Source organism: Sinomonas soli, from assembly GCF_054782415.1.
In genome coordinates, this window is the sequence record NZ_BAAGSN010000015.1 from 428,499 (window position 1) to 482,873 (window position 54,375).

At 70.7% G+C, this 54,375-nt stretch carries 55 protein-coding genes and 3 tRNA genes (1 of these 58 cut by a window edge); 46 read left to right on the plus strand and 12 right to left on the minus strand.

The genetic code is table 11. The features are described 5' to 3' along the window. Positions 1–247: the start of a formimidoylglutamase gene (gene hutG / locus ACYVKZ_RS15510; RefSeq protein ID WP_460993115.1), read on the minus strand. Its footprint begins 734 nt before the window's first position; 247 of the gene's 981 nt are visible here — the first part of the coding sequence; its start codon is at positions 245–247; its stop codon lies off the left edge, out of view. Positions 248–408: 161 nt separating this feature from the next. Between hutG and ACYVKZ_RS15515 the strand changes: the two genes are divergently transcribed. The 3 genes from ACYVKZ_RS15515 to ACYVKZ_RS15525 are packed head-to-tail and all read left to right on the plus strand — an operon-like array spanning position 409 to position 3,681. Then, entirely contained in the window at positions 409–2,523 is a 2,115-nt protein-coding gene (locus ACYVKZ_RS15515; protein ID WP_460993116.1) for an elongation factor G-like protein EF-G2, read from the plus strand. A gap of 52 nt (positions 2,524–2,575) precedes the next feature. Further along, positions 2,576–2,896 (plus strand): PadR family transcriptional regulator, encoded by a 321-nt coding sequence (locus ACYVKZ_RS15520; protein WP_460993117.1) that lies wholly within the window; start codon positions 2,576–2,578, stop codon positions 2,894–2,896. Beyond that, the gene (locus ACYVKZ_RS15525) at positions 2,893–3,681 is read left to right on the plus strand and encodes a permease prefix domain 1-containing protein (RefSeq protein WP_460993118.1); all 789 of its coding nucleotides are present in this window, start codon (positions 2,893–2,895) and stop codon (positions 3,679–3,681) included. The genes ACYVKZ_RS15520 and ACYVKZ_RS15525 overlap by 4 nt, the downstream gene beginning before the upstream one ends. Here the strand turns inward: ACYVKZ_RS15525 and ACYVKZ_RS15530 are convergent. Beyond that, positions 3,659–4,225, minus strand: a complete 567-nt coding sequence (locus ACYVKZ_RS15530) for an NADPH-dependent FMN reductase (RefSeq protein WP_460993119.1) — start codon at positions 4,223–4,225, stop codon at positions 3,659–3,661. The two genes, ACYVKZ_RS15525 and ACYVKZ_RS15530, sit on opposite strands and share 23 nt — an antisense overlap. 246 nt (positions 4,226–4,471) lie before the next feature. Continuing rightward, complete coding sequence (locus ACYVKZ_RS15535) at positions 4,472–5,905, minus strand: NCS2 family permease (protein ID WP_460993120.1); 1,434 nt, start codon at positions 5,903–5,905, stop codon at positions 4,472–4,474. 113 nt (positions 5,906–6,018) lie between these two features. Between ACYVKZ_RS15535 and ACYVKZ_RS15540 the strand changes: the two genes are divergently transcribed. Further along, the gene (locus tag ACYVKZ_RS15540) at positions 6,019–6,666 is read left to right on the plus strand and encodes a copper resistance CopC family protein (protein ID WP_460993121.1); all 648 of its coding nucleotides are present in this window, start codon (positions 6,019–6,021) and stop codon (positions 6,664–6,666) included. Positions 6,667–6,711: 45 nt separating this feature from the next. On the opposite strand, the gene ACYVKZ_RS15545 is transcribed toward ACYVKZ_RS15540, so the two are convergent. Next, positions 6,712–7,347 carry an FAD-dependent monooxygenase gene (locus ACYVKZ_RS15545; protein ID WP_460993122.1) on the minus strand — a complete coding sequence of 212 codons (636 nt, stop codon included), beginning with the start codon at positions 7,345–7,347 and terminating at the stop codon, positions 6,712–6,714. A gap of 266 nt (positions 7,348–7,613) precedes the next feature. Here ACYVKZ_RS15545 and ACYVKZ_RS15550 point away from each other — a divergent pair, with 266 nt between their 5' ends. Beyond that, entirely contained in the window at positions 7,614–8,654 is a 1,041-nt protein-coding gene (locus tag ACYVKZ_RS15550) for a universal stress protein (protein WP_460993123.1), read from the plus strand. A gap of 311 nt (positions 8,655–8,965) precedes the next feature. Here ACYVKZ_RS15550 and ACYVKZ_RS15555 read toward each other — a convergent pair whose 3' ends face one another. Continuing rightward, entirely contained in the window at positions 8,966–9,340 is a 375-nt protein-coding gene (locus ACYVKZ_RS15555) for a metallopeptidase family protein (protein WP_460993125.1), read from the minus strand. A 63-nt stretch (positions 9,341–9,403) separates the two neighbouring features. On the opposite strand from ACYVKZ_RS15555, the gene ACYVKZ_RS15560 reads away from it, so the two are divergent. The 4 genes from ACYVKZ_RS15560 to ACYVKZ_RS15575 all read left to right on the plus strand — a co-directional run bounded on the left by ACYVKZ_RS15560 (position 9,404) and on the right by ACYVKZ_RS15575 (position 10,333). Continuing rightward, a tRNA-Glu gene (locus ACYVKZ_RS15560) sits at positions 9,404–9,476 on the plus strand. Positions 9,477–9,557: 81 nt separating this feature from the next. Continuing rightward, positions 9,558–9,631, plus strand: a tRNA-Asp gene (locus ACYVKZ_RS15565). Positions 9,632–9,681: 50 nt separating this feature from the next. Then, positions 9,682–9,754, plus strand: a tRNA-Phe gene (locus ACYVKZ_RS15570). A 129-nt stretch (positions 9,755–9,883) separates the two neighbouring features. Beyond that, positions 9,884–10,333, plus strand: a complete 450-nt coding sequence (locus ACYVKZ_RS15575; protein ID WP_460993126.1) for an SRPBCC family protein — start codon at positions 9,884–9,886, stop codon at positions 10,331–10,333. A gap of 20 nt (positions 10,334–10,353) precedes the next feature. Here ACYVKZ_RS15575 and ACYVKZ_RS15580 read toward each other — a convergent pair whose 3' ends face one another. Continuing rightward, positions 10,354–11,772 (minus strand): MFS transporter, encoded by a 1,419-nt coding sequence (locus tag ACYVKZ_RS15580; RefSeq protein WP_460993127.1) that lies wholly within the window; start codon positions 11,770–11,772, stop codon positions 10,354–10,356. A gap of 121 nt (positions 11,773–11,893) precedes the next feature. On the opposite strand from ACYVKZ_RS15580, the gene ACYVKZ_RS15585 reads away from it, so the two are divergent. The 15 genes from ACYVKZ_RS15585 (at position 11,894) to ACYVKZ_RS15655 (ending at position 22,056) form a co-directional block, all read left to right on the plus strand. Beyond that, on the plus strand, positions 11,894–12,442 hold the full coding sequence (locus ACYVKZ_RS15585) for a TetR/AcrR family transcriptional regulator (protein WP_460993128.1): 549 nt from the start codon (positions 11,894–11,896) through the stop codon (positions 12,440–12,442). A gap of 80 nt (positions 12,443–12,522) precedes the next feature. Further along, positions 12,523–12,957, plus strand: coding sequence for an Asp23/Gls24 family envelope stress response protein (locus tag ACYVKZ_RS15590; protein ID WP_307006995.1), 435 nt, complete (start codon positions 12,523–12,525; stop codon positions 12,955–12,957). Then, positions 12,954–13,145 (plus strand): hypothetical protein, encoded by a 192-nt coding sequence (locus tag ACYVKZ_RS15595; RefSeq protein ID WP_066494703.1) that lies wholly within the window; start codon positions 12,954–12,956, stop codon positions 13,143–13,145. Before ACYVKZ_RS15590 ends, ACYVKZ_RS15595 begins: the two co-directional genes overlap by 4 nt. Positions 13,146–13,150: 5 nt before the next feature. After that, on the plus strand, positions 13,151–13,579 hold the full coding sequence (locus ACYVKZ_RS15600; protein ID WP_460993197.1) for a hypothetical protein: 429 nt from the start codon (positions 13,151–13,153) through the stop codon (positions 13,577–13,579). Further along, positions 13,572–14,201, plus strand: coding sequence for a hypothetical protein (locus ACYVKZ_RS15605; protein WP_460993129.1), 630 nt, complete (start codon positions 13,572–13,574; stop codon positions 14,199–14,201). Before ACYVKZ_RS15600 ends, ACYVKZ_RS15605 begins: the two co-directional genes overlap by 8 nt. Beyond that, positions 14,198–14,842, plus strand: a complete 645-nt coding sequence (locus tag ACYVKZ_RS15610; protein WP_460993130.1) for a hypothetical protein — start codon at positions 14,198–14,200, stop codon at positions 14,840–14,842. Before ACYVKZ_RS15605 ends, ACYVKZ_RS15610 begins: the two co-directional genes overlap by 4 nt. Before the next feature lie 118 nt (positions 14,843–14,960). Further along, complete coding sequence (locus tag ACYVKZ_RS15615; RefSeq protein WP_460993131.1) at positions 14,961–15,200, plus strand: hypothetical protein; 240 nt, start codon at positions 14,961–14,963, stop codon at positions 15,198–15,200. A gap of 219 nt (positions 15,201–15,419) precedes the next feature. Next, a complete protein-coding gene (locus tag ACYVKZ_RS15620; protein WP_373458012.1) occupies positions 15,420–16,712 on the plus strand; it encodes an ABC transporter substrate-binding protein in 1,293 nt (430 codons plus the stop codon). A 92-nt stretch (positions 16,713–16,804) separates the two neighbouring features. Continuing rightward, positions 16,805–17,809: a carbohydrate ABC transporter permease gene (locus ACYVKZ_RS15625; protein WP_307007001.1), complete on the plus strand. Its 1,005-nt coding sequence runs from the start codon at positions 16,805–16,807 to the stop codon at positions 17,807–17,809. A 1-nt stretch (position 17,810) separates the two neighbouring features. After that, the gene (locus ACYVKZ_RS15630) at positions 17,811–18,692 is read left to right on the plus strand and encodes a carbohydrate ABC transporter permease (protein ID WP_460993133.1); all 882 of its coding nucleotides are present in this window, start codon (positions 17,811–17,813) and stop codon (positions 18,690–18,692) included. 17 nt (positions 18,693–18,709) lie between these two features. After that, positions 18,710–18,964, plus strand: coding sequence for a hypothetical protein (locus ACYVKZ_RS15635; protein WP_460993134.1), 255 nt, complete (start codon positions 18,710–18,712; stop codon positions 18,962–18,964). A gap of 38 nt (positions 18,965–19,002) precedes the next feature. After that, a complete protein-coding gene (locus ACYVKZ_RS15640) occupies positions 19,003–20,022 on the plus strand; it encodes a LacI family DNA-binding transcriptional regulator (protein WP_307007004.1) in 1,020 nt (339 codons plus the stop codon). A 71-nt stretch (positions 20,023–20,093) separates the two neighbouring features. After that, positions 20,094–20,999 (plus strand): hypothetical protein, encoded by a 906-nt coding sequence (locus ACYVKZ_RS15645; RefSeq protein ID WP_460993135.1) that lies wholly within the window; start codon positions 20,094–20,096, stop codon positions 20,997–20,999. 104 nt (positions 21,000–21,103) lie between these two features. Beyond that, positions 21,104–21,475: a phage holin family protein gene (locus ACYVKZ_RS15650; RefSeq protein ID WP_460993198.1), complete on the plus strand. Its 372-nt coding sequence runs from the start codon at positions 21,104–21,106 to the stop codon at positions 21,473–21,475. Beyond that, complete coding sequence (locus ACYVKZ_RS15655; RefSeq protein ID WP_460993136.1) at positions 21,472–22,056, plus strand: DUF3618 domain-containing protein; 585 nt, start codon at positions 21,472–21,474, stop codon at positions 22,054–22,056. Before ACYVKZ_RS15650 ends, ACYVKZ_RS15655 begins: the two co-directional genes overlap by 4 nt. A 30-nt stretch (positions 22,057–22,086) precedes the next feature. On the opposite strand, the gene ACYVKZ_RS15660 is transcribed toward ACYVKZ_RS15655, so the two are convergent. The 3 genes from ACYVKZ_RS15660 to nadE all read right to left on the minus strand — a co-directional run bounded on the left by ACYVKZ_RS15660 (position 22,087) and on the right by nadE (position 24,694). Next, on the minus strand, positions 22,087–22,920 hold the full coding sequence (locus tag ACYVKZ_RS15660) for a hypothetical protein (protein ID WP_460993137.1): 834 nt from the start codon (positions 22,918–22,920) through the stop codon (positions 22,087–22,089). Between the two features lie 40 nt (positions 22,921–22,960). Continuing rightward, positions 22,961–23,773 carry an exodeoxyribonuclease III gene (locus ACYVKZ_RS15665; protein ID WP_460993138.1) on the minus strand — a complete coding sequence of 271 codons (813 nt, stop codon included), beginning with the start codon at positions 23,771–23,773 and terminating at the stop codon, positions 22,961–22,963. 75 nt (positions 23,774–23,848) lie between these two features. Further along, positions 23,849–24,694 carry an ammonia-dependent NAD(+) synthetase gene (gene nadE / locus ACYVKZ_RS15670; protein ID WP_460993139.1) on the minus strand — a complete coding sequence of 282 codons (846 nt, stop codon included), beginning with the start codon at positions 24,692–24,694 and terminating at the stop codon, positions 23,849–23,851. 18 nt (positions 24,695–24,712) lie between these two features. On the opposite strand from nadE, the gene dgoD reads away from it, so the two are divergent. The 11 genes from dgoD to ACYVKZ_RS15725 all read left to right on the plus strand — a co-directional run bounded on the left by dgoD (position 24,713) and on the right by ACYVKZ_RS15725 (position 37,575). Beyond that, entirely contained in the window at positions 24,713–25,858 is a 1,146-nt protein-coding gene (gene dgoD, locus ACYVKZ_RS15675) for a galactonate dehydratase (protein ID WP_460993140.1), read from the plus strand. Positions 25,859–25,928: 70 nt separating this feature from the next. Further along, positions 25,929–26,582, plus strand: a complete 654-nt coding sequence (locus ACYVKZ_RS15680; protein WP_460993141.1) for a bifunctional 4-hydroxy-2-oxoglutarate aldolase/2-dehydro-3-deoxy-phosphogluconate aldolase — start codon at positions 25,929–25,931, stop codon at positions 26,580–26,582. Continuing rightward, positions 26,579–27,532 (plus strand): sugar kinase, encoded by a 954-nt coding sequence (locus tag ACYVKZ_RS15685; RefSeq protein WP_460993142.1) that lies wholly within the window; start codon positions 26,579–26,581, stop codon positions 27,530–27,532. Before ACYVKZ_RS15680 ends, ACYVKZ_RS15685 begins: the two co-directional genes overlap by 4 nt. 85 nt (positions 27,533–27,617) lie before the next feature. Beyond that, on the plus strand, positions 27,618–28,661 hold the full coding sequence (locus tag ACYVKZ_RS15690) for a Gfo/Idh/MocA family protein (protein ID WP_460993143.1): 1,044 nt from the start codon (positions 27,618–27,620) through the stop codon (positions 28,659–28,661). 168 nt (positions 28,662–28,829) lie between these two features. Next, entirely contained in the window at positions 28,830–30,359 is a 1,530-nt protein-coding gene (locus tag ACYVKZ_RS15695) for an ABC transporter substrate-binding protein (protein WP_460993144.1), read from the plus strand. 72 nt (positions 30,360–30,431) lie between these two features. Continuing rightward, positions 30,432–31,373: an ABC transporter permease gene (locus ACYVKZ_RS15700; protein ID WP_460993145.1), complete on the plus strand. Its 942-nt coding sequence runs from the start codon at positions 30,432–30,434 to the stop codon at positions 31,371–31,373. Continuing rightward, complete coding sequence (locus tag ACYVKZ_RS15705; RefSeq protein WP_460993146.1) at positions 31,370–33,250, plus strand: dipeptide/oligopeptide/nickel ABC transporter permease/ATP-binding protein; 1,881 nt, start codon at positions 31,370–31,372, stop codon at positions 33,248–33,250. Before ACYVKZ_RS15700 ends, ACYVKZ_RS15705 begins: the two co-directional genes overlap by 4 nt. Then, complete coding sequence (locus ACYVKZ_RS15710; RefSeq protein ID WP_460993147.1) at positions 33,250–34,116, plus strand: ATP-binding cassette domain-containing protein; 867 nt, start codon at positions 33,250–33,252, stop codon at positions 34,114–34,116. The genes ACYVKZ_RS15705 and ACYVKZ_RS15710 overlap by 1 nt, the downstream gene beginning before the upstream one ends. Positions 34,117–34,332: 216 nt before the next feature. Continuing rightward, complete coding sequence (locus tag ACYVKZ_RS15715; RefSeq protein ID WP_460993148.1) at positions 34,333–35,193, plus strand: sugar phosphate isomerase/epimerase family protein; 861 nt, start codon at positions 34,333–34,335, stop codon at positions 35,191–35,193. Positions 35,194–35,211: 18 nt separating this feature from the next. Beyond that, a complete protein-coding gene (locus ACYVKZ_RS15720; protein WP_460993149.1) occupies positions 35,212–36,378 on the plus strand; it encodes a Gfo/Idh/MocA family protein in 1,167 nt (388 codons plus the stop codon). A 117-nt stretch (positions 36,379–36,495) separates the two neighbouring features. Then, positions 36,496–37,575 (plus strand): LacI family DNA-binding transcriptional regulator, encoded by a 1,080-nt coding sequence (locus tag ACYVKZ_RS15725; RefSeq protein WP_460993150.1) that lies wholly within the window; start codon positions 36,496–36,498, stop codon positions 37,573–37,575. On the opposite strand, the gene ACYVKZ_RS15730 is transcribed toward ACYVKZ_RS15725, so the two are convergent. Continuing rightward, positions 37,526–38,569: a LacI family DNA-binding transcriptional regulator gene (locus tag ACYVKZ_RS15730; protein WP_460993151.1), complete on the minus strand. Its 1,044-nt coding sequence runs from the start codon at positions 38,567–38,569 to the stop codon at positions 37,526–37,528. The genes ACYVKZ_RS15725 and ACYVKZ_RS15730 overlap by 50 nt on opposite strands. A 142-nt stretch (positions 38,570–38,711) precedes the next feature. Here ACYVKZ_RS15730 and ACYVKZ_RS15735 point away from each other — a divergent pair, with 142 nt between their 5' ends. From ACYVKZ_RS15735 to ACYVKZ_RS15770, 8 genes are all read left to right on the plus strand, one after another. Next, positions 38,712–39,548 carry a sugar phosphate isomerase/epimerase family protein gene (locus ACYVKZ_RS15735; protein ID WP_460993152.1) on the plus strand — a complete coding sequence of 279 codons (837 nt, stop codon included), beginning with the start codon at positions 38,712–38,714 and terminating at the stop codon, positions 39,546–39,548. A 70-nt stretch (positions 39,549–39,618) separates the two neighbouring features. Next, positions 39,619–41,040 carry a glucuronate isomerase gene (gene uxaC, locus ACYVKZ_RS15740; protein ID WP_460993153.1) on the plus strand — a complete coding sequence of 474 codons (1,422 nt, stop codon included), beginning with the start codon at positions 39,619–39,621 and terminating at the stop codon, positions 41,038–41,040. A 12-nt stretch (positions 41,041–41,052) separates the two neighbouring features. Then, the gene (locus ACYVKZ_RS15745; protein WP_460993154.1) at positions 41,053–42,378 is read left to right on the plus strand and encodes a mannitol dehydrogenase family protein; all 1,326 of its coding nucleotides are present in this window, start codon (positions 41,053–41,055) and stop codon (positions 42,376–42,378) included. 151 nt (positions 42,379–42,529) lie between these two features. Further along, a complete protein-coding gene (manD, locus tag ACYVKZ_RS15750; protein WP_460993155.1) occupies positions 42,530–43,759 on the plus strand; it encodes a D-mannonate dehydratase ManD in 1,230 nt (409 codons plus the stop codon). Further along, positions 43,756–44,268 (plus strand): gluconokinase, encoded by a 513-nt coding sequence (locus ACYVKZ_RS15755; RefSeq protein WP_460993156.1) that lies wholly within the window; start codon positions 43,756–43,758, stop codon positions 44,266–44,268. The genes manD and ACYVKZ_RS15755 overlap by 4 nt, the downstream gene beginning before the upstream one ends. A gap of 127 nt (positions 44,269–44,395) precedes the next feature. Further along, a complete protein-coding gene (gene uidA, locus ACYVKZ_RS15760) occupies positions 44,396–46,240 on the plus strand; it encodes a beta-glucuronidase (RefSeq protein WP_460993157.1) in 1,845 nt (614 codons plus the stop codon). Positions 46,241–46,287: 47 nt separating this feature from the next. After that, complete coding sequence (uidB, locus tag ACYVKZ_RS15765) at positions 46,288–47,715, plus strand: glucuronide transporter (RefSeq protein ID WP_460993158.1); 1,428 nt, start codon at positions 46,288–46,290, stop codon at positions 47,713–47,715. A 177-nt stretch (positions 47,716–47,892) separates the two neighbouring features. Further along, on the plus strand, positions 47,893–48,867 hold the full coding sequence (locus tag ACYVKZ_RS15770; protein WP_460993159.1) for a phosphodiesterase: 975 nt from the start codon (positions 47,893–47,895) through the stop codon (positions 48,865–48,867). A gap of 12 nt (positions 48,868–48,879) precedes the next feature. Here the strand turns inward: ACYVKZ_RS15770 and ACYVKZ_RS15775 are convergent, their stop codons facing one another. Beyond that, positions 48,880–50,496, minus strand: a complete 1,617-nt coding sequence (locus tag ACYVKZ_RS15775; RefSeq protein ID WP_460993160.1) for a stealth conserved region 3 domain-containing protein — start codon at positions 50,494–50,496, stop codon at positions 48,880–48,882. A 130-nt stretch (positions 50,497–50,626) separates the two neighbouring features. Here ACYVKZ_RS15775 and lhgO point away from each other — a divergent pair, with 130 nt between their 5' ends. From lhgO to ACYVKZ_RS15790, 3 genes are all read left to right on the plus strand, one after another. Next, complete coding sequence (lhgO, locus tag ACYVKZ_RS15780) at positions 50,627–51,829, plus strand: L-2-hydroxyglutarate oxidase (protein WP_460993161.1); 1,203 nt, start codon at positions 50,627–50,629, stop codon at positions 51,827–51,829. 79 nt (positions 51,830–51,908) lie between these two features. Then, positions 51,909–52,487 carry an orotate phosphoribosyltransferase gene (gene pyrE / locus ACYVKZ_RS15785; RefSeq protein WP_460993162.1) on the plus strand — a complete coding sequence of 193 codons (579 nt, stop codon included), beginning with the start codon at positions 51,909–51,911 and terminating at the stop codon, positions 52,485–52,487. 37 nt (positions 52,488–52,524) lie between these two features. Beyond that, entirely contained in the window at positions 52,525–53,526 is a 1,002-nt protein-coding gene (locus ACYVKZ_RS15790; RefSeq protein WP_460993163.1) for a thioesterase domain-containing protein, read from the plus strand. A 63-nt stretch (positions 53,527–53,589) separates the two neighbouring features. Here ACYVKZ_RS15790 and ACYVKZ_RS15795 read toward each other — a convergent pair whose 3' ends face one another. Continuing rightward, positions 53,590–54,348: an SDR family NAD(P)-dependent oxidoreductase gene (locus ACYVKZ_RS15795; RefSeq protein WP_460993164.1), complete on the minus strand. Its 759-nt coding sequence runs from the start codon at positions 54,346–54,348 to the stop codon at positions 53,590–53,592. Positions 54,349–54,375: the final 27 nt, after the last annotated feature.

Genomic DNA, 54,375 nt, shown 5'->3' on the forward strand with positions numbered 1-54,375 from the left:
CCGCGCGGATCGCCCCCGGGCCCTCGGCCGCGCCCAGCCGGCCCTTGTTGCGCCGCACGCCCTCCTCCGAGCGGAATCCGAGCAGCACAGCGGGACGCGACCGGGCGCCGTCGTGCGCCGCGGCCGCCGCGGCGAGCGCCTCGGGCGTGTAGGGCCGCACGGCCTGCCACCAGCGGCGGTGCTCCGCGGAGTCTCCGTCGTTGCGGCCGAGCCACGGCTCGCACGGGATGTCTATGGGCTCGCTCATCCTCCCAGCACACAGCATCGGACCGGGCCCACGCCAGTGCCCGCGGCCTTCGATGTCCGGGGCCCCGGATTCGATGCCGGCCGCCCCTCGCCTCAGCGCCGCGGCGGGGGCAGGATAGGGACACCACACGGCCGGCTGGGGAGCAGGAGCAGGAGGAATCCATGGCGGGCAAAGGGACCAACGGGTCCACGAAGGCCCCCGGGGCCGCGGACCGTTCGGAGTTGATCCGCAATGTGGTGCTCGTGGGCCACTCGGGTGCGGGGAAGACCACGCTCCTCGAGGCGATCCTCGCCTCGACCGGGGCGATCGCGCGACGGGGCACGATCGCGGACGGCACCACCGTGGGGGACTCGGATCCCGCGGCCGTCCGCCAGCAGCGCTCGGTAGCGCTGTCCCTGGCGCCGGTGACGGTGGGGGAGACCAAGGTCAACCTCCTGGACACCCCCGGGTACGCCGACTTCGTGGGCGAGCTCCGCGCGGGGCTGAGGGCCGCCGACGCCGCCCTCTTCGTCGTCTCGGCCGCCGAGGAGGTCGACGCTGCGACCGCCGCCCTATGGGACGAGTGCGCGCGCGTGGGGATGCCGCGCGCCGTCGTGGTCAGCAAGCTCGACCATCCCCGCGCCGACTACGATGCCGCGCTCGCCCGCTGCCAGGCCGCGTTCGGCGACTCCGTGCTCCCGCTCTACGTCCCCGTGGCATCCGGCGGTGCGCCGACGGGCCTGCTCGGCCTGCTCACCCGGACCGTCTCGGACTACCCTGACGAGGCGGCGCAGCCGGGCACGCCGCCCCAGACGCGGCCCGCCACCGCCGAGGAGCTCGACGGCAGGGACGAGGCGCGCGGGGCCCTCATCGAGGGCATCATCGCCGAGAGCGAGGACGAGACGCTCATGGACCGCTACCTGGGCGGCGAGGACATCGGCCTGGACACGGTCATCGGCGACCTCGAGAAGGCCGTGGCCAGCGGCTCCTTCTTCCCGGTCGTGCCGACCGCAGCGCTCGCCGGCATCGGGACGGCGGAGGTCCTCGAGGTCATCCGTCGGGGCTTCCCGTCCCCCGCCGAGCATGCCGTGCCCCCGGTCACGGACCTCGGAGGCAGGCCGGTCAGGGGGCTGCGCTGCGACCCGGACGGGCCGCTCGTGGGCGAGGTCGTGCGGACCACCGTGGACCCGTTCCTGGGCCGGGTGTGCCTCGTGCGGCTCTTCTCCGGCACGCTGCGCGAGGACACGCCCGTCCACGTGGCGGGGCACGGCCTCGCCGAGCGCGGCCACCCGGACCACGACGCCGACGAGCGGCTGGGCCACCTCTACACCCCGTTCGGCGCGACGCTGCAGGCCGCCCCACACGCCGTGGCGGGGGACCTCTGCGCGGTCGCGCGGCTGGGCGCGGAGACCGGGGACACGGTCTCCGCGCGCGAGACTCCCCTCCTGGTCGCGCCGTGGGAGATGCCGGAGCCGCTCATGCCCGTGGCCGTGGAGGCCGCTTCCCACGGCGACGAGGACGCGCTCGCCAAGAGCCTCGCCAAGGTCGCGGCCGGCGATCCGACCCTGCGGGTGGAGCGGAATCCGGAGACCCATCAGCTCGTCCTGTGGTGCATGGGCGAGGCGCACGCGGAGGTGGTGCTGGACCGGCTGCGCGACCAGGGGGTCAAGCTGCAGACGGTCGACGTCGTCACGCCCCTGCGCGAGACCTTCGCCGCCCCGGCGGCCGGGCACGGGCGGCACGTCAAGCAGTCCGGCGGCCACGGCCAGTTCGCGATCTGCGACATCGAGGTCGAGCCCCTCGAGCGCGGCGCCGGGTTCGAGTTCGCGGACCGCATTGTGGGCGGGGCCATCCCGAGGCCGTTCGTCGAGTCCGTCGAGAAGGGGGTCCGGGCGCAGATGTCCAAGGGCGTGGCGGAGGGCTTCCCCGTGGTCGACATCCGGGTGACCCTCGTGGGCGGCAAGACGCACAGCGTGGACTCCTCCGACGCCGCCTTCCAGGCCGCGGGGGCCCTCGCGCTGCGCGAGGCCGCGGCCTCCGCGAGGATCCAGCTGCTCGAGCCGGTCTCGGCCGTGACCATCAGCGTGCCGGCCGACTACGTCGGCGCGGTCATGAGCGACCTCTCGTCCCGGCGGGGGCGCCTCACCGGGACCACCTCCGCCGGCGAGACGACCGAGATCAGTGCCGAGGTTCCCGATGCCGAGCTCCTGCGGTACGCGGTGGAGCTGCGCGGGCTCACCGCCGGCACGGGGACGTTCCGGCGCGAATACCTCCGCCACGATCCCGCGCCGCGCTGACCTCGGGCCGGACCCTTGCGGGCCAGCCGTGCGCTACCTAGATTGTCTAGGTATGGGACGCAGTGGCGTGAACGGGCAGCTCGACCTCCTCCTCCTCGCCTCGCTCGGTGCGGGCGAGGCCCACGGATATGCGCTCATCGCGCGCATCCACGAGCGCAGCGGAGCACGGTTCGAGCTCCAGGAGGGCTCGGTCTACCCTGCGCTCCACAAGCTCGAGGCGGCGGGCTGGGCCGCGAGCCGGTGGGCGGACGCCGCCGCGCGACGCCGCGTCTACTCCCTGACCACGGCGGGGCGCGCGGAACTCGAACGTAGGACGCGGGAATGGAACGGATTCGCCTCTGGGGTCCGCGGCGTCCTCGGAGCGGCGCAGTGAACGCGCGGCCGGGAGCCGGAGGCGCCATCGAGGCCTACCTCGACGAGCTCTTCGCGGCGGCCAGGGACGCCGAGCCCGCGGCCGCCCGCCGGCTGCTCGCCGAGGCCGAGGCCCACCTGCGCGAATCGGCAGCCCGTCTGGGAGCCCAGGGCCTCGGGCCCGAGGAAGCCGAGACGGAGGCGGTGCGCCGGTTCGGGTCCGTAGCCGCCGTGACCCCGGCGCTGCGGACGCCGCTGCGCTCGGTCGGCCGCCTGCCGCTGCACGCGCTCGTGCGGCCAGCCGTGGGGCTCGCGGCCCTCGGGGCGATCGCCGTGGGACTCAGCGGTGTGCTCTCCGAGGTGTTCGGACGACTGTGGGGCGCAGGGTTCGTGTCCGGCGACCTCCCTGGGGTCGCCTACACCGCCGCGCGCTGCGCCGTCCTGCAGGCGCCGTATCCGGGCCTCGACTGTGCCCAGGCGGCTGCCCAGCACCACTGGGGCGAGGTGGTCGAGGGCCGCGTGTTCCTCGGCGCAGTGGGCATCGTGCTGCTGGTCCTGTGGGGGATCCTGCCCCCAGACCTCCCGCTCCCCGCGGGGCTCGTCCCGGGGCTCGGCGCTGCGGCCTTCCTGCTGGCCTCGGCGGCCACCGGGCTCGCCGCCGGCAGCGCCGCCGTCCAGGGCGGGCAGGGGGTCGGCGCATGGCTCAGCGCCACGAGCGTCGCCCTTCCGCTCGGCCTGGCGCTGGGCGTGCTCGCCGCCGTCCGGGCGCGCCGGCAGCCGGCCCTCAGGGACGCGGCAGCACGGTGAGGACCCGCTCCACGAACAGGGCGAACTCCTCCATGAAGTGCCGCAGGAACTCCTCGGTGCTCGGGTCGGTGACCTCGCCGTCCTCCGTGATGAGCCCCGGGAGGAACTGCAGGTACGCCTCGGGCGCGCTCATCTGGGGCGAATTGCAGAAGGCGAGCACCCCGCGCAGGTTCTGCTGCGCCACGGCGGTCCCGATCTTGCCCGGGGAGGTGCCGATGATGGCGGACGGCTTGCGGTTGAACGAGTTGGTGCCCCACGGGCGCGAGGCCCAGTCGATGGCGTTCTTGAGGGCGCCGGGGATGTCCCGGTTGTACTCGGGCGTGACGAAGAGGACGGCGTCGACGCGCTCGATCGCCTCCTTCAAGGCCCGCCCCTCCGGCGGGTAGTCGGCGTCGAAGTCGTGGTTGTACAGCGGGAGGTCCTTGATCGGGATCTCCTCGAACGCGAGCGAGTCGGGGGCGAGGCGGATGAGCGCCCTGGAGAGCGTGCGGTTGATCGACTTCTGGGACAGGCTGCCGATGAAGTAGCCGACGGTGTAGGCCATTCGCGTGGTCCTTCCAGTGCTGGCGCCGCAGGTGGGGGTGCAAGCGGTACGGCCGCGGCGCCGTCGTCAGCGTACGACGCCGCCCTGCCTGCCGGAAGGCATTAGGCCCGGGCCGGCGCCCGCTGCCGGGACCCGGGTCTAGGGCGGTCCCGACCCCAAGGCTGCACGAAAGAAGCCCTCCCCTTCGGACAGTGCCCCGGGATGCAGACCGAGGCTCTGACCGAAGGGGAGGGCGAAAGTCCACGCCTAGAAGCCGAGGACCTTCTCGACCGGGCCGATCCCGAAGAAGATGAGGAACGCGGCGGCCACAGCCCACATGAGCGGGTGGATCTCCTTGGCGCGGCCCTGGAAGAGGCGCACGAGCACGTAGGAGATGAAGCCGGCGCCGAGGCCGTTCGCGATCGAGTAGGTGAACGGCATGAGGCCGATCGTGAGGAACGCCGGGATCGCGATCCCGAGGTCGTGCCAGTCGATCCTCGCGACCTGCTGGAACATGAGGAAGCCCACGATCACGAGCGCGGGGGCCACGGCCTCGAACGGCACGAGGTTGATCAGCGGGGTCAGGAACATCGCCACGAGGAGCAGCGCGCCCGTGACCACGGAGGCGAGGCCCGTCCGGGCGCCCTCGCCGATGCCCGCGCCGGACTCGACGAAGATCTGGTTGGAGGAGATCGATGTGCCGCCGCCGGCGATCGCGCCGAACGCGTCGACCAGGAGCACCCGGTCCACATTCGGGATCTGGCCGTTCTCGTCCATGGTGCCGGCCTCGCGGGCCAGACCCACCATGGTGCCCATGGCGTCGAAGAAGATGCTCAGCAGGATCACGAACGCCATGAGGAGGGCGCCGAGGGTGCCCAGGTGTGCGAAGGCGCCCAGCGGATTGGCCTGGCCGAACAGGCTCAGGTCCACGGGCGCGATGTTGCCGAGGCCCGGGACCACGAGCGACCAGCCCGCGGGGTTGGGGGCCTGGCCCGGGGCCACGGACGGGCCCACGTGGAAGACGAGCTCGACGATGTTCGCGAGGATGGTCGCGGCGATGATGCCGATCAGGAGCGCGCCGCGCACCTTGCGGACCATGAGGGCGATCGTGAGGACCAGGCCCACCACGAACACGAGCGTGGGCCAGCCCACGAGCCGCCCGGCGTCGCCGAGACCCAGCGGCACGGTGGTCCCGGCCGCGTCGGGGATGCGTCGCACGAAGCCAGCGTTGACGAGCCCGATGAGGGCGATGAAGACGCCGATGCCCACCACGATCGCCGTCTTGAGCCCCTCGGGCACCGCCTTGAACACCGCGGTGCGGAAGCCGGTGAGCACGAGCACGAACATGACCACGCCGGCCACGAGCACGAGGCCCATCATGTCCGGCCACGTCACGTTCGGGTGGGTCGCCACGGTCACGGCCACGAACGCGTTCACGCCCAGTCCCGTCGCGAGCGCGAACGGGTGCTTGGCCCACACGCCCATCAGGATCGTCAGGATGCCGGCCACGAGGGCGGTCATCGCCGCGACCCGCGGGATGCCGAGGTGGTTTCCGGCCGCGTCGGCCCCCGAGAGGATCAGCGGGTTGAGGACCACGATGTAGCTGAGCGCGAAGAACGTCGCGAGGCCGCCGCGGATCTCGCGGGCTACCGTCGAGCCGCGCTCGCTGATCTTGAAGTACCGGTCCACTGCCGATGCCATGGGCGCTCCTGGTGAAGGGGATTGAGGGGTGCGGGGCGTCCCGGGCAGCCGGAAGGCCGGGTCAATACTACTCGCCAGTTGTGGGCCCTCTGGCCGGAAAATACGCTGGTGTGATGCAGATCCTCCGCCGCCTCCGCGTGTCCTCGGCCCGTGGGACCGTTGCGGCGTCCGCTGCCCTGACGGTCCTCGCGCTCCTCCTGGTCGCCCCGGCCCCGGCCTTCGCCCACGACGCGCTGGAAGGCTCCGCCCCGACGTCGGGCGCGACGGTGGCCGCGGCGCCGGGGGAGGTGCGGCTGGACTTCAGCGAGACGCCCCTCGGCGTGGGCGCGCAGATCACGGTGACCGACCCCGCCGGGAGGGTCGTCTCGGACGGCGCCCCCGAGGTGGTCGACCGCAGCGTCCACCAGAAGCTCAGCGCCGGCGGCCCGGCGGGCGCCTACACGGTGGTGTGGCGCGTGGTGAGCTCGGACTCGCACCCGATCGAGGGGACCTTCACCTTCACGGTCGCCGCGGGAGGCACGACGCCGGCCTCCGGCACCGGGGCGTCCGCGGGGCCGGGCACGCCGCCCGGGATCCAGGCCTCGCAGCCGGGCACTGCGCAGACGGCCCCTCCCGCGCCGGCGGCCCCGTCGGAGCCGTTCCCGTGGATGGTCGTGGTGTTCGCCGTAGTTGCCGTCGGACTCCTCGCGGCGCTCGGGGCGGGCGCCCGGCGCCGGCTCTCCCGCGGGGAGGAAATGCCCGGGGACCCGGAAGGGGACTGACCCGGAAGGGAACGGGCCCGTCTTGCCTGGCGGGAGTCCCGCGCGTCAGGCCGGCTGGAGGCCGGCGCCGACCTGCGCGGACACCTCGGCGCCCACGTGCTTGGCCTGCAGGAGCACCTCGCGGGTGCTGGGTGCGGCCAGCCCCGTTACGCCCACGAGGTAGAGGCCGATCTGCCCGAGGGCCTCGAGCAGGTGCTCGCCGAGGGAGTAGCCGAGGTCGGCGAGGAAGCGCCGCAGCTGGTTGTGCGCGCAGCGGGTGAGCACCACGGCGTCCGCGTACAGGACGCCGGTGTCGGTGCGCACGGCCCACCGTGCCGGCGCCCCGGGCTCCTGCGCCTCGACGAGGGCGAGGTGGCGCGCGGTGAGGTGGTGGCGCACGTCGAGGCCGTGGCTCACGGCGTGCTTGCGGAGGTGGCGCAGCACCTCGAGGTACTCCATGGACTCGGCGCTCGAGAGGTCCGCGACCCGCAGGGCGCACGTGGCGGTGGTGGGGGCCGAGCTCTCGAGCCCGTCCACGGTGACGGTGGCCACGGCGTGGCGGGCGAGCTCTGCGGCGACTGCGAGCCCGGACAGGCCCGTCCCGATCACGATGGCACTCGTCGACTCGGAGCAGGGGTCCTCGTCCTGGAGCGCCCCGGGCTGCGGGCTCGGCGCGTCCTCATGGCGCGATGGCTTGGGCACGGGGCTGGTCCTCCTGCGGAGTTGCATGGTCGGTTGCTGCTCGCGCGGTTCCCCCGACACTGCTTGCAGAACACCACCCCGCATCCGAAAGGTTCGTTCCAGAACGGGGTGACGCACTCGACCCTACAGAAAATCCGGGCGCTTCGGTAGACCGTTCTGTGACCTTGTGGACGGTTCCTCCGGGCGGCCTTGACCACCCCTCTGTCACGGGGGACATTGGCCATGTGGGGGCCGTGTTAGGCTCCCAGCGAGTCGAGGAGGATGCCATGGACGCCCAGCTCCACCCCCAGGACGATGCGGCCGGCGGAGAGCCGGCTGGAGCCGATCTCCCCACGGGGATCGTGGTCGGCGTCGACGGCTCCGAGCATGGCCGGTGCGCCCTCGCATGGGCGGCCCAGGAGGCCCGGCGGCGCCGGCGCCCCCTCCATGTCGTGACGGCCTACAGCGTTCCCCTCTTCGCGGCGTCGGGCCTGGACGGCGGCTACGCGACCTTCGACGACACCGTGATCCGCGACGGCGCGGAGGCCGTCCTCAGGGAGGCGATCGAGCAGCTCGGCGACGTCGAGGGCCTCGAGGTCACCTCCTCCGTCGAGTCCGGCGACGCAGCCGGAGTGCTCCTCGAATTCTCCAGGGCAGCAGAGCTCCTCGTGTTCGGCTCCCGCGGCCGCGGCGGGTTCGTCGGCAGGCTCCTTGGCTCCGTCTCGAGCGCCCTCCCCGCCCATGCACACTGCACCACCGTGACCGTTCCGCTGCGCTTCGCGGAGCGGATCGGCGGCGTCATCGAGGACCGGCATGTCCGCGAGGAGCAGTCCAAGGAAGGCCCCGTGCGCGTCGAGGACGTGGTGGCGGTCGGCGTCGACGGCTCAGACCAGGCCCGAGTGGCGGTCCTCGTGGCGGCCGAGGAGGCGATGATGCGGGGCGTTCCGCTGCGGGTCGTCTGCGCGGTGCCGCAGTTCAGCGGGAGCCTCGCGTGGGTCCCCGCGCCGGTGGACAGGGAGCAGCTGTTCCAGGACATCCGCGCCCAGCTCAAGGCGGGGACGGCTTGGCTCCAGAGCCACTTCCCCGACCTCGAGGTGCAGACGAGCCTGCTCGACGGCGCCCCCGTGGACGTGCTCGTGGACGTCTCGCACACCGTCGACCTCCTCGTGCTCGGCACGCGCGGCCGCGGCGGCTTCACCGGCATGCTGCTCGGCTCGACGACGGACGGCGTCCTCCACCACGCCAAGGGCCCCGTCATGGTCGTTCCCGACAGCGCCGACGAGCGCCTCGCCGACCGGGCGTCCTTCGGCCCGATGCTCGCCCACTAACCTCACCCCACCACCCACCCGGGCGCCCGTTTCGGGTACGCATCTCGTCGCCCTTTCCCCCTTCCGGGTACGTATCCCGGCGGTTTTTCGGCGTTTCGGGTACAAGACGGCCTTGCTTCTGGCCGCGGTGCGCACGACGCCGGTCCCCGCCTTGGTGCGGTTCCCAGCGGCAGCCCATGGTCGCCGTCGTACCCGGAATGCCAGAAAGACGACGAGATGCGTACCCGAAACGCAGGGGGCGGCGGGATGAGGAGGGCGGGACGGCGGATGAGGAGGGCGGGGCGGCGGGATGAGGAAGGCGGGGCGGCGGGTCAGCCCCAGCCCAGCTCGTGGAGGCGGGCGTCGTCGATCCCGAAGTGGTGCGCGAACTCGTGCACCACGGTCACGAGGATCTCCTGGACGACCTCCTCACGGGTGGAGCACATCTGCAGGATCGGCTCGCGGAAGATCGTGATGCGGTCGGGAAGCGAGCCGGCGGCGTACCACTCGCCCCGCTCGGTGAGCGGCGTACCCTCGTAGAGGCCCAGCAGGACCGTGTCCGGGTCCTCGTGGGCGCCCGGGACGTAGGTGTCCTCGATGAAGACGGCCACATTGTCCATGTGCTTGGCGACGCGCCGCGGGATCCGGGCGAGGGCGGCGTCGACGGCCGCCTCGAACTCATCCTCGCCCATCCATGCCCCGCCCATGCGCCCCACTCTACTGATTTGTCTGGCCAGAGAGGCCGGCCCTATAGTTTGATGGTCTGGCTGGCCCCCATCGTCTAGTGGCCTAGGACACCGCCCTTTCACGGCGGCGACACGGGTTCGAATCCCGTTGGGGGTACGCAGGATGAGGATTTGGGAAGGCCCCGAAGGGTCTGCTAGGATCTAAGTCTTGTGAGCGGGGTTCAGCCCGCAAATACGAGGCCCTGTAGCGCAGTTGGTTAGCGCGCCGCCCTGTCACGGCGGAGGTCGCGGGTTCAAGTCCCGTCAGGGTCGCTTCGGCGACATGGCCCACGGTCAGTTGCCTTTCGGTGAGAGATCATCGAGGCTCTGTAGCTCAGTTGGTAGAGCGTTCGACTGAAAATCGAAAGGTCACCGGATCGACGCCGGTCGGAGCCACTTCAGCCAGAGGCCCCCGCAGCAGCGGGGGCCTCTGTTGTTTCCCTGTGGACCTCGTCCGCGGACGCGCTGCTCCACCGGGCCTTTGGGCCGTGGCCGACCGGGAGCTGCCGCCCCTAGCGTCGTTCCATGGGACACATCAAGGTGAGCACGTCCATCGACGCTCCGGTCGAGCGGGTGGTCGAAGTGGCGGCGGACCCGGAGCACTGGGCGTCGTGGTGGGTGAAGCTGGGCGAGGCCGAGAAGATCGAGGGCGACGGCGGTCCGGGCACCGTTGTGGAGCACAAGTACCTCATGGCCGGGGTCCCCTTCCACGTGACGACCCGGGTCACCGAGAGCAGCCCGACTCCGACCGGCGGTCAGCGCATCCGCCTCGAGTTCGAGGGGCCCCTCCGTGGCTGGCAGGTGTGGGACTACGAGCCGGCAGGGAACGGCACCCGGGTGACGGCGGAGTTCGACTACAACGTGCCGGGGAGCGCCATCGGGAAGTTCGCGGACGAGCTCATCATCGAGCGGATGCAGGAGCGGGCGCGCCAGCAGACGCTCGAGAACCTCAAGCTCCTGGCCGAGGCCGGCTGAGCACGCCCGCCGGGCGGCACTCACCCGCGCCGCACCCGGAGCGACAGTCCCACCGCGGCGACCAGCGCGAGCCCCGAGAGGACGGCGGCGGAGACGAACCCGGCCCGGCCCCCGGCGAGGAAATCGCCCGGGACCGCGAAGGCAGCATAGGTCGATGCAACGATGGCGAGGCCCACCGCGCCGCCGAGCTGCTGCATGGTCTGGAACAGGCCCGACGCCGAACCGGCATGCTCGGGCTCGACGTCCCGAAGCGCGAGGGTCGTGAGCGGCATGAAGGTCAGGCCCGCGGAGATCCCGGTGCACAGGAGCGCGCCGACGACGACCGCGAACGGCGTCTCTGGCCCCAGCTGGGTGAGCGGGAGGAACCCCACCACCCGCAGCAGGGCGCCCGCGGTCACGAGCCGCTCGGGGCCGAAGCGCTCGACCAGCCGGGAGATGATCCGCGAGACCGCGAAGATGCTCAGCGGCATCGGAAGGAACACGAGCCCTGTCACGAGAGGGGACAGGCGGAGGACGTCCTCGAGGTACTGGACCATCAGGAAGAACATCGCGAGCATGCCGCCGAAGGTCGCCGCCATGGTCGCGAGGGCGCTGAGCCGGCTGGGGCTCCGGAGCAGCTCGGGGCGCAGGAGTGGGTGCGCCACGCGGAGTTCGGTGACGCCCAGCGCAGCCAGCAGCGCCACGCCGACGGCGAGGCCGCCGATCGTCCGGGCGTCCGCCCAGCCGAAGTCCGCCGCCTGGAGCAGCGCCCACACGATCGCGACCGCCCCGCCGGTTGCGGTCACGGCGCCGAGCACGTCGAAGCGCCCGGACCGGCGCGGGGTCTCGTCGACGAGCCGCGGGACCGCCACGAGGATCAGGGCCCCGATGGGCACGTTGATGAAGAGCGTCCACCGCCAGTTGGCGGCGTCGGTGAGGATGCCGCCGAGGATGAGGCCCAGCGCGCCGCCCATGGAGGCAATGGCGGAGAAGAGGGCGAGCGCGCGGTGGCGCGCGCCGTCGTCCTTCGCGGAGGTGGTGACGAGCGCGAGCACGCTCGGTGCGGCGAACGCGGCCCCGAGGCCCTGGAGGGCGCGGGCCACGACAAGGACGACGGGTGAGGCCGCGAGGCCTCCGAGGAGTGAGAAGGCGGTGAAGGCCCCGACCCCGACGAGGAAGGTGCGGCGGCGTCCGAGGACGTCTCCGACCCTGCCTCCCAGCAGCAGGACGCCGCCGAAGGCGAGGGCGTAGGCGTTGAGCACCCAGCTGAGCTGGGCGGGGGAGAAGCGGAGGTCCACGGCAATGTGTGGGAGCGCGACGTTCACCACGGTCGCGTCGAGGACGAGCATGAGCTGGGCGAGCATGACCAGCCAGAGGCCGGCGTTTCCCGCGCGGCTGCTTCTGGCGGGGCCGGTGGACTGCCCGGCTGCGGGCACGCGGGCTGCAGTGGTTTGTGGCATGGGGAAGTGTCCTGTTCTGGCCGAGGGGCTGACGTACACTAAAGAGGAGAGTTCCTCCGGTTAGAACTATACGGAGAGTGTCTCCGTTTGGCAATCCGTCTTGAGGAAAGGTGTCCAGACCGTGCGCGCTGATGCCCGCCGCAACCGCGACCGCATCGTGGAGATCGCCCGTGCCCTGTTCAAGGAGAAGGGCTTCGCCGGGGTGTCGATGGACGAGGTGGCCAAGGCTGCAGGAGTCGGGGCCGGGACCCTGTATCGCCACTTCCCCACCAAGGAGGCGCTGTACGACGCCGTACTGGAGGCGTGGACGGATAAGGTCAAGGCTGCCGTGGACCGGGCCCTCGGGCTCGACGCCTCCGCGAGGGACAAGCTTGTGAGCTGGTTCGGCGACTATGTCGACCTGCTCAATGGGCACAAGGGCGCGGCCGCGCGCATCACCCTCGCGCTCGGTGACCCGGCCTCGCCCTTTGCCGCCAAGTGCACGCGGTACCTCGGCGCGAACCAGCGGGTCATCGACGAGTTGGGCCCCGCGCTGCGCCCGGGCGTGGATGCGATGGAGATCTCGCGACTCGTCGGCGCGGTCGCAGCGGTCGCGGACGGGAGCGGCCTCGGGCGGGACGAGGTCGCCTCGATGCTCGGCGTCGTCGCGGACGGACTCGTCGCCGCCTGAACACAGCCCGCGCGGCGCCTCAGGTCCAGTGTCGGCGGTGCGTACTAAGGTAGTGCGCAGAGGCGACGAGGGGAGGCCGGATGACCCAGGAACCAGGCGCGCTCGGTGATGAGTTCAGCGCTGCTGTCGCCGCCACGGGACGGACCGTGGTCCACGAGAATGCTGTGGCCAAGGTCGCCGCGGCCGCCGCGCGGGCAGTCCCGGGCGTCCACTCCCTCGGGTCGGCCCCCTCGCGCGCGCTCGGGGCGATCCGCGAGGCCGTCGGTCCCGCGCTGAGCGACCATGCGGCGGGCGTCCGCGCAGAGGTTGGCCAGGCCCAGGCGGCCGTCGACGTGACGCTCGTGGCCGAGTATGGCGTCCCGCTCCAGCAGCTCGCCGACCAGATCCGCACGGCCGTGTACCACGCCGTCGAGGGGCTCACCGGGCTGCAGGTCATCGAGGTCAACGTCGAAATCGCCGACGTCTTCATCGGCGAGCCGCGCCAGGGCGCCAAGCCCGGAATCGAGGTGCAGTGAGTCTGGTCGTCGTGGGCATCGGCGCAGGAGCCTTCCTGGCCTTCATGTCCTTCCAGTTCGGTGTGTGGGGCTTCCTCGTCTCCCTCCTCTTCATGGCCATCGGCGCGGCGCTGGGCCGCGCGGCCGAGGGCCGGCTCGACCTACGGCGCGTCTGGGAGGCTCTGCTGGGGCGGCGATCCTCCTCGTGAGCCAGATGCCCCCGCCCGGCGCGGCGCCCGTGCCAGCGCCACCCTCGAGGCCTCCCGGCAGCGCCTACGCCGGGCTGAACCGGGTGAGCACCCAGGCCCTCACGAGTCTCGCGCAGGCGGCTGCCGGCGCCGAGCTGGGCATCCGTCCCGGCGACGTCCGGGCGGACTGGTCGGACGACGCCGGCCTGCTGGCTCTGCGGATCGTCGCGCCGATCGCGATCCCGGACCTCTCCGAGGCCGGTGCGCCGGTGGGCGTCTCGGCCTGGGGCGGGAGCATGTGGGAGCGCTGCGCGATGGCGAAGGGGCGCATCCTCGAGTCTGTCTCGCGTCTGAGCGGGGCAACGCTCTCCCGCGTGGACATCCGTGTCTCCGGAATCCGGACGGAACGTCGGCCGGCCGTCCTCGGCCGCCCCGTGGAGGTCCTGCATGGCTGAGCGCCGAGCCCCCCGGGCCGAGGACGCCCCGGCGCCGTCGGCAGACGGAGGCCACGGGCTCGACTCGGCGGTCCGCCGCGAGACCAGCTCGTCCAGGGCGTACGTGGCGGCCCTCGTGGCTCTCGTCGTTGCGGCCGTCTGCGCGTACGGCCTCCTCGAATCGACGCTGCAGGCCGTGGGCCAGCCAGCGTGGCTCATCGATCCCGAGTCCGCCGCCCGCGCCGTTGCTGGGCTCCCTGCCGGGGCCAATCGCGGGCTCCTCGGGCTAGCCGGCGCGGTCCTCGCGATGGTCGGCCTGATCCTGGCTGTTGTGGCCGTGCGACCGGGGCGCCGGGGCCGCCGATCGCTGCCCGGCGGCAGGATCGCCGTCGTGGTCGACGACGAGGTGCTCGCCTCCGCGCTCGCGCGGCGCGCGCGGGCGGCCGCCGTGGTCCGGCCCGAGCAGGTGAACGTGGTCATGACCGAGCGGGAGGCGATCGTGTACGTCCGCCCCACCTCGGGCATTCCAGTGCGGGCAGAGGACGTGCTCGCCGCGACCGAGGAGGAGCTCGCACGCCTGCGCCCGGAGCCCTATGTCCAGCTGCGGGTCCGGGTCGAGGGGACGGGGGTGGTCGGCGCGTGAACGGCACGCCCCGGGCTCTCAACCGCGTCCTCATCTTCCTGTTCGGCCTCGTGATCCTCACGGTCGGCGCCCTGCTCGTGCTGCTGGCAGCTGTGCCGGCGGTGGCGTCGTGGTGGCACGGCTGGGCGCCCTCCGCCGCGGAGTCGGCGGGAACCGTCTTCGTCGGATCACGGGTGCCCGGGACCACGGTCTCCTGGTTGTGGCTGCTGCTCACGGTGGCCGCCGTCGTCGTCGTGCTCCTGATGGTGTGGTGGGTCGCCCAGCAGGGGAAGGGGCGCAGCGACCTGGTCGCCGCGACAGGACCCGAGGGGGGTGCCGGGCCGGAAGGCGAGTTCCTGCCCGGCGAGGCGCGGGGCCGGGTGAGCATCGCGGCCGCGGCCGTGGAGCAGGCGGTGCGGGCCGCCCTCGCCCCCCGCAAGGACGTCCTGGGCAGCAGCGTCGTGGCCGTGGACTTCGAGGGCCGCACCGCCCTGCGGATCCGGCTCGTCGCGCGCCAGGGGGCGGACCCGGCCGCGATCGCCCAGGACGTCGAGCGGCTCGTGGACCGGCTCAGGCGGGTGGTCGGCGTCTCCGTCCCCGTCCTCCTGCACATCACCTCGGGCGCCCGCACCCGTTTCAGCCGCGCCGAGCGGGTCCGCTAGCACTGCCCCGGGCGCGGACCGGATCCTTGCGGCCTCCCAGCGCCTCCGCCTACCGTGAGCGCGGGGGCGCAACCCTGCCCACCCGAAGAGGCCACCATGGCCCCGATAGGAGGACCAGATGAGCGGGAACGGAACTGAGGGAGCGAAGGACGGTCTCGAGGCCGCGGTCGAGAAGGGCAAGGAGTTCGCGGCGGACGCGACCGAGAACGTGAAGGAGTTCGCGGCGGACGCGACCGAGAACGTGAAGGAGTTCTTCTCCGGCGACGTCGGGCAGCACGCCAAGGACCTCGCCGAGGACGTCACCGAGAACGTCAAGGAGTTCGGCTCGAAGATCGCCGGCCTCTTCAAGGGGGACTAGGCCTCGCCCTTCTGCTGCCCACCGGGGGTGCCCTCCTCATCAGCGGGGGCGCCCCCGCACGGTGGGACTCGGCGCACCGCAAGAGGCTTAGGTCACGGTGAGAAAACGATCTGCGTAAGCGCTTGCACAGATCCTTGCATCGCCCCTAATGTGAGGGCCACCACACATCACTGGGGCGGCGGAGCGTGAGCGCTGCCTCGACCGACACAGGAGTCGAGCATGAGAATCCGAACCTTCTCCAGATATGCCTCTCCTCTGGCCGCGGCAAGCGTACTGGTGCTGGCCCTCTCGGCCTGCAGCGGAGGATCCAGCGGAGGCGGGGGAAGCACCGGCGGCGGGGATGCGGCCAACAACCTCGATGGGCGCGGCCCGATCACGTACGTCCAGGGCAAGGACAATTCGAACGTGGTCCGCCCGCTCATCGACAAGTGGAACGCGGCCCACCCTGACCAGAAGGTCACGTTCAAGGAGCAGTCGGACCAGGCCGACCAGCAGCACGACGACCTCGTGCAGCACTTCCAGGCCAAGGACCAGAACTACGACGTTGTCGACGTCGACGTGGTCTGGACTGCCGAGTTCGCTGCGAAGGGCTGGCTGCAGCCGCTCAAGGACAAGATGGCCATGGACACCACGGGGATGCTTCCCGCGACGGTGAAGACCGCCACCTACAACGGCACCCTCTACGCGACGCCGCAGTCCTCGGACGGCGGCCTGCTCTACTACCGCAAGGACCTCGTGCCGAACCCGCCGAAGACGTGGGACGAGATGATGAGCATGTGCTCCATCGCGAAGCAGAACAACATCGGCTGCTACGCAGGGCAGTTCGCCCAGTATGAGGGCCTCACGGTGAACACCGCGGAAGCCATCAACTCGTTCGGCGGCAAGATCGTGGACGACTCCGGGAAGGCCGTGGTCAACTCGCCCGAGGCCAAGACCGGGCTCAGCAAGCTCGTGGACGCCTACAAGAACGGCAACATCCCGCAGGACGCGATCACGTACCAGGAGGAGCAGGGCCGCACGGCGTTCGAGAACGGCAAGCTCCTGTTCCTGCGCAACTGGCCCTACGTCTACAACCTGGCCAAGACCGACGGCTCCTCGACGGTCAAGGACAAGTTCGGCGTCGCCCCGCTTCCCGGCAAGGACGGCCCGGGCGCATCCTCGCTGGGCGGCCACAACGCCGCGATCAGCGTCTACTCGCAGCACAAGGCGACCGCGCTGGACTTCCTGAAGTTCATCGCGAGCTCTGACACGCAGAAGTTCTACGCGACCCAGGGCTCCCTGGCCCCGGTGCTGTCCTCCCTCTACACGGATCCGCAGCTGACGGCGAAGCTGCCGTACCTGCCGACCCTTCTGACCTCCATCCAGAACGCCGTGCCGCGCCCCGTCACGCCGTACTACCCGGGTGTCACGAAGGCGATCCAGGACAACGCCTATGCAGCGCTCAAGGGGTCGAAGTCGGTTGACCAGGCCCTGACCGACATGCAGTCCGCCATCACCGCGGCAAGCCAGTAGCCACTGCGGGGCGGGCGGTCCGGGTGCCTCGCGGCGCCGGGCCGCCCGCCCCTTCCTAGAGCCGACAAAGTCCTCACAGAGGAGTCACACCCATGTCCACTCAGGTCCCGCCCCGGGCCGCCGCCACGGCGGCAACGCGCGAGCCGCACCACACCCCGGGCAAGGAGAGCGCCGACCGCAGACAGGTCACCCAGGGACGCACGGCCGCGATCCTGCTCGTGCCGACGATCATCCTGCTTGCGGTCGTCATCGTCTACCCGGTGGTCAACGCGATCATCATGTCCTTCCAGAAGGACGCCGGGCTCGTCAACGGCTTCTTTGTCCAGGGCGGCGCGGCCGGGTTCGACAACTACGCCCACTGGCTTGCGCAGCAGTGCAACGGCCAGGCATGCCCCCCGGGCACTCTCGGATCCCAGTTCTGGAACGCGTTCGGGACCACCTTCTTCTTCTCCATCGTCACCGTGGCCCTCGAGACGGTCCTCGGGTTCTGGATGGCCATCATCATGGCGCGGACGTTCCGCGGGCGCAGCGCCGTGCGTGCGGCCGTCCTCGTCCCGTGGGCCATTCCCACCGCCGTGACCGCGAAGCTGTGGTTCTTCATCTTCGCCGTCGACGGCATCGCCAACAGCCTCTTCGGCACCCACATCCTCTGGACCGGGTCGGAATGGCCCGCCAAGTGGGCCATCATCATCTCCGACGTCTGGAAGACCACGCCGTTCATGGCACTGCTGATCCTCGCTGGCCTCCAGCTCATCCCGGACGAGGTCTACGAGGCGGCGAAGGTCGACGGCGCCTCCGCGTGGCAGCGCTTCACCCAGATCACGCTCCCGCTCGTCAGGCCGGCCCTCATGGTCGCCATCCTCTTCCGTATGCTCGATGCCCTGCGCATGTTCGACCTGCCGTACATCATGACCCAGGGCGGCAACAACACCACGACCCTCTCGATCCTCGTCGTCGACCAGATCAGACAGGGGTTCAACAGTGCGGCCGCGCTCTCGACCATCACCTTCCTCGTGATCTTCATCGTGGCCTTCATCTTCGTCCGCTTCCTCGGCGCGAACGCCGTGGGCGCGGCCACCTCTGCGGGAAGGAAGTGACATGGCCGCCACCGCAACCCTGCCCCGGACCGCCGCCGTCCCAGCGCGCCGCAAGGGCTTCGACTGGGCCGCACTGCGCACCTACATCTCGGCGGCGATCATCCTCGTCTGGTGCCTCGCCCCCTTCTACTGGATGGTCGTCACGGCGTTCCGCGACGTGGGCTACACGTTCGACCCGACGTTCTTCTTCACGCACGTCACCCTCGACAACTTCAAGACCGTCTTCGACACGAGCCTGGGGAACCACTTCGCCCAGAACCTGCTCAACAGCTTCATCGTGGCGGGAGTGACCACCGTGGTGGCGCTCGTGGTCGGCGTCTTCGCCGCCTACGCGCTCGCGCGCCTGAACTTCCGGTTCAAGTTCGCGGTGATGGGGTTCATCCTCGGGGCGTCGATGTTCCCGGGCGTCGCGCTCGTGACGCCGCTGTTCCAGCTGTTCACCAACATCGGGTGGATGGGCACCTACCAGGCGCTCATCATCCCGGATATCTCCTTCACCCTGCCGCTCACCGTGTACACGCTCACCTCGTTCTTCCGTGAGATGCCATGGGAGCTCGAGGAATCGGCACGCATCGACGGGTGCACCCAGGGCCAGGCCTTCCGGAAGGTCATCCTCCCGCTGGCCGCGCCCGCCACGTTCACGACGGCGATCCTCGCCTTCATCGGCGCGTGGAACGAGTTCCTCATCGCGAGCCAGCTGTCCTCCGACGCCACCAAGACGGTGACGGTGGCCATCGCCTCCTTCGCCGGCTCGCAGCCGCACGTCGAGCCGTACACCGCCGTCATGGCGGCCGGCACGATCGTGACGATCCCGCTCGTGATCCTCGTGCTCGTGTTCCAGCGCAAGATCGTGGCGGGGCTCACCGCCGGCGCGGTCAAGTGATCAACCACCACGATCCGATGTCCGTGGGTGGAGCGGCGTACCGCCGCTCCACCCCGCACCGGAAGGCGGTGATCGAGCAATTCGAGATCTTCATGGGCTTCCTGGGCTTCTGGGGTCTCATCCTCCTCGTCGTCACGGTCTGGCTAGAGGTCACGGGACAGCCCGCGCTCGGGTGGGCGCTGGGCCTGCTCGCCGTCCTGCTCGCGATGGCGGGCCTGTGGAAGCTTCGGCGCAGGGTGCTCCGCGGCGAGAAGGACGAGTTCAAGGGCTGAATCACCGGCCGCCGCGGCGGCCCCCCTGGGGAGGGAACATGGTAGGGATCGACGACGTCGCCGCCGCCGCGGGGGTGTCGACGGCGACGGTCTCGCGCGCCATCCGGGGCCTGCCGCGCGTCTCTCCCCAGACCCGTGCCAAGATCCTCGCGACGGCCAAGGAACTGGGCTACGTGCCGTCCTCGGCCGCCTCCCGGCTCGCGAGCGGGAAGACGCGCACCGTCGGGGTGCTCGCCCCGTACGTGGACCGGTGGTTCTTCGGGAAGGCGATCGCCGGCGTCGACCAGGAACTGCACGGACACGGGTACAACCTCTCCCTGTTCAATCTCGGGGGGCGCTCCTCCCCGCGCGAGCGGCTCTTCAGCAAGGCCATGGTGCACAAGCAGATCGACGCGCTCCTGCTCCTGTGCATGTTCCTGCGCCCCGAGGAGATCGAGGACCTCCACGCGATCGACATGCCGCTTATCGTGGTGGGCGGCCCGGTGCCGGGCTGCCCCAACGTCGGGATCGACGACTACCTCGCCGCGCGCTCCATCACCGAGCACCTCATCGGCCTCGGCCACCGGCACATCGCCCTCCTGCACGGGCAGGACGACTCGGACCTGAACTTCTCGGTGCCGCAGATCCGCGTCGAGGGGTTCAACGACGCCGTCCACGCCGCCGGGCTCGAGCTCCATCCCGAGGCGTCCTTCTTCGGCAACTTCACGGTCGCGAGCGGCGTCGAGGCCCTGCACCGCTTCGTCGCGCTGCCCGAGCCGCGGCCCACGGCGATCGTCTGCGCCTCGGACGAGATGGCCCTCGGGGTGCTCTTCGAGGCCAGGCGTCTGGGCCTGCGTGTGCCGGAGGACCTCTCGGTGGTGGGAATCGACGGCCACGAGATGGGAGCCTCCGCAGGGCTCACCACGGTCTGGCAGGATCCCCGGGCCCAGGCGCGCCGCGGCACCCAGATGCTGCTCGCCGAACTCGGCGGCGAGGCCGGAGCGGTCCACAGCGAGGTCGCCGAGCAGCGGCTCATCGTCCGGGAGTCGACCGCCCCGCCGCCTGCCCCTTTCGTGTGAACTTCGCGCGATCGGGTATTCGACCATGCGTCAGGTACTCGACCGAGTGACGATCGCGAAAGGAACAGACCATGAGCGAATCTCTGTCCGGACATCCCGGAGGACCGCAGCAGTCGCCATCCACGACGGACGCGGTGAAGGGCGAGGCCCAAGGGGTCGCGGGCGACGCGGCATCATCCGCCGGAGCCGTGGGAGGTGTGGCGAAGCAGGAGGCCACGAACGTGGCCCACGAAGCGAAGTACCAGGCCAAGGACCTCTACCACCAGAGCCGTCAGGAGCTCATGGAGCAGGCCGCCGCCCAGCAGTCGAGGGCCGCCGACGGGCTCCGCTCCATCCACCGCGAGCTGCACTCGATGGCCTCCAACAGCGAGGAACCGGGGGTCGGAACCGACCTGGTGCGCCAAGCAGCCACTCGCGCGGGGTCCTTCGCGGACTGGCTCGATGCCAGGGACCCGGGCTCCCTCCTGGAAGAGGTCAAGGGCTACGCGCGGCGCAAGCCGGGCGCGTTCCTCGCGATCGCCGCCGGCGCCGGCCTGCTCGCCGGCCGCCTGTCCCGGTCGCTGGCCGCGAACGCGTCCGACGGCGGAGCCCAGACCCAGCCCCGGTCCGCCCAGATTCCGGCCCGCCCCAGCCAGGCGCCGGCACAGCCCGCTGCGCCCACCGCCGCGTACCCGACGGGGGAGGGCTTCCCGACTGACGGCGGCTACGCGGCTGGCGCGGGATCGGCAGCTGGGACCGGCTATCCTCCCGGTGCGGAGTACCCGGAGGAGGTCGGCTACGGTACCGGTGCCGGCTACGCCCAGGGCGCGGCGGCCGGCGAGGGGTACCCGGAGGAGACCGGCTACGCCGAGCAGGCCGCGGGGACCGTGGGCAACCCCGACTACGCGGCGGGGCCCGCTGACGCCGACGGCTACACGGGCCGGCATGCCTCCGGCCTCGTGGAACCGCGCGACGCGGAGCGGGGTGAGCTGCCGTGAGCCACAGCCCCGGGTATGAATCCGCCGGGGTCGCGGGCGGCCCCGGCTACGCCCCCGGAGCCGGGGCCACGCCGCCGGCCGAGGAGAAGGCGGCGTCCAACTCGCTGGGCGATCTCGTCAAGGACGTCGCGGGCGACCTCTCGACCTTGGTGCGCCAGGAGCTCGAGTTGGCCAAGGCCGAGGCGCGGGAGACCGCGACGCGCGCGGGCAAGGGTGCGGGGATGTACGGCGGGGCCGGGATTGCCGGCCACTTCGTGCTGCTCTTCCTCTCCCTCGCCCTGTGGTGGGCCCTCGGGTACTACCTCGTCGGTCTCGGCTGGTCGGCCGTGATCGTCGCCGTGCTCTGGGGCATCGTGGCCGCCATCCTGGCGGTCCGGGCCAAGAAGGAACTGCAGGCAGTCAAGGGCCTCCCGCGCACCGCGGAGACCGTCAAGAAGATTCCGGAGTCGCTCAAGCCGAGTGAGGAGCCACGATGAGCCAGAACCCCGAAGAAGTCAGGCAGGACATCGAGCAGACGCGCGCGCGGCTGGGCTATGACGTGGATGCCGTGGCAGACAAGGTCACGCCCTCCCACATAGCGCACCGCCAGACCGAGAAGATCAAGGGGGCGATGTCAGGAATGAAGGACAGAGTCATGGGAACGGCCGATGACGCGAGGGCCTCGGCCAGGGACACCGTCCACGGCGCGGGCGGCACCGTGGAGCACGCCCAGCAGGGCGTGGTCCGCAAGACCCGCGGGAACCCCCTCGCGGCAGGGCTCATCGCCTTCGGCGCCGGCCTGCTCGTCTCCTCGCTGATCCCGGCCAGCGAGAAGGAGCAGGAGCTCGCCGACACGCTCAAGGAGAAGGCGCAGCCGCTCACGCAGGAAGTCGCGGGCGCTGCCCGCGAGGTGGCCGACCACCTGAAGGAGCCGGCCCAGGAGGCCGTCGCCTCTGTGAAGGACACTGCTTCCTCCGGCGCCCAGAACGTGAAGGACGAGGCCCAGACCCAGGGCGGCGCAGTGCAGGACCGCGTCCAGGAAGCCCGCCAGAACGTCAGCGACGCCAGCGGCAGCTGAGGTAGCACCCCGCCGGTCTTCCGGCTGGCCTCAAGAAGCGCGGGCCAGCTGGCGGATCGGGATCCACCGGGAGGCGAGGCGCCGGTAAGCGGCAGCGGCGCCCGTCATGTCCCCCTCGGCGAGGCATTCGATGCCGAGGAGCACATCCGTCGGCGAATCGTCGGGGAACACCCTGTCCGCCACGCTGCCGTAGTCGAGTTCCACCATGGAGTCGGGGCTGAACTCCTCGAGCCACTCCGTGAGGGTCGTGAGCTCGTCGAGCAGATTCATCTCGGGCGCGGCGAGGGCGAGGTTCGCCACCGCGAAGCGCGCCCGGCTGATTGCCTTGGCCCACGTAGCGGTGATCCGGACCGTCGCCACATGGTCGTCCTCTTCGACGACGTCCGTCGGGTCACCCTCATGGAACAGCACGAACCAGCTGAACGGGATGCCCCAGAGCGACTCGCGCGTGTTGATGCGCGGCGTCCCGGACTCCTCGGCGAGCCGGTCCACCCGCTCCTGGTGCCGTGCGCGTGCCGCCTCCGGAAGGAGGACGGACGCCAGGGGGGAGGGCGCCGTCGTGAGCACCGACTCCGCGGCGAGCCCGGAGCGCAGCACGAGTTGGGACGGGCAGTAGACCGTCTTCCCGTCGGCGGTGATGCTCCGCGTGAACTCGGCGTGCCCGTCAGGGAACGGGTCGCCGGAATGGCGGGCGATGCGGCGCAGCGCGTCCTCGGCCTCCGCCCGGTCGAGCTCGTTCCGCCCCTGCTCCGAGAGCCCGCGCCTGATCCGCTGCTGCTCCTCGGCCGTGAAGGCGGAGAGGGGCTCGTAGACGCGCAGCTGGGAGGCGAGGGGGCGTCCCGCGCGGACGCGCCGCGCGCTCATCCCGTTCCGCTCCATGCGTGGGCCGCCGCAGACGGCGAGGTCACGAGGGGTCCGCCACGTCCACGACGACGGGCGCGTGGTCCGAGGCGCCCTTCCCCTTGCGCTCCTCGCGGTCGATCATCGCGCCCGTGACGCGGGAGGCGAACGCGGGGGAGCCGAGGACGAAGTCGATCCGCATGCCCTCCTTCCGCGGGAAGCGCAGCTGGGTGTAGTCCCAGTAGGTGTACACCCCGGGTCCCGGAGTGAACGGCCGCACGACGTCGGTGAAGCCCGAGGCCTCGAACGCCCGGAAGGCCTCCCGCTCGGGCTCACTGACGTGCGTGAACCCCTGTGTGCGGAACAGGTCGATGTCCCACACGTCCTCGTCCCTGGGCGCGATGTTCCAGTCCCCGACGAGGGCGATCTGCGCGTCGGGATCCTCGGCGATCCACTCAGCCGCGTGGCCGTGCAGGACCTTGAGCCACTCGAGCTTGTACGGCATGTGCTCATCGTCGAGGGCGCGGCCGTTGGGGATGTAGAGGCTCCAGACCCGCACCCCGCCGCAGGTGGCCGCGATGGCGCGCGCCTCCTGGGCCGTGTTCTCGCCGTTCTTGCCGAACGAGGGCTGGTCCGGGAAGGTCCGCTCGACGTCGGTCAGCCCCACGCGGGAGGCGATCGCCACGCCGTTCCACTGGCTGAGCCCGAAGTGCGCCACCTCGTAGCCGTTGCGCTCGAAGAGCTCCCACGGGAAGTTCTCGTCCTTGCACTTGGTCTCCTGGATCGCGAGCACGTCCACATCGCTGCGCAGGAGCCAGTTCTCGACGCGGTCGGCGCGGGCACGGAGGGAGTTGACGTTCCAAGTAGCAAGCTTCACGCCGCCCACGCTATCAACCGCGCAGCGAGTCGGCACCGTGGGCAGCCGACTCGCTGCCGTCTGACGACCGAGGTGCTACTTCGACCAGCTCGTGGCCCCTTCGCGCCACCACGTGTCGAACCGCGTCACAGGGGTTGCGCGCTTGTGGCGCGTCATGAGGTACCGGCGTTCGATGGACTCGGCGACCTCGTCCGAGACCTCCCGCCCCTCGAGGTAGTCGTCGATGTCGTTGTAGGTGATGCCGAGCTCGTGCTCGTCCGTGCGGCCCGGCTGGAGATCGAGCAGGTCGGCCGTCGGGATCTTCTGCCACACCTGTTCCGGGGCGCCGAGGTGCTGCAGGAGGGCACGGTTCTGGCGCTTGTCGAGCCCGAAGAGCGGAAGGATGTCCGCGCCCCCGTCGCCATACTTGGTGAAGAACCCCGTCACGGACTCGGCGCCGTGGTCGGTGCCGATCACCAGGAGGTTCCGCTCGCCGGCGATCATGTACTGGGCCGCCATGCGGGCCCGGGCCTTGGTGTTCCCGCGGACGAAGTCGCTCAGCTCGCCATCGCACGAACGCTCGTACTCGGACTCGAACCCGTCCACGGCGGCCTTGATGTTGAAGGTCCGCGTCGACGTGGGCCGGATGAAGTCGAGGGCGGCCTGTGCGTCCTCCTCGTCATGCTGGACGCCGTGGGGCAGGCGGACGGCGACGAAGTCGGCCTCGACGCCCTCCTCCGCGAGGGATTCGACCGCGAGCTGGGCCAGCCGGCCCGCGAGTGAGGAATCGAGGCCGCCGCTGATGCCGAGCACAAAGCCTCGGGAACCGGTCGCACGGAGGTAGTCCTTGAGGAACGCGACGCGCGCCTCGACCTCCTCGGCGGGGTCGATCTCGGGCTTGACGCCCATCTCCTCGATGATCTTCGCCTGGAGTTCGCGCATGGGGATAGCGTACTTGCCATGGAGATTGCCCGCATCGAGACCTTCCTCGTGCCGCCGCGCTGGCTCTTTGTCCGGATCGAGACCGACACCGGGATCGTGGGCTGGGGCGAGGCGACCTGCGAGGGCCGGTCGGAGACGGTCCGCACCGCCGTGGACCAGCTCTCCGAGCTCCTCCTCGGCCAGGACCCGCTGCGGATCGAGGACCACTGGCAGGTGCTCACCAAGGGTTCCTTCTACCGGGGCGGCCCCGTGCTCGCGAGCGCCGTGGCAGGACTGGACCAGGCCCTCTGGGACATCGCCGGGAAGCACTTCGGCGCCCCCGTCCACCAGCTCCTCGGCGGCCCCGTGCGGGACCGGATCCGCGTCTACGGGTGGGTCGGCGGGGACGAGCCGGACGAGGTGGCCGAGGCGATCGCCGCGCAGGTCGAGGCAGGGCTGACGGCCGTGAAGATGAACGCGTCCGGGCGCATGTCGGCGAACGGCAGCGTCGCCGAGCTGGACGGCGTCGTGCGCCGGGTCGCCGCAGCCCGAGACGTCCTCGGCCCGGACCGCGACGTCGCGGTGGACTTCCACGGCCGGTTCACGCTCGCCACGGCGCGGCGCGCGGCCTCCCTCCTGGCGGACCTGCACCCGTTCTTCCTCGAGGAGCCCGTGGTGCCGGAGAACTCCCACCTGATCGGGCGCATGGTCGAGTCGACCACGATCCCGATCGCCACCGGGGAGCGGCTCTACTCGCGGCAGGAGTTCCTCCCCGTGCTCCAGGCCGGGATCGCCGTCGCGCAGCCGGACCTGAGCCACGCGGGCGGCATCACCGAGGTGCGCAAGATCGCCGCGCTCGCCGAGGCCTTCGACGTCCAGCTCGCCCCGCACTGCCCCCTCGGCCCGATCGCGCTCGCGGCGTGCCTGCAGGTCGGCTTCTCGACTCCGAACTACCTCATCCAGGAGCAGAGCATCGGCATCCATTACAACCGGGGCGCCGAGGTGCTGGACTATGTGCTGGACCCCGGGCCGCTGGCGTTCGTGGACGGCTGCATCGAGCGGCTCACCGGCCCGGGCCTCGGCATCGAGGTCGACGAGGCGGCGGTCCGCGACGCCGACCGCCGGGGCCACGCATGGCGCGGGCCAGTGTGGCGGCACCCCGATGGGTCGTTCGCCGAATGGTGACCCCACCCGCATGCGATTGGCCAGCAAGCGATCGGCCAGCCCAGCGGTCGGCAGCGAAGGAAAGGCAGTCATGAGCACTCTCGACAACCCCACCCTCCTCGAGGTGGTCCGCGCGAGCCGCGTCGTCGCCGTCATCCGCGGGGACTCGCCCGAGCATGCCGCAGACGCGGCGCGCGTGCTCTTCCGCGAGGGCATCCGGCTCGTGGAGATCGCCCTCACCACTCCGGGCACGCCGGACGCGATCGCGTCCGTGGCCCCGGAGGTCCCCGAGGGCGCCTACCTCGGGGCCGGGACCGTCCTGACCCTCGAGGACGTCGACGCGGTCGTCGCCGCGGGGGCGGCGTTCGTCGTGACCCCGTCCGTGAGCGAATCCGTCCCCTATGCGGCCGGGCGGGGCGTCCCCGTGCTCGCCGGAGCCTTCACGCCGACCGAGGCCTACGAGGCGTGGCGGCAGGGCGCCGCCGCCGTCAAGCTCTTCCCCGCCTCGGCGGTCGGCCCCGGCTACCTCAAGGCCCTCACCGAGCCCTTCCCGCAGATCCCGTTCCTGGCCGTGGGCGGCATGGGGCTCGAGCAGCTCCCGCAGTACATCGCCGCGGGAGCCCTCGGGATCGGCGCCGGGGGGCCGCTCGTCGGCGACGGCGCGCGGGGCGGCAGCGCCGAGGCGCTCGCCGAGCGCGCCCGGGCCTTCGTCTCCGCCGCCCGGGAGCTCGAGGGCGCCGCATGAGCTCACCGGCCGGCAGCGTCGTCACCGTGGGGGAGGCCCTCGTCTCGCTGAGGTCCGTGGGACCGCTCGCGATCGGCGGTCCCCTGACCATGCATGCCGCCGGGGCGGAGCTCAACGTCGCCGTGGCCCTCGCCCGGCTGGGCCACGAGTCCTCGTGGGGCGGCGTGCTGGGCGACGATGAGCTGGGCGAGTTCATCCTGCGCAGCCTCGCCGCCGAACGCGTCGACTCCTCCCGGGTGCGCCGTGACTCCCGGCCCACCGGGATCATGTTCCTCGAGGCGCGAACCCCGGAGGTCTCCCGGGTCTTCTACAACCGCCGAGGGTCAGCCGGCGCCCGGCTCTCGCCGCACGATGTGGACCGCATCCTCGACAGGGACCTCGCCTGGCTGCACCTGACCGGCATCACCCCGGCGCTCTCGGACGTGGCCCGGGCCGCGGTGCTCCACGCGGCAGAGCTCTGCCGACGACGTGCGGTCCCGTTCTCCGTCGACGTCAACTTCCGCTCCAAGCTGTGGAGCACCGACGAGGCGGCGGAGGTCCTGCCCTGGCTCATCGAGGGCGCCGAGGTGGTCATCGGCTCCCCGGCCGAGCTCGCGCTCGCCGCCCCCGAGGGCACCACGCTCGAGGCCGCCGCCGAGGAGCTCCTCGGCACCGGCGTGGGCGAGGTCGTGGCCAAGCTCGGCGCGGACGGGGCGCAGGCCTTCACGCCCCACGGCGCGCTCCACGCCCCCGCCTTCCCGGTCAGGGCCGTGGACACGGTCGGCGCAGGGGACGCGTTCACCGCCGGGTACCTCTCGGCGAGGCTCGACGGCGACGACGTGGCGGGGCGGCTGCGCCGGGGCTGCCTCCTCGGGGCCTTCGCGGTGGGGCACCTCGGGGACTGGGAGGGCCTGCCGCGCCGCGACGAACTCGCCCTCATCGATCTGGGCGACGGCGAGACGCACCGCTAGGACGGCGGCCGGCGGCGGCCGGGGTGTCGATGGCATCCGGTGGCAACCGATTGCGGGCCTGAGGGCGGCTCACTAGCGTGGAGGGATGCAGCCTGAGGATACGCCCGTGCTCCGCGCCGCCGTGATCGGCTGCGGCGACATCTCCGCCCAGCACCTCGCGGCGATCGGGGCGCTCGCGGCCCACGGCGCGGTGCGCCTCGTCGGCGTCGTCGACCCCGACCCGGCGCGGCGCGCTGCCGCCTCCGCCTCCCACGGGGTGCCCGGCCACGCGAGCGTCGGCGAGCTGCTCGCCGAAGGAGGCGCCGACGTCGTCCACGTCTGCACTCCGCACAGCGAACACGCCCCGGCGGTGATCGAGGCGCTCGCCGCGGGCGCGCACGTCCTGACGGAGAAGCCGCTCGCGCACACCCTCGCGGACGCCGAGCAGCTGGTCGAGGCGGCCGACGCCGCGTGGCTGGCTGGGCGGACCCAGCTGGGCGTGTGCTTCCAGAACCGCTACAACGCCCCGGTCGTGGCGATGCGCGACCTCTTGGCATCCGGCATGCTCGGCGCCGTGCTCGGGGCGCAGGCCACGGTCATGTGGCACCGGCCGCCCGAGTACTACGCTGCCCGGCCGTGGCGGGGCACCTGGGCGGGCAGCGGCGGCGGCCTCCTCATGAACCAGGCGATCCACACGCTCGACCTCCTCCAGTGGCTCGTCGGGCCCGCCCAGGTTGTCGACGGGCGGGCCTCTGCCCGGGTGCTTGCCGACGTGATCGAGGTGGAGGACACCGCGGACCTGGTGCTGGAGCATGCGGGGGGCCAGCGCAGCGTCTTCTTCGCGACCAACGCCAACGGACTCAACGCCCCCGTGACTCTGGACATCCAGACGGAGTCCGCGGAGCTGAGCCTGCGCGGGGACCTCACCGTCCGGTACGCCGACGGGCGCGTGGAGACGGTCGAGGAGTCCGGCGTCCTCCCGGGGGAGCGCAGCTACTGGGGCGCGTCCCACCGGCTGCTCATTGCTGACTTCTACCGGTCCGTCGCCGCCGGGGAGCGGTTCTGGGTCGGTGCCCGGGAGGCCTCGGAGTCGCTGCGGCTCATCAAGGACGTCTACGCGCGCTCCTACGCTGCGGGGGAGTGGGTCTAGGTCCTTCCCGCGCCCCGGCGTAACGTTCCGGCACACCAACGGCAAGATCTGGCAATCGATGGCCATTGGCAATCGAATGCCAATACGGTGGGGTCCAGACCGGCTGTGATACCTCTCACAGGACAGAGAGGCGCCCGGTCCCGCACCCCTCACCGAAGGAGCCTGACAATGAAGTTGCGCCTGAGCGCGGCGGCCGTGGTGGCCGCCGCCACCCTCGCCCTGACCGCCTGCGGTGGCGGTGGCGGTGGGACATCCGGAAGCAGCCAGGGCGCGGCGCCGCCGCTCACCCTCGGAGCCCTCGCCGACGTGCGGTCGTGGGACTCCTCGCAGGCCCACGTAGGCCACCTGCTCCAGCCCTACCAGCTGGCCTACGACTCGCTGCTCCTGCGCGAACCGGACGGCAAGCTCAGCCCCATGCTCGCCACGAAGTGGCAGTACAACTCGGACAACACGGTCCTCACGCTCGACCTCCGCACTGACGTCACGTTCAGCGACGGAACGAAGTTCGACGCCACGGCCGCCAAGGCCAACATGGACAACTTCAAGAAGGCCAACGGCCCGCAGATGCAGCAGCTGGCAGCCGTCAAGGAAGTCAAGGCCCTGGATCCCGCGAAGCTCGAGATCGACCTGAGCCAGCCGGATCCGGCGCTGGAGTTCAACCTCAGCCAGGCCTCCGGGCTCATGGAGAGCCCCAAGGCGATCGGCGCCGACAGCACCAAGGCGGTCCCGGTGGGCAGCGGTCCCTACATCATGGACAAGGCCGCCTCTGCGGCGGGTTCGCAGTACGTCTTCACGGCAAACCCGAACTACTGGAACAAGGGCCTGCAGAAGTTCTCCAAGGTGACCCTCAAGGTCCTGACCGACCTCACGGCCCGGACGAACGCCGTGGTCTCGGGCCAGGTGGACGCCACCCTGCTCGACCCGAAGACCGGCAAGCAGGCGGAGGGAGCGGGCCTGAAGTCCGCCGTGAACCAGACCGACTGGCAGGGCCTGCTGCTCCTTGACCGGGACGGGGCCGCCAACAAGGCGCTCGCCGACGTCCGCGTGCGCCAGGCGATCAACTACGCGCTGGACCGCAAGACGATCCTCGACCAGGTCATGCTCGGACAGGGCACCCCGACCAGCCAGGTCTTCGGCAAGGAGAGCGGCGCCTGGGTGGACGGCCTCGAGAACGCCTACCCGTACGATCCGTCCAAGGCCAAGCAGCTCCTCGCCGCCGCCGGCCACGCGAACGACGTCGTGATCGATGTCCCCGCGATCAACGGCTTCGAGACAGTGCTCGCCGTGGTTAAGCAGCAGCTTGCCGATGTGGGCATCACCCTCAACGTCGGCGCCGCCCTCTCCACCACGACCTACACGGCTGACATCGCGGCGAAGAAGTATCCCTCGATCTTCTTCAGCCTCTTCCAGGGCGAGCCGTGGGTGGCGATCAACCAGATCATCTCCACGCAGGCGCTGTACAACCCGTTCAAGACCACCACGCCCGAGCTCCAGGCCAAGATCGACGCCGTCCAGCACGGAGGCGCGAACGCGGCCAAGCTTGCCCAGGATGTCAACAAGTACGTCACCGAGAACGCCTGGTTCGCTCCGCTGTACCGGGTGAACCAGATGTACTACTACAACTCGAAGAAGATCACCGTGACGCCGCAGATCCAGCAGGCCGTCCCGTCGATCTACAACTACGCCCCGGCGAAGTAGCCGATCCGCGCCGGGACCGGGGACCCCTCCCGGTCCCGGCCCCCGGACCCGTCCCCATCACCCGGAGCCAGCATGCTTCCCTTCATCCTCAAACGGCTCGGCAGCGGCGTCGCCGTGCTGTTCGCCGTGTCCTTCCTGACCTTCTTCCTGCTGTACTTCTCCAGCGACGGGATCGCCCGCAACCTCGTGGGCGACCAGGCCTCCCCGGAGCAGGTCCTTGCCAAGGCCCACGAGCTTGGGCTGGACCAACCGATGCTCGTCCGCTACTTCCACTGGCTCGGCTCCGCCTTCACCGGCGACCTCGGATCATCGTGGTTCACGTCCCAGCCGGTGACCGACGCGCTCGCGACCCGGATCCCCGTCACCCTGACGATGGTCGTCGTGGCCATGCTCCTCATCGCCGCGATCGCGACCCTCCTCGGCGTGACGGCCGCGGTCCGCCGCGGCTGGGTGGACCGCGTGGTCCAGGTCGGCGCCGTCATCGGCGACTCTGTGCCCGGCTTCGTGATCGGCATCATCCTGGTCGTCTTCTTCGCGATCCGGCTGCAGTGGTTCCCCGCGACCAGCACCATCGCACCCGACTCGGGGCCCGCGGACTGGGCCCTCTCCCTGACCCTTCCGATCATCGCCCTCGTCATCAACGGCGTCACCGGCGGTGCCCAGCAGATTCGCTCCGCCGTCATCAAGCAGCTCGAGCGCGACTATGTGCGCACCCTGCGCAGCCGCGGCATCGGGGAGAACGAGATCCTCTTCAAGCACGTCCTCCGCAGCGCGGCCCCGGCCGGCCTCACCGTCCTGAGCCTGCAGTTCATCGGCATGCTCGGCGGCGTCGTGATCATCGAGTCCATCTTCGCGCTGCCAGGGCTCGGGCCCCTCGCCGTGAACTCCACGAGCCAGAGCGACCTGCCGGTCGTCATGGGCATCGTGATGTACACGGTGGTCGTCGTCATCATCGTCAATCTCCTCGTCGACCTGCTCAACGGCTGGCTCAACCCCAAGGTGCGTGTCTCATGACCACCCCCGCAACGGCTCCCGCGGGCCAGACCGGCGCGGTCGTCCGCTCGAGCGCCGTCAGGCGCCTCTTCACCAACCCCATGGGGATCGTCGCCGTCACGCTGCTGACCGTCATCGTGCTCCTGGTCTGCCTCGCACCGGTCCTGGCCCCCTTCGAGGAGAACTTCGCCAACATCACCAAGACGCTCGCCGCACCCGACGGCATCAACCTCCTGGGCACCGACAGCGCCGGGCGCGACGTGTGGAGCCGTCTCCTCTACGGCGGCCGGCTCACCCTGCTCTCCGCCCTGTTGTGCGCCGCCGTCGCGATCGCGATCGGCCTGCCCACGGGCCTCCTCGCCGGGTACTACGGCGGCTGGTTCGACACCGCCTCCAACTGGGTGGTCTCGATCCTGATGAGCCTGCCGGGCCTCATCGTCCTGCTGACCGTCCGGGCAGCCTTCGGCCCGAACGTCTGGACCGCCATGGTGGCCTTCGGCATCCTCATCAGCCCCAGCTACTTCCGGCTCACGCGCTCCGCGGTCCAGTCCGTGCGCAACGAGCTCTACGTCGACGCCGCGCGCGTCGCCGGGCTCTCCGACGCGAGCATCATCGGCCGCCACGTCCTCTCGGTGGTCCGGGCGCCGATCATCATCCAGACGGCGGCTGTGTGCGGGATTGCAATCGCCATCCAGTCCGGGCTGGAGTTCCTCGGCCTCGGCGACCCGGGCAAGGCCACGTGGGGCGTCATGCTCAGCGACGGCTTCCGCAACCTCTACCTCAAGCCCGAGCTCGTGTTCTGGCCCGCGCTGGCCATGGGCCTGACCATCGGTGCCCTCGTGCTCCTCGGCAACGCGGTCCGCGATGCGCTCGAGGACGCGGACAAGGTGCCCGGGAAGAAGACAGGGGCTGCGCTGGCAGCAGGAGTCGACGCAGCGGTCGGTTCCGCCACGAGCGCGGCCATGGGTGCGACGTCGGGCGTCGACCCCATCCCGCACGTCCGGAAAATCCGGCCGGTGGCCAAGGCCGCCACCCCGCCGGTGCCGGAGGGCACCGAGCACCACCTGCTGAAGGTGACCGGCCTGGGGATCGGCTACCCGCAGGCGGACGGGAGCGTGAAGAAGGTCGTGGACAACGTCTCGTTCCACGTGGACCGGGGCGAGATCGTGGGCATCGTGGGCGAATCGGGCTCGGGCAAGTCCCAGACCGCGTTCTCCATCCTCGGCCTCCTCCCCGACAACGCCCGCATCGTGGCCGGCACCATCCAGTTCGACGGCAGGTACACGGTCGCTCCGGCTGACGACCGGGTGGACCAGCACCGCGTCGCGCCGCTGCGCGGCAAGCGGATCGCGTACATCCCCCAGGAGCCCATGAGCAACCTGGACCCGGCCTTCACGATCGGCTACCAGCTCGTGACCCCGATGGTCCGCGTGCTCAAGGTGACCAAGGGGGAGGCGAAGGCCCGCGCGCTCAAGCTGCTCGCCGACGTCGGCATCCCCAGCCCGGAGCGCACCTTCGCCGCGTACCCGCACGAGGTCTCCGGGGGCATGGCCCAGCGCGTCCTCATCGCGGGGGCCATGAGCTGCGAGCCGGACCTCATCATCGCGGATGAGCCCACGACGGCGCTCGACGTCACCGTCCAGGCCGAGGTCCTCGATCTCCTGCGGGACCTGCAGGGCCGCCTCGGCATGGGCATGGTCCTCGTCACCCACAACTTCGGCGTGGTGGCGGACCTCTGCGACCGGGTGGTCGTGATGCAGGACGGCCGACTCGTCGAGGAGGGGCCGGTGCGGGAGATCCTGCGGAGCCCGAAGGAGCCCTACACGCAGATGCTGCTCGCCTCGATGCTCGAGGGCAAGGAGCCCATGACCATGCTGACCCGGACGGAGGCCGTGTGATGAGCGAGCGTGTGATGAGCGAGCAGCTCGCACCAGAGGGGAAGCTCCTCGAGGTGAGCGACCTTGTGGTCGAATACCCCGGCAAGGGGTTCCGCGCCACACCGTTCCGGGCGCTGTCCGGGGTCGGCGCCGAGATCGCCGAGGGCGAGACGCTCGGCCTCGTGGGCGAGTCCGGCTCGGGCAAGACGACGCTCGGGCGCGCGCTCCTGGGCCTCGCCCCGGTCACCGGCGGGAGGATCCTGTTCCAGGGCCGAGACATCTCCCACGCGTCCCGCGCCCAGCGGCGGCGCCTGTCCCGCGACATCCAGGTGGTGTTCCAGGACCCGTACACGTCCCTCAACCCGGCCATGACGATCGGGGATATCCTCGCCGAGCCGCTGAGGGTGCAGGGCCAGGGGGAGGCCGAGGCCCGGCGGCGTATCAGGGAGCTCCTCGACCAGGTGAACCTCCCCGCCGACGCGATCCACCGGCTTCCGCGCGAGTTCTCGGGCGGGCAGCGCCAGCGCGTGGCGATCGCGAGGGCCCTGGCCCTCGCGCCGAAGCTCATCGTGTGCGACGAGCCCGTCTCCGCGCTGGACCTGTCGACCCAGGCCCGCGTGCTGGACCTCTTCCTCCAGATCCAGCGAGACACGGGGGTCGCGTACCTCTTCGTCTCCCATGACCTCGACGTCGTCCGGCACGTCTCGCACCGCGTCGCCGTCATGTACCGCGGCGAGATCGTGGAGGAGGGCGACGCCGAGCAGGTCACGCGGGAGCCCCGCCACCCCTACACCCAGCGGCTCCTGCTCGCCTCCCCTGTGCCCGATCCCGACCGTCAGGCCGAGCGGCGCGCGCAGCGGAAGGCGCTGCTCGCCGTCGGCGACTGAGCCGCCCCCAAGGCCAGCGCACGACGGCGGGTGGGAACCCCGCCGTCGTGCGCTCACCACGTGGCAGGCCCGGGACGGTCCCCGCAGTGGCAACGGGTACGGCAAGCGGTTTCCGTCCTGTGCCACGCCCGCTACGGTGGGATGAGAGCGTGAGGCCGCCCACCCGCGGCAGCCGGACACCGGCGAGAACCAGACAGCACGAGACCAAGGAGAACCATGGCCACCATCGGCGTCCAGGCAATGATGCTCAAGGACAGCTTCACGGAGATCGGCCCCTTCGAGACCCTCCGCAAGGTCGCGGAGATCGGCTACCGGGCGGTCGAGGTCTCCCAGATCCCGATGGACGAGCGGAACATTGCCGAGCTCGAGCGCGCCCGCAGCGAGCTCGGGATCGAGTTCGCCGCGCTCTCGGCCCAGGTGGACGGGGAGAAGGACCAGACGCCGTACGCGGTGCTGAACGACCTGGAGCGGACCGTTGCCGACTGCCAGCGGCTCGGCACCAAGATGTTGCGCATCGGCATGCTGCCGATGTCCGAGCTGCGCTCGGAGCAGCGCATCCTCGACTACGCGAAGCGGGCCAACGAGGCCGCGGAGGTCCTCGGCGAGCACGGCATCGCGCTGTACTACCACAACCACCATGTCGAGTTCGCGAAGATCGGCGGCCGCCACATCCTCGACGTCCTCGCCGACGCGGCCCCCGCGATGGGCCTCGAGATCGACGTCCACTGGGTGGCCCGCGGTGGCCTCGATCCGGTCCGGACTCTCGAGAAGTACGCGGGCCGCACGGCCATGGTGCACCTGAAGGACTACCGCATCGGCGCGCTCACCGACGAGGGGATCGACGCCTATGAGGCGGGAGACTTCGCTGCCTTCATGGGCCATTTCAAGGATGTGGTCCAGTTCGCCGAGGTGGGCGAGGGCAACCTCGACTTCGCGTCGATCGTCCCGAAGGCCATGGAGTCTGGCGCCGAGTACCTGCTCGTTGAGCAGGACCAGCTCTACGGGCGCACCGTGTTCGAGGCCCTGACCACCTCCCACGACAACCTCGTCGCCCTCGGCTTCGGCGACCTCTTCTAGAGCAAGGAGTCATCACCAATGAGCAGGAAAGTCCGCCTCGGCATCGTCGGGATCGGCGCACAGGGCAGCTCGTACGCGAAATTCATCGAGGACGGCCTGGTGCCGAACATCGAGGTCGCCGCGATCGCCGAGACCGACCCCGCCAAACGGGAGAAGGTCGCCTCGCTGTACCCGGACGTGCACGTCTTCGACGACTACGTCACGATGCTCGAGTCAGGTGCCGTCGAGGCCGTCGTCACGACGGTGCCGCACTACCTGCACCCCGAGATGGGCATCCAAGCGCTCGAGCGCGGGATCCACGTGCTGCTCGAGAAGCCGGCCGGCGTCCACACGAAGCAGGTCAAGGCGCTCAACGAGTTCGCCGCGACAAAGCCCGAGCTGACCTTCGCGATCATGTTCAACCAGCGCAACAACCCCCTCTACCGCAGGCTCAAGGAGATCGTCGACGCGGGCGAGATCGGGGCGATCAAGCGCACCAACTGGATCATCACCACGTGGTGGCGGCCCCAGGGATACTACGACCAGTCCGCGTGGCGCGCCACGTGGGGCGGCGAGGGCGGCGGCGTCCTAGTCAACCAGGCGCCACACCAGCTGGACCTGTGGCAGTGGATTTGCGGGGTGCCGGAAAAGGTCTTCTCCAAGGTCGCCTACGGCTTCCGCCGCGACATCGCGGTCGAGGACGAGGTCACCGCGGTGGTCGACTACGGCGACGGCGCGACGGGCGTTTTCGTCACGGCCACGCACGACATCACCGGCACCGACCGGTTCGAGATCCTCGGCGATGCGGGCAAGATCGTCGTCGAGAACTCGAAGACGGCTGTTGTGACGCGCTTGAACAAGCCCGAGCGCGAGCTCAGCGAGGGCATGGACATGGACGACGTCCGCAAGATGTTCATGGGCCAGTTCAACCCGGCAGACTTCTACACGGAGGAGACCATCGAGTTCGAGTCCGCGTGGGGCGCCCAGCACTCCGGCGTCCTCGAGAACTTCGCTGCGAACATCCTCGACGGCACCCCGCTTCTCGCGCCGGGCACCGACGGCATGCTCGGGGTCCGCCTGGCCAATGCCATCCACCTCTCGAGCTGGACCGGCAAGGAGGTCTCGATGGACTTCGACGAGGATGAGTTCCTCGTCGAGCTCAACAAGCGCATCGCGGCCGAGGGGAAGTTCGCCGAGCGCTCCTAACAGCGCCGGCTCCCTCGACTCTCCCCATCGGCTGCTCCGCACCTGTCGTTCCGACCGACCAGAACGAGGCCTGCGGAGCAGCCGTTTCTGGGAGCATGGACTCAGGAGGGAGTCCCCGTGCCCAGGCCCCAAGCCACGATCTACGACATCGCCGCGCTCGTCGGCGTCAACCCGTCCACGGTCTCCCGCGCCCTGACACGGCCCGGGCGCGTGAGCGCGCAGACCCAGCGCCGCATCGAGGAGGCTGCCCGGGAGCTCGACTACCGCGTCAACACGGTCGCCCGGGCCGTGAAGACGGGTCGCCTGATGACCCTGGGCCTGCTCGTGCCGGACATCTCCTACGCGGTCTTCCAGGACATACTGCGCGGAGCGGAGCAGGCCGCACGAGAGGCGGGCTACCTCGTGCTCGTCGGCGAGGAGTTCCGTTCGGGGCCCGCGGAGCTCGACTGGGCGCGCCGCGTGCAGTCCGCGGTCGACGGCGTGATCCTCACCTCGCCGCGCATCCCCGACGACCGGATCCGCCAGATCGCCGAGGTCAAGCCCACGGTCGTGGTGAACCGGGACGCGCACGGCGTGCCCAGCGTGGTGCCGGACGCCGCGGCGGGAGTTCGAGCCGCCGTCGCCCGCGCGGCCGGGCTGGGCCACCGCCGGCTGGTCTACCTGCCCGGCGTGACGGGCTCCTGGATGTCCCGGCACCGGTGGGAGGTCATCAGGGCCGCCGGGGCGGAGGCGGGAATCGAGGCCGTCTCGACGGGGCCCACCCGGCCGCAGTCCGTGCAGGCCGGGGCCGAACTGGCCGACGAGGTCCTCGCCAGCGGCTGCACCGTGGTCTTCGCGTTCAACGACCTCATGGCCATCGGGCTGCTCCAGGAGCTGCAGCGGCGGGGAGTTGCGGTGCCCGGGCACGTGAGCATCGTGGGGTTCGACAACATCAGCGGCTCCGAGTTCACGTCGCCGCGCCTTGCGACCATCGGCGCGCCCCTGAACGAGGCCGGCGCCCGCGCCGTGCGGATCCTGCTGTCCCGGATCGAGGGCGGCAGCGCGAGCGCGGGAGGCGCCTCCGCCGCGGCCGACGGCGGTGGGGCGCCCCCGCCGTCGTACGGGCTCGCGACGGTGTTCCACGACCGCGGCTCGCTCGCGGAAGCGGTCAGTCCGCGTGGCGCTCTGAAGCCGGCGCGGGACCGGTCGAGGCCCTGACCTCGAGGTGGGTGGGCATGACCGCGAGCCGGCGGGCGGACCCCGTGCGCAGCGGGTCCAGCTGGGCCAGGAGCATCGAGACCGCGGTGCGGCCGGCCTGCTCGATCGGGGAGGCGATGGTCGTCAGGGGCGGGTTGCAGAAGTCCGCGCCGAAGATGTTGTCGCAGCCCACGATGCTCATGTCCTCCGGGACGCGCACGCCGCGCTCGCGGAACCGCTGGAGCATGCCGATCGCGATGAGGTCGTTGAAGGCGATCACTGCCGATGCTCCCGTGCGCAGCGCCGCGTCGGCGGCCGCCGCTCCGGAGGACGTCTTGGGGGAGTACGGCCCGATCCGGGTGGCCTCCATGCCGCGCCTCGCGGCGGCCTCCTCGATCGCCTTCCACCTGCGGTGGGTCGACCATGAGCTCGTAGGGCCGCCCACGTAGGCGACCGCGCGGTGGCCGAGGGAGGCGAGGTGCTCGAGCGCCTGGACCATGGCCCCGGGGGTGTCGATGAGCACGGTCGGTGCGTCCGCGGTCGCGCGGTTGATTGTGACGAGGGGCTGGAGCCGCGCGGCCTCGGCGAGCTGGACATCCGTGAGGCGGGAGGCGGCGAGGATGATGCCGTCCGCCGTCCGGCGCAGCTTGCGCAGGGCATCGAGCTCGACGTCGGTGGCCTCCTCGGTGTCCACGAGCAGCTGTGTGTACCCGGCCGCCTTGAGCTGGTTCTGCGTGCCCCGGATGATGTCGAAGTAGAACGGGTTCGTCACGTCCGGGACGAGGACGGCGATGGCGCCGGTGCGGCCCGAGCTCAGGCCGCGGGCTTGGGAGCTGGGCACATAGTGCAGCTCCGCCGCGATCTTCTCAATCCGTTCCCGAGTGCGGGCGTTGACTCGCTGCGGGTTGGAGAGGGCCCGCGAGACCGTCGACGTGGCAACGCCGGCCCGGTCTGCGATGTCGCGGATGGTGGGCATCCGGTCGGGAGCGTCGTCGACCCGAGGAGACTCTGTCATGGCATCCAGTGGAGCAGGTCTGGCAAATTTTGGCAATCGCTTGCCGCTGGGTTTTTCCCCTTCGTAGACTCGCAAGTGCGTCCGGAACTGTGGACCGTCTCACACCGGCCGACGAAGCCTGCCTAGAGGAGTGACGTAGACCGTGCCAGAGACCAGCTGGAACCTATCGGGATTCGGCGACGAGATCGATGACGATCCCCGCATCCAGGCGGCGGTGATGCGAGCTCTCGGAGCAAGCTACATGGAGGTGCGCAGCGCCTGGGGGACCAACATCGTCGACCTGCCCGAGGAGCGGCTTGCAGAGCTGAAGGGGATCCTCGACGGCGCCGGGCTCAAGGCCTCCGCCATCGCCTCGCCGATCGGCAAGGTGGATGTCTCCCTGCCCATCGGGCACGAGGTCGAGCGGCTCGGCCGCGCCTTGCGCGCCGCCGAGGTGCTCGGCGCCCCGTATATCCGGGTCTTCTCCTTCTACTACGAGGGCCAGAGTGCCGAGGAAGCACGCGGTGCGGTCATTGAACGGATGGCGGCCCTGGCCGATCGCGCCGAGGGCACTGGCGTCGTGCTCGTGCACGAGAACGAGAAGGGCATCTACGGGGACATTCCGGAGCGCGTGCTGGACATCGTCGAGTCCGTGGACTCACCCGCGCTCAAGCTGGCGTGGGACAACGCCAACTTCGTCCAAGTGGGCATCAAGCCGTTCACCGATGCCTTCGAGCTGCTGCGCCCCCATACGGTGTACTTCCAGGTGAAGGACGCGCTCGCGGACTCCGGCAGAGTCGTCCCGGCCGGGGAGGGCGACGGCGAGCTGCTCGCCACTGTCGAGGGCTTCCGCGACAGCGGCTACTCGGGCTTCGTCTCGCTCGAGCCGCACCTCGCCGACGCCTTCGAGCTTGGCGGCTTCAGCGGCCCCTACGCGTTCGGTGTGGCCGCCCGGGCCTTCGCCAAGGTTCTCGAGAGGGCAGGCGTTCAGGCCGCCTGAACCGCCCGGCGCCGTCGCACTGCCGAGCACAGACCCATGACGAGCAGAGACAAAGAGAAGAGACTTTCCGATGACTGATTCCATCGGGGCCGACCCCGACCGCCTCCTGCCCGCCGAGCCGCGTACGCGTCAGATCGCGCGCGAGCTGCTCGCCGAGGTCGAGCACCTGCCGATCATTTCCCCGCACGGCCACGTGCCCGCAGATTGGATCGCCGACAACACCCCGTTCCCCGACCCGACCGCGCTCATCGTGAGTCCCGACCACTACGTGACACGGCTCATCCATGCCAGCGGCGTGCCGCTCGACCAGCTCAGAGTGGGGCCGGGTCCGTACAGCGTCGACTCACGCACCGCATGGCGGCGCTTCGCTGAGGCCTGGAAGCTCTTCGACGGCACCGCCTCGGGGTATTGGATCCGCAGCTCGTTCGAGCACGTGTTCGGCCTGCCCGGCGACGCGGTCGACAACTTCGGCGCGGACAACGCCGACGCCGTCTACGATGCCATCGCTGCCAAGCTCGCCGAGCCGGGCTTCCGCCCGCGGGAACTGTTCGCCGACTTCGGGATCGAGGTTCTGGCCACGACAGACGATCCCCTCGACACGCTCGAGGCCCATGCCCGGATCGCGGCGGACGAGGCCTTCGCCGGTCGCGTTCTGCCCACCTTCCGCCCCGACGCCTACATCAACGTGGCCCATCCTCAGTGGCCCGAACGAGTAGACCGGCTCACGGCGGAGGCGGGTGACGGGGTCGGCGGCTATTCCGGCTATCTCCGCGCCCTGGCGAACCGCCGCCGCCACTTCCTGGAACGCGGCGCCGTCTCGGCCGACCATGGCGTGCGGACGCCGCTCACCCTCAAACTCAGTAGACCAGAAGCCGAGGCACTCTTCGCCAATGCCCGCCGCGGGGAGGCCACGGCGGCCGACCGCGACGCCTTCGAGGCGCACATGATGTACGAGATGGCCCGCATGTCCGTCGAAGACGGGCTCGTCATGACGATCCACCCCGGCTCGTTCCGCAACCACCACCGGCCCACGTTTGAGGCCTACGGGCCCGATACTGGCCACGACATCCCATTCGCGATCAACTACACCGCCGGCATCCGGCCTCTGCTCGAGGACTTCGGCGCCGTGAGGGACTTCCACCTCGTCCTCTTCACGCTCGACGAGACGGTGTTTTCCCGGGAATTGGCCCCGCTTGCCGGCTTCTACCCCTCGGTCTACATCGGCGCTCCGTGGTGGTTCCTCGATGCGCCCGATGCCATGATGCGGTTCCGTTCGGCCGTCACCGAGACGACCGGCTTCACCCGGACCTCGGGCTTCATCGACGACACGCGGGCCTTCTGTTCAATCCCGGCTCGCCATGATGCGTCACGCCGGGTCGAGGCGAGCTTCCTGGCCCGCCTCGTCGCCGAGCACCGCGTGACCGAGGCCCGCGCCCACGAGATCATCGTGGACGTGGTCGATGGTTCACCGCGCCGCGTCTTCAAGCTCTAGGAGAGACTTCTTGTGACCACCTTCCCCGCCACGACCGGACTCTCCCTCCTCGGCCGCAAGGGCACGCCCAAGCCCCCCGTGCGGATCGTCCACCTCGGCCTCGGCGCCTTCCACCGCTCGCACCAGGCCTGGTACACCCAGCACGCTGGCGATGCCGCCGAGTGGGGCATCGCATCCTTCACTGGCCGCCGGCCCGACGCCGCCCTGACGCTGGCGGCCCAGGGTGGCCTCTTCACTCTGGTGGAACGCGGCCCCGAAGGCGACCACTTCGAAGTCGTCGGCGCTATCGCCGAGGCCGTGGACGGCGCGGACACGGGGCACCTCGCCGCGCTCCTCGCGGCGCCGAGCACAGCGATCGTGACACTGACCGTCACCGAGGCGGTCTACGAGAAGCACGACGCCGACTCTCCCCTCGGGCGGCTCGTCCGCGGTCTCGCAGCGCGCCGCGACGCTGCCGCAGGGCCAATTGCCGTGGTGAGCTGCGACAACGTGGCCGGCAACGGTACGGTGGCCGGTCAGGCCGTGCTGGCCATCGCGGAGGGCCTCGACGGTGGGCTTGCGGAGTGGGTGCGGGAGAACGTCAGCTTCGTGGGCACCTCGGTGGACCGCATCACCCCGCGGACCACGCCGGAGGACGTTGCGGAGGTCGCGGCCAAGTGTGGGTACCGGGACGAGGCTCCCGTGGTAACGGAGCCGTTCGCGAACTGGATCCTCTCCGGCGACTTCCCAGCTGGACGTCCGCGCTGGGAGGACGCGGGCGCGCAGTTCGTGACGGACATCGAGCCGTTCGAGAACCGCAAGCTCTGGCTCCTCAACGGCGCGCATTCGATCATGGCGTACGCGGGCCAGCTTCGCGGCCATGGGACGGTGGCCGAGGCGGTCGCCGATCCGGTCTGCCGTGATGCGGTGGAGGCGTACTGGGAGGAGGCCTCCCGGCACCTGACGCTGCCGGAGCTGAACGTGCCGGCGTACCGCAGCGCCCTCCTCGAGCGGTTCTCCAACCCGCGCATCGCGCACCATCTCGCTCAGATCGCGGCGGACGGCACCATGAAGCTGCGCATGCGAGCCGTCCCGGTCCTGACCGCAGAGCTGGCTGCCGGCCGCGGCGGCGTCGCGGCTGCTCGGATGATCGCGGTCTGGATCGACTTCGTCTCGGCAGCCGCTGCCCGGGGTGAGGACTTCCAGGATCCCCAGAAGGACCAGATCCTTGCCGCGGCTGCCCTCGAAGGTCGGGAGCGCACCCAGGCCCTCACCGCGCTCGTCTCGCCCGACCTCGCCGGCGATCCTCTCGTGGTCTCCCGCATCGACTCCCTCCGGGGTACGCTCGGCGCGGACTGACCCAGCCGGTGGCTGCGGAAATGGCAGCCCAATGGCAATTATTGGCAAGCGGTTGCCGACACCATGCCTGCCCACTAGTCTGAATCACATCTCCTCCGCCCCTCCGGCCGCCGGCTCGGGTGGCGATGCCCCGCAGTGAAAGGAAGCGGCAATGAAGATCGTCTCCGCTGAAGTCTTCGTGACGAGCCCGACCCGCAACTTCGTGACCCTCAAGGTCACGACCGACGAGGGCATCGTCGGCATCGGCGACGCGACCCTCAACGGCCGCGAACTCGCGGTCGCGGCCTACCTCAAGGAGCACGTCGCGCAGCTCCTCGTCGGGCGCGACCCGCATCGCATCGAGGACACCTGGCAGTTCCTCTACCGCTCCTCGTACTGGCGCCGCGGCCCTGTCACGATGGCTGCGATCGCCGCTGTCGACATGGCGCTGTGGGACATCAAGGGCAAGGTGGCTGGCCTGCCTGTCTACCAGCTCCTCGGCGGCGCCTCCCGCCGCGGCCTGCGCGCCTATGGGCACGCGTCCGGCACCGATCTCCCCTCCCTCTTCGACTCGATCCGGGAGCACCTCGAGAAGGGCTACAAGTCGATCCGCGTGCAGACCGCCATCCCGGGCATCAAGGCCGTCTACGGGGTGGCCGCCCAGACGCAGGCCTCGGGGGAGCGCTACGACTACGAGCCCGCGGGCCGCGGCGCGTTCCCGCAGGAGGAGGACTGGGACACCCGCGCCTACCTGCGCCACCTCCCCACCGTCTTCGAGGCCGTGCGCAACGAGTTCGGCCCCGAGATCCCGCTCCTGCACGACGGCCACCACCGCATGACCCCGATCCAGGCAGGCAAGCTCGGCAAGGCCCTCGAGCCCTACGACCTGTTCTGGCTCGAGGACTGCACCCCCGCCGAGAACCAGGAGGGCCTCCGCCTGGTCCGCCAGCACACCACCACGCCCCTGGCCATCGGCGAGATCTTCAACACCGTCTGGGACTTCCAGCTGCTCATCCGCGAGCAGCTCATCGACTACGTCCGCGCCGCCTCGACCCACTTCGGCGGCATCTCGCCGCTGAAGAAGGTCATGGACTACGCGGCCCAGTACCAGATCAAGTCCGGCTTCCACGGCCCTACGGACATCTCCCCGGTCGGCTTCGCCGCCCAGCTGCACGTGGGCCTTGCGATCCACAACTACGGGATCCAGGAGTACATGCAGCACTCCGAGAAGACCAACACCGTCTTCGAGCAGTCCATGACCTTCAAGGACGGCTACCTCCACCCCGGGGACAAGCCCGGCCTCGGCGTCGACTTCAATGAGGAGGCCGCGAACTCCTTCCCGTACCAGCAGGCCTACCTGCCGTACAACCGCCTCATCGACGGCACGGTGCACGACTGGTGACCGACACAGCGGACGGCGGGACGCTCCACGTCATCGCCATGGGCGTCTCCGGATGCGGCAAGAGCACGGTGGGCAGGCTCCTCGCCCAGGAGCTGGGCGGAGAGTTCCTCGACGGCGACGACCTGCATCCGGAGGCCAACGTCGCCAAGATGGCGGCGGGCATCCCGCTCGACGACGCGGACCGGGAGCCCTGGCTGCGCCTGATCGGGGAGAAGATGGCCGGTGCCTCGGGGACCATGGTGATCGGCTGCAGCGCGCTCAAGCGCGCGTACCGGGACATGATCCGCGACGCGGCCCCGGACACGGCGTTCGTGCACCTCCACGGCACGCGCGAGCTCCTCGCCGCCCGCATGGCGGCCCGGCCCGGCCACTTCATGCCCGTCTCCCTCCTGGACTCGCAGCTGGCCACGCTCGAGCCGCTGCAGGAGGACGAGCGCGGCCGGGTGTTCGACATCGCCGAGCAGCCCCTGCAGATCGCGCGCGAGGCCTCGGAGTGGCTCCGGTCCTGAGCGCCGGGCCGCTCCGACTGGGCCGAGAAGGCGCATGGCAATTATTGGCAAACGATTGCCACAACTTTCCACTCGTTCTTACGCTGGAACCGGACCTGATTCCTCCAGCCCAAGGACGTGCAGCACCATGCTCAAGCCGCAAGACGGACCCACCCGCGAACTCGTGAGCCTCGACGGGCTCTACGCCTTCAGGGTCGACGCCGCGAACGAGGGGCTCCGCGGGCGGTGGCAGGATGCGCCGCTGGAGACGCCGCTCGAGATGGCCGTCCCTGCCAGCTACAACGATGTCTTCGCCGATGCGTCCGTGCGCAGCCACGTCGGCTGGGTCTGGTACCAGCGCGAGGTCCGCGTCCCGCGCGGCTGGGCCGGCGAGCGGATCGTCCTCCGCTTCGCCTCCGTCACCCACGGCGCGAAGGCCTTCGTCGGCAGCGCCCTCGTGGCCGAGCACCAGGGCGGCTACACGCCGTTCGAGGCGGACATCACCGACCACGTCACGGCCGGCGGCACGTTCCGCCTCACGGTCGCCGTGAACAACGAGCTCACCCAGGCCACGATCCCGCCCGGCAGCGTCGCCGAGGACGCCTCGGGCCGGCGCACGCAGACGTACATGCACGACTTCTACAACTACGCCGGCATCCACCGCAGCATCGCCCTCTACACGACCCCCGCTGTGCACGTCGAGGACGTCACGGTGGTCACGGGCTTCGACGGCAACGGCACCACCGGCACGGTCGACTACGCCGTCCTCGTTGCGGGGGAGCGCGCCGACATCCACCCCGTGCGCGTCCGCGTCCTGGACGACGGCGGAACCGAGGTGGGCGCCGCCGAGGGGATCTCGGGCACCGTGGCGATCCCCGACGTCGTCCGCTGGCAGCCCGGGAAGGGCTACCTCTACCGCCTCGTCGTCGAGGTCCTCGCGCACGACGCCGATCCCGGCACGGGTGCCACGGCCGGCGGTCCCACCGTGGTCGACTCCTACACCCAGACGTTCGGCGTCCGCACGGTCGAGGTCCGCGGCACCGACTTCCTCATCAACGGCGAGCCGTTCTACTTCACCGGCTTCGGCATGCACGAGGACCACGGGACCATCGGCAAGGGCCACTCCGGCGCCCACATGGTCAACGACTTCTCCCTCCTGGAGTGGATCGGGGCGAACTCCTTCCGGACCTCGCACTACCCGTACTCCGAAGAGGTCATGGACTACGCCGACCGGCACGGGATCGTGGTCATCGACGAGACCCCTGCCGTGGGGCTCAACGCCGACTTCGCCGGGTTCTTCGGCACCGGCGCGAAGAAGACCTACGGGCCCGACTTCGTCAGCGGGGAGACTGCGGCGGCGCACCGCCGGGTCATCGAGGAGCTCATCGCGCGGGACAAGAACCACCCGTCCGTGGTGATCTGGTCCATCGCGAACGAGCCGCAGTCCTCCGAGGAGGGTGCGCGCGGGTACTTCGAGCCCCTGGCCGCGCTCGCCCGCGAGCTGGACCCCACCCGTCCCGTGGGCTTCGTCAACGTCATGTTCGATGGGCCGGACAAGGACACCATCACGGACCTGTTCGACGTCATCATGCTCAACCGCTACTACGGCTGGTACGTCAACACCGGCGACCTCGTGGCCGCGGAGGCCGCGCTGGAGGCCGAGCTGCGCGCGTGGGACGCCAAGCTCGGCAAGCCGATCATCATGACCGAGTACGGTGCGGACACCCTCGCAGGCTTCCACTCGCTGTACGACCAGCCCTGGAGCGAGGAGTACCAGGCGGACCTGCTGGACATGTTCCACCGCGTGTTCGACCGGGTCGACGCGATGGCCGGCGAGCACGTGTGGAACTTCGCCGACTTCGCCACCTCCAACGGGATCATGCGCGTGGACGGCAACAAGAAGGGCGCCTTCACCCGGGACCGGCGCCCCAAGGCCGCGGCCTTCGCCCTGCGCCGGCGCTGGACCCAGAACAAGACCACGTCCCAGGCCTGAGCGCCGCGCCCCAGGCCGCACCACAGCAAGCACCAAGGACCACGACAATGACGTCTTCACCCACCCCCGCCCCATCGAAGGCCGGCAAGCTCAGCCTGACGAGCATCATCGGCTACGGCGCGGGCGACGCCGCGAACAACCTCGCGTTCACCACCACCACGATGTTCCTGCTCGTCTACTACACGGACGTGGCGGGCATCTCCGCGGCCGCCGCGGGGACCCTGTTCCTCGTGGTGCGCATCTTCGATGCCTTCTCCGACCTGCTGGCGGGGCGGATGGTGGACCGCACCTATACGAAGCGCTGGGGCAAGTTCCGGCCGTTCATCCTGTTCGGCGCGCTGCCGCTCATGGTGCTCACGTTCCTGAACTTCCACATCCCCCAGATCGGCGCGGACGGGAAGCTGGCCTACGCCTACATCGTCTACGCCGCCTTGGGGCTGGCCTACTCGCTCGTGAACATTCCGTACGGCTCGATGGCTGGGGCCATGACCCCACGGCCCAAGGAGCGCGCCAAGCTCGCGTCCTCGCGGACCATCGGGGCGCTGCTCGTCGGCTCGGCGCTCGGGATCTTCGTGGCCCCGCTGCTCAAGGCGGGGGCCAATCTCCAGCCGATCTTCACGACCGTGACGGTCGTCTTCATGGTCCTCGGCACGGCGCTGTACCTGTTCACGTTCTTCACTACCCGCGAGAAGGTGGTCCGCGACGTCCCCAAAGTCTCCTTCAAGCAGAGCATGCAGACGCTCAAGGGGAACAAGCCGCTGCTGATGCTGTGCCTGTCCTCGGTGCTCTTCCTCTCCGGCTACCTCTCGCTGACCACCGTGCAGGTGTACTACTTCCGCGACGTGCTGCACAGCCTGGCCCTCATCCCGGTGCTCTCGATCGTCCAGCTCGTCGTGACCCTCGCCCTCGGCGCCGTGATGCCCGCCATCGTCGCGCGGACCGGCAAGCGCGCCGTGTACATCGCGTTCGTCGGCGTCCTGGTGGTGGGCGGCGTGATCGTGCTCTTCTCGCCGGCCGCCCTCGTGTGGCTCGGCTTCCTCGGCTTCGTGATCGCGATGGCCGGCGTGGTGGGCGTCAACATCGTCGTGTGGGCCCTCGAGGCCGACACGGTCGAGTACGGCGAGTGGAAGACCGGCGTCCGCTCCGAGGGCATCATCTACTCGCTCTTCTCGTTCACCCGCAAGACCGGCCAGGCGATCGGCGGGGCCCTCGCCGGCTACGCGATCGCGTGGGGCGGCTACAACGGCCACGCGGCCCAGCAGTCCCCCCAGGCGGTGCTCGGGATCCAGATCGCCGCGGGCCTCATCCCCGCGGTCCTCGCCATCGCCGCCGGCGTGATCATGTTCTTCTACGACCTCACCGACGAGCGGCACGCCAAGATCGTCGCCGAGATCCGCGAGCGGCACGTCCAGGCCGGGGCCGGCCTCGGTGCGGACTCGGAGACGGTCGCGCTGCACTCGCAGCCGGAGGGCTGAGCCGGGACCGGCCACAGCGGAAGGGCGGACGACGGCGGAACGCGAGTTCCGCCGTCGTCCGCCTCTGTGCTTCCTCAATGTTTCATGGTTTGTGGCGCGTTAACTGGACATTCACCCGCGCGATGCCTTGGATGTGTGCACTGGGGAAACTGACTCCGAGACGATAGAAGGGTCCCGATGGGTACCATCCAGGCCGAGCATCCGCGGCCGCGCCACTTCCTCCTCCATGTCAGCGACACGCACCTGCTCGGCGATGGACTCCTCGCGGGCTCCCTCGACTCCGAGGCGCGGCTGCGCCGCCTGTTCGCCCAGATGCACGACGCCGGCGGCTCGCCCGAGGCGATCGTCGTCACCGGCGACCTCGCGGACCGGGGCGAGCCGGAGGCGTACACGCGGCTGCGCGAGATCGCGGAACCGGCCGCCGAGGCCCTGGGCGCCCGCCTGATCTGGGCCATGGGCAACCACGACTCGCGGCCCGCGCTCCGGGAGCACCTGCTCGGCGAGGAGCCGTCCGCGGAGCCGTTCGACCGGGTGCACTGGATCAACGGGCTGCGCGTCGTCGTGGTCGACACGAGCGTCCCGGGCGCGCACCACGGCGAGCTCTCGCCCGCACAGCTCGACTGGCTCGCCGAGGAGCTGAGCTTCCCGGCACCGGACGGCACGATCCTGGCCATGCACCACCCGCCCGTGCCGTCCGTGCAGGAGCTCGCGGTGCTCGTGGAACTCCGCGGCCAGGCGGCGCTCTCCGACGTGTTGCGCGGCTCGGACGTGCGGGCCATCCTCGCCGGCCACCTGCACTACTCGACCTCGGGGATGTTCGCGGGGATCCCCGTCTCCGTCGCCTCGGCCACGTGCTACACGCAGGATCTCGCTGCCGCCGTCGACCCGGCCACAGGCCTGCGGGCCACGCGCGGCCGCGACGGCGCCCAGGCGTACAACCTGGTCCACGTGTACGCGGACTCCGTGGTCCACTCGGTGGTGCCGGCCGCGGGCGGCGCCACCGTGGGCAGGTTCGTGCCGGCGGAGGACGTCGAGCGGATCCTCGCCGAGCACGGGATCACCTTCCCCGCCGACGACGGCGCGGGCCGGCGAACGCGCCGGGCCACGTCCGAGAAGGTCGGGCCGGCCACCGGCATGCTGCCCACCGTCTGAGGCGGCCCGGCGCTACCCTGCCGCCGGCCGCTCCCAGGGCGCCGGGATCGGGAAGTACTTCTCGAGGAAGTCCGTCACCCGTTCCTGGCGCTCCTCGCCGGAGACCTCCGGGTACGAGCCGTCGTTGAGGCAGAAGAAGTCCTGGTTGCGCTTCTTCAGCAGCCTGGGCAGCGCGTCGAGACCGGCATGGACCGTCGTGTCGATGTACTGGACCTTCGCGCCCACCTTCGTCACCGCGCGGCCCGTGAGCAGCGCGTAGTAGTGGTAGAAGGAATTGGTGACCGAGATGCTGTCCCACGAGCGGAAGCGCGCGGCAGCCGTCCGGCCGAACTCCTCGGGGAACTCCTGCTCCATCTCCAGCAGCACGGACTTCCGCAGGGGCGCCGCCGTGTGCTCGAGGTGCCGCGTGGTGATGCGGCCGAACCGCTCGTAGAGGAGCCGCCGGTTCACCCGGGCGGCGTTCTCGTGGCCCGAGCGGTCGAGGTGGTTGTCGCCGAGCCCGATCCGGGTCGAGGCCTCGATGAACTTGGTGATCCCGCCGGGGGAGAAGAACATGTCCGGTCCGAGGGGCCGGCCGAAGAACATGTCGTCGTTCGAGTAGAGGAAGTACTCGGAGAGGCCGTCGATGTGCTGCAGCTGGGACTCGATGGCCTGGGAGTTGAAGACCGGCAGCACCGAGGGGTCCTTGTAGTGGTCCGCGGCCGGGACGATGGTGATCCGCTCATGGGAGGTCTCGAGCCACGCCGGCGGCTTCGAGTCGGTGCAGATGAAGATCCGCCCGATCCACGGGGCGAACATGTGCACGCTGCGCAGGGCGTACTTGAGCTCGTTGATCTGCCGCACACGGGCGTCGGCGTCGTCGCCCTCGCCGTGGACCACCCCGGGCAGGAAGGACTCGCGGTAGCGCCGCAGCTCGGGGTCCGCGCCGTCCACCCACGAGAACACGATGTCGATCGTGAAGTCGATGTCCGTCGCGTGGTCCGCGAACATGTTCTCGATGGTCGGCCAGGTCCGGCCGAAGCGCTCAACGGTTCCGCGGACCGCCTCATTGCGCGGGAGCGTGCGCCGGGTGAGGGAGTTCTCGATGGGCAGCTGGAGGGTCTCGCCCTCCCACTTCCACAGCTCCACCTGCACGCCGGTCTCGTGGCCGTACCGCAGCCCGCCCGCCGGCTCGATCCGCGGCCGGTAGAGCCGGAACATGCGGGCCTGCCCGGACTCCGCGAGCCGGCCGTCCGCCACGAGCAGGGCCCGGTCCTTCCGCGCGTCCACCGTCAGGGAGTAGAAGGGCTCGTCGCGGCACGCCTCGACGAGGGCGCGGCGCAGGTCCTTGCGCCGGGTCCAGTCCACCGCGATCACCGGGCGCGCGTCGTTGCCGCGCACCAGGAGGTAGGGGATGTCCGCACGGTCCAGCACGTCGCGGACGAACAGCAGGTCCTGCACCATCGCCTCGTGGGGCGTCTGCGTTCGGTTGACCAGCGCGTACCCGCGCTTCTTGTGCCGGAGGACGTCGTCCCTGTCCGCGAGCCGCCGCCCTGCTTCGGCGGAGGTGACCTCGAGCGCAGCGGGGGCCGGTTCCGTGGTGTCCGGAGTCGCATGGTAGACCTCGGCAGGCGTCGGGGACGTGTTCACTGGCCTCCTCTGGGAAACATTGGGGTTCTGGGCACATGATAGGCCCCGTGGGCCCTCGGCGGGGGCCGGCTCCTCGCTAGGCTGGGCCCAGCCGGCATGGCCAGGCAACCGGCCGGGGGAGAGGAGTGCCGTGGGCGCAGGGGAGTCGTTCGCCGTCGTGGGTGCGGGGATCATCGGGGCGGCCGTCGCGCGCGAGCTCACCCGCCGGTTCCCGGGCGCCGCGGTCACCGTGTTCGAGAAGGAGCCCCGCCCGGCCGCGCACCAGACTGGGCACAATTCCGGGGTCGTGCATGCGGGCCTCTACTACGAGCCCGGCGGCCTCAAGGCGCGGCTGTGCCGCCGCGGCGTCGGGCTCCTGCGCGACCTCTGCGCCGAGCGCGCCCTCCCGTACGAGGCCTGCGGGAAGGTTGTCGTCGCCCTCGACGCCGGCGAGGAGGCCAGGCTCGAGGGGATCTTCGAGCGGGCGGTCGCCAACGGCGTCCCCGGCGTGCGCCTGGTCAGCGCCGGCGAGCTGCGCGAGATCGAGCCCAACGCCGTCGGCCGGCGCGCGCTCTACTCGCCCGAGACGGCGATCGTGGACTACGCCCGCGTCACCGAGGCCCTCCTCGACGACGCGCGCGCGGCCGGGGGTTCCGTCCGGTTCGGCACCGAGGTGCGGGCCGTGGCCGAGACCGGTGCGTCCGCGACCGTGGAGACGGCTCACGGGCGCGAGCGGTTCGACGCGGTCATCGCCTGCGCAGGGCTGCAGTCCGACCGCCTCGCGGCCCGGTCCGGAGAGGAGGAGGGGCCGGCCATCGTGCCCTTCCTCGGCCAGTACTTCGTCCTCGAGGCCGCCTACCGCGACGTGGTGCGGGGTCTGGTCTACCCGGTCCCGGACCCGCGCTACCCGTTCCTCGGCGTGCATCTGACCAAGCGGGTGGACGGCGAGATGACCGTGGGTCCCAACGCCTTCCTGTCCCTCTCCCGCGAGGGGTACGCGGGGCTCGGCCTCGATGTGCGGGACGTCGCCTCCACGCTGTCCTTCGGCGGCTTCTGGCGGTTCGCGGGCGGCAACCTGGTCACGGCGGCCCGGGAAATCCGCACGCTCGCCTCGCCCGCGCGCTTCATCGCCGAGGCCGGACGGTACGTTCCGGCGCTCGCGGGGGCACGGGCGGTGGGCGCTTCCCGCGGCGTCCGGGCCCAGGCCATGAACCGGGACGGCAGCCTCGTGGACGACTTCGCGATCCAGCGCCGCGGCCGCATCACGCACATCCGCAATGCGCCCTCGCCCGGCGCAACCTCGTCGATGGCGATCGCCGAGCACATCGTCGAGAACCTCTCCCTCCCCGCCTGACCGCCCGCGCCGACGGGGTGACCTCGTGCTCGGGCGGGGTGACCTCGCGCCGTCGTGCGTCGCCACTAGAATCGGTGCCATGACTGACGCCGTACCCGTTGACATCGCCGCCGCCCGCGCCCGCCTGCTGGAGCTCATCAAGGAGCTCGCCGTGGTGCGGGGCTCGGTGATCCTCTCGAGCGGCAAGGAAGCGGACTACTACGTGGACCTGCGGCGCATCACGCTGCACCACGAGGCGAGCCAGCTCGTGGGCCTGGTCATGCTGGACCTCATCGACCGCGCCGGAGTCCAGGTGGACGCCGCGGGGGGGCTCACCATGGGCGCCGACCCGGTGGGCACTGCCGTCATGCACGCCGCCCGCGAGGCCGGCCGCGCCGTCGACGCGTTCGTGGTGCGCAAGGCGCAGAAGTCGTACGGCATGGGCCGGCAGGTCGAAGGCCCGGGGGTGGAGGGCCGCAAGGTCGTGGTCCTCGAGGACACCTCGACCACCGGCGGCTCGGCGCTCGCGGCCGTCGAGGGCGTGCGCAACGCGGGCGGGGAGGTGACGGCGGTGGCCGTCATCGTGGACCGTGCCACGGGCGCGAAGGAGCGCATCGAGGCCGAGGCCGGCGTGCCGTACCTCTTCGCGTTCGGAAAGGACGAGCTCGGTCTCGACTGAGGGACCTGGCCCGGGCAGCGACGTGGGGGGACCATCCGTGGACCCGGCGCTCCTCCTGGCCGCGCTGCGGGTCAAGGCCTTCTCCCGCCGCGCCTTCCTCGGCGGCGCGACGGCCTCGACGCTGCTCGCCGCGGACATGTTCGTCACCCGCGAGGTGCAGAGCCGGCGCCGCCAGACGGTGCTGCTCGACCTCGCGGACGACACCGCTCGGGAGCGCTTCCCGGGCACGTCCTGGATCCTGTTCCCCGGCTACAAGACGAGCTGGGAGGAGGCACGGATCATCCTCGCCTCCCTGCGGTCTTCCCTCTCGGAACGGGGGCAGCTCGCCGCGGTGGGGTACTCCAACCTGGGCCTCGACCTGGAGGAGATCCTGGACACCCTGCGGGTCTACATCCGCCAGCGGCGCCTGCGCACCCTCTACTTCTACGGGCACTCCTTCGGCGGGATGGTTGCCGTCGAGGCCGCCGCGAGGCTGCTGGCCGAGGACGGACTCCAGGTCGAGGTGATCCTCCTCGACTCGACGCCGGCCTCGAAGTTCGACGTCCTCGACCAAGGCTGGTTCGACTCGGTCGTGTACCTGTACGACCTCGGGATCCGGATCCCGTCCGTGGTGCGCGGCGGCTACGAGTTCGGCGAGCGGGTGGTGCACAAGAACGAGCGCACGTGGGGCCAGATCGTCAACCAGACCCTCGAGCAGCTCTCCCCGCTCGCGCCCTCCAACGTGCTCATCCAGAGCGAGTCGGAGTACATCTACCAATGGGACGCCACCCGTTTCACCGACTCGCTCGGCACGGTCCAGATGGCCTTCATCGGCAACCCGGGGGACCAGACCGTGGACTACGCCTCAGCCCGGTCCCGTTGGGAGCGGCTGTTCGCGAAGAACATGGTGAGCTCGGACCTGCAGACGATCGGGGCGTTCCCGGCCCATGCGAGCCCTCAATGGAGCGGCATCGTCTACAACCGCGTCCTCAACCGGCTCCTGCCCCAGCTGCTCCCCCTGCCCCGGAGGGTGGGAGGAGCCGGAGGCGGGGCCGGGTAGGGCGCACAGGCGGAGCGGCCGGCCACCCGCAGGGGTGACCGGCCGCCGTCGTGCGCGGGTGGCTCAGACCGTGGTGTAGCCGCCGTCGATCAGGTAGTAGCCGCCGGTGACGAACGAGGCGTCCTCGGAGAGCAGGAAGACGACGACGTGCGCGACCTCCTCGGGCCGGCCGAGCCTGCCGAGCGGGTGCTTGCCCTTGAGGAGCTCCAGAACCTCCGGGGTGAGGTTGTCCTCCAGCAGCGGGGTCTGGATGTAGCCGGGGCCGACCGCGTTGATGCGCAGCCCCTCGGCCCCGTACTCGGCGGCCGCGTTCTTGGTCACGCCCACCACGCCGTGCTTGGCGGCGGTGTAGGCGCTGTTGCCGAGGGCCGCGACGGCGCCGTGGATCGAGGCCATGTTCACGATCGCGCTCTCCGCGGCGCCGGCCTTGAGCATCTGAGGGATCTGGTACCGCATGCCGTACAGCACGCCGTTGAGGTTGATGTCGATGACCTTGTCCCAGTCGTCGAGGTCGATCTCCCCCGTGGGGGCGTTCTTCCCGCCGATCCCGGCATTGTTCACCGCGTAGTTCAGCTTGCCGTACGTCTCCACGGCGAACTGGACCGACTTCTCGGCGTCTTCCTTCTTCGACGTGTCGGCCCGGAAGGCCGACGCCGTCCCGCCGGCTTCGGTGATCTCCTTGGCCACGCGCTGGGCTGCTTCGAGGTTGATGTCGGTCAGCACGACACTCGCGCCCTTGGCCGCGAGCTCCTTGCCGATCGCCTCGCCGAGGCCCGAGCCGCCGCCCGTGACGAGGGCTACCCTGCCGGTGAACTGTGCCATGTCGATCTCCTCTGTCTTCGCTGGATT

What these genes read in the sequence shown, in the direction of transcription:
- ACYVKZ_RS15705 (WP_460993146.1), top strand. Translation starts at nt 31,370, where the DNA reads ATGACCACCCCCGCAACGGCTCCCGCGGGCCAGACCGGCGCGGTCGTC.
- ACYVKZ_RS15630 (WP_460993133.1), top strand. Translation starts at nt 17,811, where the DNA reads ATGGCCGCCACCGCAACCCTGCCCCGGACCGCCGCCGTCCCAGCGCGC.
- ACYVKZ_RS15530 (WP_460993119.1), bottom strand. Translation starts at nt 4,225, where the DNA reads ATGGCCTACACCGTCGGCTACTTCATCGGCAGCCTGTCCCAGAAGTCG.
- uidB (WP_460993158.1), top strand. Translation starts at nt 46,288, where the DNA reads ATGACGTCTTCACCCACCCCCGCCCCATCGAAGGCCGGCAAGCTCAGC.
- ACYVKZ_RS15680 (WP_460993141.1), top strand. Translation starts at nt 25,929, where the DNA reads ATGAGCACTCTCGACAACCCCACCCTCCTCGAGGTGGTCCGCGCGAGC.
- ACYVKZ_RS15535 (WP_460993120.1), bottom strand. Translation starts at nt 5,905, where the DNA reads ATGGCATCGGCAGTGGACCGGTACTTCAAGATCAGCGAGCGCGGCTCG.
- ACYVKZ_RS15605 (WP_460993129.1), top strand. Translation starts at nt 13,572, where the DNA reads ATGGCTGAGCGCCGAGCCCCCCGGGCCGAGGACGCCCCGGCGCCGTCG.
- ACYVKZ_RS15715 (WP_460993148.1), top strand. Translation starts at nt 34,333, where the DNA reads ATGGCCACCATCGGCGTCCAGGCAATGATGCTCAAGGACAGCTTCACG.
- ACYVKZ_RS15540 (WP_460993121.1), top strand. Translation starts at nt 6,019, where the DNA reads ATGCAGATCCTCCGCCGCCTCCGCGTGTCCTCGGCCCGTGGGACCGTT.
- ACYVKZ_RS15685 (WP_460993142.1), top strand. Translation starts at nt 26,579, where the DNA reads ATGAGCTCACCGGCCGGCAGCGTCGTCACCGTGGGGGAGGCCCTCGTC.
- manD (WP_460993155.1), top strand. Translation starts at nt 42,530, where the DNA reads ATGAAGATCGTCTCCGCTGAAGTCTTCGTGACGAGCCCGACCCGCAAC.
- ACYVKZ_RS15720 (WP_460993149.1), top strand. Translation starts at nt 35,212, where the DNA reads ATGAGCAGGAAAGTCCGCCTCGGCATCGTCGGGATCGGCGCACAGGGC.
- ACYVKZ_RS15625 (WP_307007001.1), top strand. Translation starts at nt 16,805, where the DNA reads ATGTCCACTCAGGTCCCGCCCCGGGCCGCCGCCACGGCGGCAACGCGC.
- ACYVKZ_RS15635 (WP_460993134.1), top strand. Translation starts at nt 18,710, where the DNA reads ATGTCCGTGGGTGGAGCGGCGTACCGCCGCTCCACCCCGCACCGGAAG.
- ACYVKZ_RS15555 (WP_460993125.1), bottom strand. Translation starts at nt 9,340, where the DNA reads ATGGGCGGGGCATGGATGGGCGAGGATGAGTTCGAGGCGGCCGTCGAC.
- pyrE (WP_460993162.1), top strand. Translation starts at nt 51,909, where the DNA reads ATGACTGACGCCGTACCCGTTGACATCGCCGCCGCCCGCGCCCGCCTG.
- ACYVKZ_RS15620 (WP_373458012.1), top strand. Translation starts at nt 15,420, where the DNA reads ATGAGAATCCGAACCTTCTCCAGATATGCCTCTCCTCTGGCCGCGGCA.
- ACYVKZ_RS15690 (WP_460993143.1), top strand. Translation starts at nt 27,618, where the DNA reads ATGCAGCCTGAGGATACGCCCGTGCTCCGCGCCGCCGTGATCGGCTGC.
- uxaC (WP_460993153.1), top strand. Translation starts at nt 39,619, where the DNA reads ATGACTGATTCCATCGGGGCCGACCCCGACCGCCTCCTGCCCGCCGAG.
- dgoD (WP_460993140.1), top strand. Translation starts at nt 24,713, where the DNA reads ATGGAGATTGCCCGCATCGAGACCTTCCTCGTGCCGCCGCGCTGGCTC.
- ACYVKZ_RS15640 (WP_307007004.1), top strand. Translation starts at nt 19,003, where the DNA reads ATGGTAGGGATCGACGACGTCGCCGCCGCCGCGGGGGTGTCGACGGCG.
- ACYVKZ_RS15580 (WP_460993127.1), bottom strand. Translation starts at nt 11,772, where the DNA reads ATGCCACAAACCACTGCAGCCCGCGTGCCCGCAGCCGGGCAGTCCACC.
- ACYVKZ_RS15710 (WP_460993147.1), top strand. Translation starts at nt 33,250, where the DNA reads ATGAGCGAGCGTGTGATGAGCGAGCAGCTCGCACCAGAGGGGAAGCTC.
- ACYVKZ_RS15615 (WP_460993131.1), top strand. Translation starts at nt 14,961, where the DNA reads ATGAGCGGGAACGGAACTGAGGGAGCGAAGGACGGTCTCGAGGCCGCG.
- ACYVKZ_RS15795 (WP_460993164.1), bottom strand. Translation starts at nt 54,348, where the DNA reads ATGGCACAGTTCACCGGCAGGGTAGCCCTCGTCACGGGCGGCGGCTCG.
- ACYVKZ_RS15770 (WP_460993159.1), top strand. Translation starts at nt 47,893, where the DNA reads ATGGGTACCATCCAGGCCGAGCATCCGCGGCCGCGCCACTTCCTCCTC.
- ACYVKZ_RS15700 (WP_460993145.1), top strand. Translation starts at nt 30,432, where the DNA reads ATGCTTCCCTTCATCCTCAAACGGCTCGGCAGCGGCGTCGCCGTGCTG.
- ACYVKZ_RS15550 (WP_460993123.1), top strand. Translation starts at nt 7,614, where the DNA reads ATGGACGCCCAGCTCCACCCCCAGGACGATGCGGCCGGCGGAGAGCCG.
- ACYVKZ_RS15655 (WP_460993136.1), top strand. Translation starts at nt 21,472, where the DNA reads ATGAGCCAGAACCCCGAAGAAGTCAGGCAGGACATCGAGCAGACGCGC.
- ACYVKZ_RS15575 (WP_460993126.1), top strand. Translation starts at nt 9,884, where the DNA reads ATGGGACACATCAAGGTGAGCACGTCCATCGACGCTCCGGTCGAGCGG.
- ACYVKZ_RS15695 (WP_460993144.1), top strand. Translation starts at nt 28,830, where the DNA reads ATGAAGTTGCGCCTGAGCGCGGCGGCCGTGGTGGCCGCCGCCACCCTC.
- ACYVKZ_RS15660 (WP_460993137.1), bottom strand. Translation starts at nt 22,920, where the DNA reads ATGAGCGCGCGGCGCGTCCGCGCGGGACGCCCCCTCGCCTCCCAGCTG.
- ACYVKZ_RS15590 (WP_307006995.1), top strand. Translation starts at nt 12,523, where the DNA reads ATGACCCAGGAACCAGGCGCGCTCGGTGATGAGTTCAGCGCTGCTGTC.
- ACYVKZ_RS15600 (WP_460993197.1), top strand. Translation starts at nt 13,151, where the DNA reads ATGCCCCCGCCCGGCGCGGCGCCCGTGCCAGCGCCACCCTCGAGGCCT.
- nadE (WP_460993139.1), bottom strand. Translation starts at nt 24,694, where the DNA reads ATGCGCGAACTCCAGGCGAAGATCATCGAGGAGATGGGCGTCAAGCCC.
- uidA (WP_460993157.1), top strand. Translation starts at nt 44,396, where the DNA reads ATGCTCAAGCCGCAAGACGGACCCACCCGCGAACTCGTGAGCCTCGAC.
- ACYVKZ_RS15645 (WP_460993135.1), top strand. Translation starts at nt 20,094, where the DNA reads ATGAGCGAATCTCTGTCCGGACATCCCGGAGGACCGCAGCAGTCGCCA.
- ACYVKZ_RS15730 (WP_460993151.1), bottom strand. Translation starts at nt 38,569, where the DNA reads ATGACAGAGTCTCCTCGGGTCGACGACGCTCCCGACCGGATGCCCACC.
- ACYVKZ_RS15520 (WP_460993117.1), top strand. Translation starts at nt 2,576, where the DNA reads ATGGGACGCAGTGGCGTGAACGGGCAGCTCGACCTCCTCCTCCTCGCC.
- ACYVKZ_RS15515 (WP_460993116.1), top strand. Translation starts at nt 409, where the DNA reads ATGGCGGGCAAAGGGACCAACGGGTCCACGAAGGCCCCCGGGGCCGCG.